We start from the raw sequence: 57,671 nt of genomic DNA, 5'->3' as shown, positions 1-57,671 counted from the left end.
AATTTTTTGCAGGTGAAAAGACCGAAAAAGCAACTCCGAAAAAGCGTCAAGATGAGCGAAAGAAAGGGAAGGTTGCGAAGAGCCAGGATATTAATACAGCAATATTGCTGCTTTTTACCTTTATTATTCTCATTGTTTTTGGTGGCTCGATAAAGAATAGTATGATGGATTTCTTTACACATTCTTTTACGGAATACATTCAATGGGATGTTACGGAAAACACAGTTCATCAAGTCTTTACCGGTGCAGCGATTGAAGCTGCCAAAATGCTGGCGCCTATTATGGTAATCTCGATAATAGCTGGGTTGGCGGCTAATTTTTTGCAAATTGGATTCTTGTTTACAACAGAGCCTTTAAAATTTGATCTGAAGAAAATAGATCCAATTCAAGGTGCTAAAAGAATATTCTCCATCCGAGCACTTGTTGAATTGCTGAAATCATTATTAAAAATTGTCTTCATCGGCACCATCACATTTCTTGTGATCTGGATAAATAAAGATGAAATGATGATGCTATCGTTTAAAACGGTGGATGGTGCGCTAGCCTTCTTTGGTCAGGTAACGGTTATCATGGCTATATCAGCGACCATTGCTCTTCTTTTTCTTGCTGTTTTCGATTATGCTTACCAGCGTTACGATTTTGAAAAGAATATGAAGATGTCTAAACAAGATGTAAAGGATGAATACAAGAATATTGAAGGGGACCCATTAATAAAGTCCAAAATAAAAGAAAGACAACGTCAAATGGCAACGCGCAGAATGATGAGTGAGGTCCCTAACGCAGATGTTGTCATCACGAACCCGACTCACTTTGCCATAGCGATTAAGTATGATGAGACCAAAGCAGACGCACCGTACATTGTCGCAAAGGGTTCAGACGATATTGCAATGAAGATAAAAGAAGTTGCTAAGAAAAATGGGGTAACCACAGTAGAGAATAAACCACTGGCCCGTGCCCTATATAAAGCAGCAGAAATCGGGGATATCATCCCAGAAGAGTTCTTCAAAGCAGTGGCTGAAGTGTTGGCGTATGTATATAAACTAGAGAAAAAAGCTTAAGCAATGAGGAGAGACAATAATGAAAGCTCGTGATTTATCCGTCCTTTTAGGTGTTATATTAATAATCGTAATGCTTGTCATTCCACTACCGGGATGGCTATTAAGTATTTTTATTTTATGTAATATAACCCTTGCACTAATCGTTATACTTGTATCAATGAACACACAGGAAGCATTGCAGTTTTCCATATTTCCATCTCTCTTGCTGCTTTTAACACTTTTCCGCTTAGGGTTAAATGTTTCTACTACCAGGTCAATTCTTTCTGAAGCTGAGGCAGGCGGGGTCGTAGAAACATTTGGTACATTTGTTATCGGTGATAATCCTCTTGTAGGTTTCGTTGTATTTATTATACTTGTAATCATTCAGTTTCTTGTAATCACTAAAGGCTCAGAACGTGTATCAGAAGTGGCAGCAAGGTTTACGCTTGATGCAATGCCAGGAAAGCAAATGAGTATTGATGCCGACCTGAATGCTGGACTGATTTCTGAGCAGCAAGCAAAAGCAAGGCGGGAAAAGGTAGAAAATGAGGCAGATTTTCACGGTTCTATGGATGGAGCTAGTAAATTTGTAAAAGGTGATGCTATTGCTGGTATAATCATCGTTCTCATTAACATTATTTTTGGCCTCATTATTGGCATGGTACAAATGGACATGCCGTTTCAAGAAGCAATTAATACATATATGAGATTGACTGTAGGGGATGGGCTTGTTAGTCAGATACCAGCCTTATTAATTGCAACAGCAACTGGGATAGTTGTAACACGTGTGGCAGGTACAGGGAACCTTGGAAGTGATGTTACAGGTCAGCTACTACAATATCCAAAGCTATTATTTATTGCAGCAGGGACGATCTTCTTGCTTGGTTTAACACCAATTAACTTCTTCCTTACTACAGTCATTGCCGGAGTGCTTGCATTAAGTGGATACTTGTTATTGAAACAGGCTGAAGAGCCGGAGGTTGATGAAGTGGAAGAAGAGGTGCAGACAGAAAGCAGTGCTATGAAGACTTCAGAGAATGTGGTTAGTTTACTTAATATGGATCCGATTGAATTTGAATTTGGTTATGCTTTAATACCCTTAGCAGATACGAATCAAGGTGGAGACTTGTTGGACAGAATTATTATGATCCGCCGACAATTGGCAATCGAATTAGGAATTGTTATACCAGTTGTTCGCATTCGTGATAACATCCAACTAAACCCTAACGAATATCAGATGAAAATTAAGGGAAACCAAGTGGCAGAAGGGGAGTTGTTGCTCGATCATTATCTTGCCATGTCTCCTGATATAGCAGATGATGACATCGATGGTATCGATACTAAAGAACCAGCGTTTGGTCTTCCTGCTAAATGGATAAACGAAGACGTGAAAGATGAAGCAGAATTGTCCGGTTATACTGTTGTGGATCCACCATCTGTTGTATCCACCCATATTACGGAAGTGATAAAGAAACATGCACATGTTTTACTAGGCCGTCAGGAAACCAAACAATTAATCGATCACCTAAAAGAAAGCTATCCAATATTAGTAGAGGAAGTTACCCCAGATCCTTTATCTGTTGGAGACATTCAGAAAGTAATGGCAAAACTTTTAAAAGAAAATATTTCCATACGAAATTTGCCAGTAATCTTTGAAACCTTAGCAGACTTCTCAAAATTAACAAATGATACGGAACTACTAGGGGAATATGTAAGACAAGCTTTATCCCCACAGATTACTAAGCAATATGCAGAAGATGATTCTTCGTTGAAGGTATTGACTGTCTCAGGGAAAGTCGAGAAACTTATAGCGGAAAACATTCAGCAGACAGAGCATGGGAATTATTTAGCGTTGGACCCTGATTCCCAACAAGAAATTGTAAAATCCCTGCACAATGAAGCTGAAAAGTTATCGTTACAGGAAGAGACTGCAATTGTACTTTGCTCTCCAGCTGTCAGAATGTATTTGAAACAGCTGGTTGAACGTTTCCTTCCACAGGTTGTAGTGCTATCTTATAATGAATTGGAGCCAACAGTACAAGTACAAAGCGTAGGGGTGGTGAATATTCAATGAAGGTAAAAAAATATACAGCGGCAACCATGCCAGAAGCAATGAAGCAGGTAAGGAAAGAATTAGGTACAGGAGCTGTTATCTTAAATTCCAAAGAGGTAAAACACAAAGGCTTTTTAGGACTTTTTAAAAAAAGCAGAATCGAAGTGGTCGCAGCACATGATCCAGATCCAATTCGACCAAGCAATAACCAGATGATTCAAGACAAAGTAGCCAATACAACAAAAACTGAAAACAAGCAAGATGGTCCTAAAAAAGACTCTGATAACCTTGTCTTGGAGGAAATAAAGCAACTAAAAAAAATGCTTCATTACTCAACAGATGAAACCAGTCATTATCCAATGAACTATCGACTTGTTTATGAAGGCTTAATTGCACAAGAAGTAGAGCCAATTCTTGCCAAACAGCTTGTAGATAAAGTAATGGATAAGGCAAGCGATCTAGAACCAGAAAATGTAAATTATCGTGATATAGTTAACACCTTAGCGACGGTTTTAAAGACAGAGCTTTCTGGATTTCCATATAAAGGCATAGAGGATACAAAGAAAATTGCACAGTTTGTAGGTCCGACAGGGGTTGGGAAGACAACAACCATCGCTAAAATCGCAGCTAAATGTATGTTAGAGGACCAGAAGAAAGTTGCGCTTATAACCTCGGATACGTATCGTATTGCAGCTGTAGAGCAATTGAGAACGTATGCCAAGATATTAGATGTGCCAATGGAAGTTGCATATACAGCAGATGACTTTAGGCAAGCATTTGAAAAATATGCTAATTATGATGTCATTCTTGTTGATACAGCCGGCAGAAATTTCCGAGATGAACAGTATATAAGACAGCTAAAGGAAACCACTCGTCCTGAATGGGAGATGGATACGTATCTTGTATTAGCTCTAACGGCAAAAGCAGAAGATATTACTACCATTTATGACCAGTTTTCTCAGATTGGTATCAAAGAAATAGTATTCACAAAGACTGATGAAACCAGACAATATGGTAGCTTTCTAAATATATCACTTGGCAAACAGACTGGAATTGCTTACGCAACCAATGGACAGGACGTTCCTGAAGATCTATTAAAATTGTCTCCTTCGCTGATAAGTGATTACATTGTGGATGGTTTGCGAGATGTTTGAGGATCAAGCATCAAGTCTTCGCAAAAAATTGAAACAAGATAACCCTTTACCTGAATTAAAACAAGCAAAAACTGTTTCTATTATTAGTGGTAAGGGCGGTGTAGGCAAGTCTAATGTAGCACTCAATTTATCATTAGAGTTAGTTAGTCAGAAAAACCGTGTCCTTTTATTCGATTTGGATATCGGCATGGGGAATATAGACATTTTAATGGGAGTGCCGGCAAGAAAGTCAATTGTTAACCTCTTGCAAAATTATGAAAGAATTGAAGATATCATTGAAACGGGACCTAAGGGGTTAGGGTACATTGCAGGTGGATCAGGGCTGAATGAATTGTTTTCACTTAATAAAGAAAGCAGAGATTATTTTTTTGAACAGTATCATAAGCTAGTCTCTTCCTATGATTATATTATTTTCGATATGGGCGCGGGGGCCACTAAGGATACCATGTCATTTATTTTGGCCTCTGATGAATGTATAGTTGTAACTACTCCAGAGCCAACATCCATTACAGATGCGTATGGCATGATTAAACATATCGTATCCAACAACCTGGACATGCCAATGAAAGTTATTATGAACAGAGCTTCAAGTACAAAAGAAGGTGAACGGGCTTTACAGCGGTTCCGTGAAGTGGTGATGCGTTTTCTTGAGGTTAATGTGAATGCACTGGGCATATTACCTGATGATAAGCATGTATCCCAAGCCGTTATTCGGCAGATTCCTTATACTATATATAATGAAAATGCTCCTGTTAGTAAGGCTATGAAACAACTAGCCTATCATTATACGGATAATTTACCGCACGATTTTCAACAATCTGGCCGTAAGACTTTCCTACAAAAACTAAAACAACTGATGACAGAGAGGTAACGAATTATGAAATCTATTCGTGTGCTGGTAATTGATGATTCTGCATTTATGCGTAAGGTTATTAAGGATATGCTGGAATCAGACCAACGTATTCAAGTAATTGCTACAGCCCGTAATGGTGAGGACGGGATTAGGAAAATAAAAAAGTTGTCACCAGATGTTGTAACATTGGATATTCATATGCCTGTAATGGATGGTATTACAGCACTTCAATACATTATGGGTGAATGCCCTGTTCCTGTTGTAATGTTATCGAGCGCTACTGCAGAGGGGGCAGACAAAACCTTACAGGCAATTTCTAATGGAGCAGTTGATTTTATAACGAAGCCTTCAGGAAATCTATCGATAGAGAATGGTCAGATAACACAAGAAATTATTAGTAAAGTAATAGCAGCGTCTGGTGTATCTATTACGGAAAAACCTGAAGAGTCTACGATACAATCTACTGACATTCCTGTCCAAAACGGGAAACAGACATATAGCAGAACGATTGTAACCATTGGTACGTCAACGGGAGGGCCACGCGCTTTACAACAAGTAATACCTTGCCTACCGTCTGATTTTTCAGCGCCGATTTTGATTGTTCAACATATGCCTCCTGGCTTTACCAAGTCTCTTGCAGAGCGTCTGAATTCAATGTCAGCAGTTCATGTCAAAGAGGCAGTTCATGGTGAAGTCCTTGAGGATGGAACAGCATATATTGCCCCTGGCAATTACCATATGCATGTTAAAAAACGTGGAATAGCGATGGTTGTGGAATTATCTCAAAAAGAACCAGTTAACGGGCATAGGCCTTCTGTTGATGTGTTGTTTGAATCTGCAGGTGACTTAGATCAAACAAACAAAATTGCCGTTATTTTAACGGGAATGGGAAGCGATGGATCTAACGGAATCAAGAGGATGAAAACAATAGATCCTTCTACAATAACCATAGCGGAATCAGAAAAGACAGCCGTTATTTATGGAATGCCAAAATCTGCGGTTAAAACGAACTGTGTTAATCACATTGTGGCATTAAACCAGGTTGCTGATACGCTTGAAAATCTGGTGAACGTATAAGAGTATATAGACTTTGTCTCATAGCCGAAAAGTATTTTTAGAATTGCCAATTAGGTTTATTATCAAAATATAAAAAAGAAAAACGGAGGCGTGAAAAATGGAAACAGGAACTTCACTTAATAGAAAAGTTATTATTTTTCAATTGCAGAATGAAGAGTATGCAGTATCAGTACAGCAAGTAGGGGCAATAGAAAGGGTGCTCCCGATTACACGAGTACCTCAAACTGCTGACTTTGTTAAAGGTGTGATAAATCTGCGAGGAGTTGTAACACCAGTCATTGATTTGCGCGTCAGATTTAATCTCGAAGCAACAGAATACAATGAATCTACTAGAATTATTATTATTAATTTGGAAGATATGGAAGTCGGTTTGATCGTAGATGCTGCCAATGATGTAATGGATATTTCTGAAGAGGCAATCGAGCCACCACCTGAAGTAATTGGAACTGTAGATGTAGACTATATCGAAGGTGTTGTGAAAATGGAAGATCGATTGTTCATTCTTCTTGATCTTGAGAAGGTTTTAACGGTTGATCAAATGAAGGAATTACATGGAGTGGAAGGGTCTTAATAAATGAACGACTTTACAAACCTAACCAACGTACAAAAAGATGTGCTTCGAGAAATAGGTAATATTGGAGCAGGAAATGCAGCAACCTCCATGGCAAAATTACTTAATAAGAAAATTGATATGCAAGTCCCTTCAGTTAAAGTGGTAAGTTTTGATGAAGTAATGGAATTAATTGGAGGGCCTGATGAACTAATTGCTGCAGTGTTTTTCCGAATACAGGGAGAGGCACCTGGGACAGTGTATTTTATATTATCTATTGAAGAGGCGGAATTCTTGGTTAATGAAATAGTACCTGGAAATAAAGGGAATTTACTCGGTGAGACAGCCAACGACTTTGCTATCTCTGCATTGCAGGAGGCGGGGAATATTTTGACTGGTTCTTATTTATCCGCGTTGTCAGACTTTACTAGTATCAATATGCAGCCCTCTGTACCTTATTTAAGTATTGATATGGCTGGTGCTATTTTGACAGTAGGGTTATTAGAGTTATCGCAAGTCTCAGATTACGCCATTATCATTGATACCAAAATTAATGAACAAGAAGAGCAAAAAGGTGTTCAGGGGAATTTCTTGCTAATACCTGATCCAGCTTCACTCACTAAGTTATTTCATGCATTAGGAATTACGGAATATGATTGAGGTTAACTCTATAGTGAAAGTTGGTATAGCAGATTTAAATATAGTAACAGCACCAGGTGTTATCCGGACTTCTGGACTTGGATCATGTGTAGGTGTAGTAATTTATGATGATGTTAAGCGGATAGCAGGACTTTCCCACGTCCTTCTACCAGATTCTAATTTGGCAAAACAGGCGGAACTAAATGCTTATAAATATGCAGATACTGCCATCCCGATCCTAGTTAATAAATTAATTGACGAGGGTGCTAGAAAGTATGCATTAAAAGCAAAACTGGCTGGTGGGGCACAAATGTTTCACTTCACTTCTAATTCTGACATTATGCGAATTGGCCCACGAAATTCTGAAGCAGTTTTAGCTATTTTACAAGATTTGCGCATTCCAGTTATCGCAGCCGATACGGGTGGCAACGTGGGGAGAACAATAGAGTTTAATCCTGAAACAAGTAAATTGAAAATAAAAAAAGCTAGTAAAGAGGAACAACTGATTTAATTGAAGCTAGTTGGTTTAATAGTAGAGAGGGAGGAGTTAATGATGACGGTGAACAAGTCTTCTCATGAACAAAAGTTGTGGCATGATTGGCAGACCCGAAAGGATAACGATGCTGCAAATGAACTCATTCAAACATATATGTATCTTGTAAGCTACCATACTGATCGAATCTCCAGTCATTTGCCGAGTAGTGTAAATAGGGATGATGTTAAGAGTTTTGGATTGCTCGGATTATATGATGCCCTTAAAAAGTTCGAACCAGCTCGAGATCTTAAGTTTGATACATATGCATCCTTCCGTATCAGAGGAGCAATTATGGATGGGTTGAGAAGAGAAGACTGGCTTCCTAGATCATTACGTGAGAAAACGAAAAAACTGGAGCAGCTAACCCATTCACTTGAACAAGCACTCCAACGCATGCCGACAATGGAAGAGATAGCTGAAAAGGCTGGACTGGGAGTGAAAGAAGTGGAAACCATCTTAAATGATTCATTATTTGCGAATGTCCTATCCATCGAAGAAAAACCAAAAGATGGAAGAAGTGAATTAAAAGAGGGAATCGGCTATGCTGTACCTGATGAAACAACGGTTTTACCTGAGCTCAATGTTCTTTCAAATGAATTAAAGAAAGAACTAGCAGAAGGTATTAGCAGTTTAAATGAAAATGAACAAATGGTGATCAGTTTGTTTTACCAGGATGAATTGTCTTTAACGGAAATTGGCCAGGTACTCGGCCTAACTACTTCCCGTATCTCACAGATTCATAAAAAGTCTATCGTCAAATTAAGAAGTACGCTCAAAAAAATCCAGGCTGTCAACTAACAAACCATTCTTCTTACATCTAGATGCCTGAGTAGAAGTTTAACACTTATGCTTTAAAAGGTTGTTCAAAAAGTCCGGTATAAATGACACATCGGTACTACTGAACTTCTGTTAAAACCGTCCACGTCCTGTGGACAACACAGAAGTCAACACATCCTGTGTAAGCCCGGTACTCAAAGCTACGCAGCCTTGAACTTCGACGCATAGGACGTGTTAGTGTCGGCGTTGCAATAAATCTTTTCGGTGGGGCGAGTTAGCGCAGGCCCAGGACGTTGTGGTTTTAGCCGACCTCGGTCCTTTATATCCTCCTTTTGAACACGTTCTTTAAAAACAGGATAAGGAGAAGAAGTGATGAAACAGTTAAGAGAATGCTTTCAAGTCGTTTTAGAGAAGGATGGCTTATCTGCTGAATTGGATTGTCTTGATAGGGAGATGTACAGGGAATTAAAGGTAGATGAGGAAATCTTAATTACCTTTATGAAAGAGAAGCAAATTCACTATGGACTTAACCAAACTTATTTTCAACAACTTATAGCCAAAGAGGATCTTTCTTTTCCTATTACGATTGCAGAAGGTAAGCCAGCTATAAATGGAATAGACGGGGAAATTGTCTATCATTCTAACTTTACTACGGAAATAGATCGCGATTCCAACGCAAATTTCCGCAATATTATGCGGATTCCTGCCGCAACAACTGGACAGAAGCTTGCTACATTAAAACCACCTACAAATGAGGAAGATGGAATTAACATTTTCAACAAGAAAATAAGAGCCAAGCCAGGCAAGACGGCTTTATTAAAACCAGGTAAAAACGTGGTATTTCATCAGGAAGACCAATCTTTCTATGCGGAAGCGGAAGGGCAACTGAGCATAATGGGTAATACGTTACATGTTTATCCAGTCTATGAAGTGCATGAGACACTTTCTATGAAATACGGCAATCTTGACTTTGTTGGGACCATTATTATTCACGGAGATGTCCCCTCAGGGTTTTCGGTTAAGGCTACAGCAGACATCAAAATTTATGGTCTAGTGGAAGCGGCCACCATCATTGCAGGTGGGACAGTTTATATTGCAGAAGGACTTGCAGGTCAGAAGGAAGGTTCCGTAGTAGCAGGAGAAACAGTCAGAGTTGGGTATATTAATCAGGGCAGCGTGGTGGCAGAAAAGGATATTTTTGTAGAGAACTCCATTCTTCACAGTACTTGTTCAGCAGGTGAAAAGGTCTATTGCCAAAAAGGTAATATTATTGGTGGCAGTGTATCTGCGGGTAAATTTGTGGAAGCGATGGATGTTGGCAACAGACTACTTATAAAAACAGAGATTTCCCTTGGTATAAACAAGCTAGCTTTGGAAAAAGAGCAAGTATTAGTTAGAAAAAAGAAGGAATTAGAAGATGAGATAGCGAAACTCTCTATACTGGGTAAAAGGATGGAAAACACATCTCTTACAACAAGCGAGGTAAAATTACGCATTACAAAACTAAGGCAGCGAAATCTTTATGAAAAAGCTTGTAATGAACTTGCCACCGTCACGGAAAGTCTTAAAATGGTTAAAGTCACGTTAGGAAATGAACAAACGGCCTTCATTACTGTTAGGCAAAATCTTTACCGTAACGTCAGGATTGCTTTTGGGAAATATAAAAAAGCGATCAAGTCAGATTCGCATTATGTAAGATTAGAGATGAACAAGAACGAAATCGTAACACATCCATTATTCAGCTAATTCAGGGATTGCTCCCAAAAAGGGAAGTGTGGTTATGAGTTGGCGTTCTATAGAAATGCAGGTAGCCTTGCCAAGAACACAGGATGCAGGTAAAATGCAAGAACAACAAATGAAACAGAACCAGCATTTTCAAGAGTCCTTAGCTGGAGTGCAGTTAAAACAACAACTGGAAAAGCGAAAACAGGTGACTAGGTCTGAAACCACGGAGAAAATTAAAAAGGAAGACAAACGTACTAATTGCTCCGAACAGAATGAGAAAGAGCAGGAACAGCAATCTATAAACAAAAATGACCACCCTTTTTTAGGAAAGAGGATAGATTTTAACGGATAGTAGGGAGAATTATAATTATATGGAATCTTTTTTACTGATTATTAGTTTTTTATTACATATCGTGACACTCACTATTATATTTCAGCTTTTTAAGCAAAGATCCCAGCCAAAGTCTGATACACAAACAGAAGAGTTAGTCACATTATTGGAAACATACCTTCAAGAAGTAAAAGAGGAAAATGATCGATTACAGGAAGCAATAAGTAGCGAAGAAGATATGGCAACTTCTGTACCTAAGGGAGTTGCTTATGAACCCGTTCGTTCTCAAGCAAACTATGATTACAGTGAACAAGAGAATTCATCGTATACTCCACCAGCCCCAATTGAGGAAGATCAAGTGGAAGCATCCTTGCAAAGTAGGATACTCCAATTGCACCATAGGGGAAAAAGCAATACCGAAATTGCAAAGCAATTGGACTGCGGCAAGACAGAAGTTGAGCTTATTATAAAATTGTATGCAAAAAATGGTGAATAATACTTGCTTAGAGGCGAACGGTATGATATATTAACTTTTGGTGTAAATACTATGTTCATATATTAATGAACGAGGTACGAAAACACGCACGTTCCGTGATTTGTATAGTGGGTGCTGTATAACAGTCTCTATATAAAGATGACCTGAACGGAGGAATAAAACCTTAGGAGGAAGATATTATGTCAGCAATTTCTATGAAGCAACTACTTGAAGCTGGTGTACATTTCGGACATCAGACTCGCCGTTGGAATCCAAAGATGAAAAAATACATCTTTACAGAGCGTAACGGCATCTACATCATTGACCTACAAAAAACAGTTAAAAAGGTTGATGAAGCGTACAATTACGTGAAGGAAATCGCGTCAAATGGCGGGACTGTACTTTTCGTTGGTACAAAAAAACAAGCACAGGACTCTGTCCGTGACGAAGCAACTCGTTCTGGTATGTTTTATGTAAACCAGCGCTGGTTGGGTGGAACACTTACTAACTTCCAAACAATTCGTAAACGTATCAACCGTCTTAAAGACATTGAGCGTATGGAAGAAGATGGTACTTTTGAAGTACTACCTAAAAAAGAAGTAGTAAACCTTTTAAAAGAAAAAGAACGTCTAGTAAAATTCCTTGGTGGAATTAAAGAAATGACTAAATTGCCAGATGCATTGTTCGTTATCGACCCACGTAAAGAGCGCATCGCTATCGCAGAAGCTCACAAGTTAAACATTCCGATTATCGGAATTGTTGATACTAACTGTGATCCAGACGAAATCGATTATGTAATCCCTGCAAACGATGATGCTATTCGTGCAGTAAAACTTTTGACATCTAAAATGGCAGATGCTATTTTGGAAGTGAAACAAGGCGAAGAAACAGAAGAAGTGCAGGCTGAAGAAGAAACAGTGACTGCTGCTGAATCAAATCAAGAGTAAATTCAAGTAAAAGGTGAGGGTGATAAGAGGATAAGAGCCTTTTATCGCCCTTTTTTAAAGCAAAAAACCTAGAAAATGACTTAATCCAAGGAGGAATTATAATGGCAATTACTGCAAAAATGGTTAAAGAGCTACGCGAAAAAACAGGTGCAGGAATGATGGATTGTAAAAAAGCACTTCAAGAAACTGAAGGCGATATTGATAAAGCGGTAGACTATCTTCGTGAGAAAGGTATCTCTAAAGCTGCTAAAAAAGCAGATCGTATTGCTGCAGAAGGATCTACTTACATTGAAGTTGTAGACAATAGTGCTGTATTACTTGAAGTAAACTGTGAAACAGATTTCGTTACAAAAAATGATCAGTTCAAAAATTTGTTAGCAGATCTTGGTAAACATATTGTTAACCATAAGCCGGAAACTGTTGAAGAAGCACTTCAACAAGAACTTCACGGAAATGGCGATACAGTAGAAACATATATCAACTCTACTGTTGCTACAATTGGAGAAAAAATCTCTCTACGTCGTTTTACAGTTCTAACCAAAACAGATAATGATGCATTTGGTTCATACCTACACATGGGTGGACGTATTGGTGTACTTGCTTTACTTGAAGGTACAACAGACGAAGATCTTGCAAAAGATGTTGCGATGCACGTAGCTGCAGTTAACCCTCGTTATGTATCTCGTGATGCAGTATCTGAAGAAGAAGTAAATCATGAGCGCGAAGTATTAAAAACACAAGCGTTAAACGAAGGAAAACCTGCTAATATCGTTGAAAAAATGGTAGAAGGTCGTCTTGGTAAATTCTTTGAAGAAATTTGTCTTTTAGAACAAAGCTTCGTTAAAGATCCAGACCAAAAAGTGAAGAAAATTGTAGCTGATAAAGGTGCTACTGTTCAAACTTTCATCCGTTATGAAGTTGGAGAAGGAATGGAAAAACGTGAAGAAAACTTTGCTGATGAAGTAATGAGCCAAATTAAAAAATAATAAACCACATAGGGAGCACTCGTTGTTCCCTATTTCTCCAAATTACTTTACTCTTCTTTTGCTTCTGTTGTTTATATGTGCAACAAAAAAGCAAACAAAGACCTATTAGTGGTAGAAACCCTAAAAAATCTTATTTATTCATGGAGGTTATTATGACAACAGCTCGTTACCGAAGAATAGTACTAAAGTTAAGCGGAGAAGCCTTAAGTGGTGAACAGGGTTATGGCATTGAGCCAAAGATTATAAAATCCGTTGCCGAACAGGTGAAAGCAATCTCGGAATTAGATGTAGAAATAGCGATCGTTGTTGGCGGTGGTAACATCTGGCGTGGAAAAGTTGGAAGTGAAATGGGTATGGATCGTGCAAATGCCGATTATATGGGAATGCTTGCTACCATCATGAACTCACTGGCATTGCAAGACGGATTGGAAAACATAGGTATTCCAACAAGAGTACAGACTTCCATTGAAATGCGTCAAGTTGCAGAGCCGTACATAAGAAGAAAAGCTATTCGCCATTTAGAGAAAAAGCGAGTTGTGATCTTTGCGGCTGGTACTGGTAACCCGTATTTCTCTACAGACACAACAGCCGCGTTACGAGCTGCAGAAATCGAAGCAGAAGTAATTCTAATGGCCAAAAATAATGTTGACGGTGTCTACACAGATGATCCGAAAATAAATAAAAATGCTGAGAAGTATGAGCAACTGTCCTATATGGAAATGCTAAATGAAGGCTTAGGTGTAATGGATTCAACTGCTTCAACTCTTTGTATGGATAATGATATTCCACTAATTGTCTTCTCAATCACAGAAGAAGGCAACATAAAACGCGTTGTCCAAGGTGAAAACATTGGTACAATAATAAGGGGGAAATAAAAATGTCAGAGTCAATTATGAAAGATATGAAGGATAAAATGTCACAGGCAGTACAGGCTTTTTCAAAGAGTTTGGCTACTGTCCGTGCAGGTAGAGCGAATCCAGGGATTCTGGATAACGTTTATGTCGATTACTATGGTGCTTCCACTCCATTAAATCAACTCGCTTCAGTAAATGCACCAGAAGCTAGATTGCTTGTTATTACACCATATGATAAATCAGCGATCCAAGAAGTAGAAAGAGCAATCCAAAAAGCAGATTTAGGATTATCCCCATCTAATGATGGAAATGTGATTCGTATTAATATTCCTGCTTTGACGGAAGAACGCCGTAAAGACTTAATTAAAGTTGTTGGAAAATATGCGGAAGAGTCTCGTGTTCAAATTCGCAATATCCGCAGAGATGCGAATGATCAACTGAAAAAGTCAGATGATCTAACTGAAGATGATGTGCGAGCTGCACAGGACGATGTACAAAAAGAAACAGACCAGCACATTGCTCGTATTGATCAACTTGCAAGGGATAAAGAGAAAGAAATTACGGAAGTTTAACTCATACCCTTTTCTGTTCAATAAGTTGTAATAGCCCTCTTCTTATAAGGGGGCTTTTCTTTTCTTTCAACGGTTATGCTGGATCACATCTAGAAGTAGTCCCCGTATCATATCTGTCAAAATCATGATATAGTGAAGGGGAGGTTCATTGGTAGGTAAGTGAACACCCGTAAACGAATAGAAAAGAATTTAAATAAAAACTAAAAAGAAGTATGAGATGAATTAGAATGAAGGATTCAATTTAAAAATTACATAACGTATTCCTTTATTCCGATATAATTCTCTTGGCTTTTAATGATATAATGATAATTCATACCACCTATACTGAATAGAATGTATTGATTCACGCATACACATATATTATGTGCGTGAGGGTATGGATAATCAATTGCATTCGGAGGACATAAGATGTCAATGAAACTTCCTTTTTTCAAATCGAAACAAACAGATGATTATAAAGAACATAAGGATATAGAAAATATTCCAAACCATGTTGCAATCATAATGGATGGGAATGGGCGGTGGGCCAAAAAACGGTCACTCCCACGAATTGCTGGGCATAAGGAAGGCGTAAATGCCGTGATGAAAGTTGTACGCGCTGCGAGTAACTATAACGTTAAAGTTCTCACATTATATGCCTTTTCCACAGAAAACTGGAAAAGACCGAAATCAGAAATAGATTTTTTAATGAAACTACCAAAGGAATTCTTACATATTTACCTTCCAGAATTAATGGAGAAAAATGTACGAATAGAAACAATTGGAGATTTCGATGCACTCCCAGCCCATACAAAGAAAGCAGTACAGTATGCAAAGGATAAAACAAAGAATAATGATGGATTATTATTAAATTTTGCATTAAACTATGGTAGTAGGTATGAAATCATGCAGGCTATTAAGCAAATCATGACAGATATCGATTGCTCGAAGATTACGCTTGATTCGTTGGATGAAAAAGCTTTCTCCAATTATTTGTATACAGAAGGATTAAGCGACCCGGATTTATTAATCCGTACAAGTGGAGAGCAAAGGTTGAGTAACTTTCTGCTTTGGCAATTGGCCTATACAGAATTTTGGTTTACTGACGTGCTGTGGCCTGACTTTAGCGAGGATGTTTTCGTTGAAGCACTGCATGAATATCAGCAGCGTAAGCGCCGCTACGGAGGAATTTAGGTGATTATAGCATTATGAAACAAAGAATACTGACAGCAATTGTCGCACTTATAATCTTTGTCCCATTTGTAATCTTTGGTGGATTACCATTCGAAATACTTGTATATATCATGGCTACAATAGGCTTAATTGAGCTAATGCGAATGAGGGAAATTGGAAAGTATTCTGTATCTTCAGCGTTGGGAATACTATTACTTTGGATGCTCATGCTTCCTTCTGCTGGATTTGATTTTATCTCGATACCAGAAGCATTTTTCCATAAATCAGATGTTATTATGTTAGTCGTATTGCTTTTATTATCCTACACAGTGCTTGTAAAGAATAGATTTTCTTTCGACCATGCAGGTTTTATTTTACTTTCGACTATTTATGTAGGAATGGGTTTCTCGTTCCTTATTGAAACAAGAAATTATATAGATGATGGGCTGGCTACGATTGTGTATGTGTTTCTTGTTATTTGGGCAACAGATACAGGAGCATATTTTTTCGGACGAGCATTTGGAAAGAAAAAACTTTGGCCAAAGATCAGTCCGAATAAGACAGTCGAAGGGGCTATTGGTGGTGTAATACTCGCATGTATTGTGGCAGTTATATTCCATGTATTTAGTCCAATTCAACATCATTCTATGTTAGTGATGGTATTGGTAACAGTACTAGCCTCTATTTTTGGTCAAATTGGGGATCTAGTAGAATCCGCGTTCAAGCGGCATTATGGTGTAAAAGACTCGGGTGACATACTGCCTGGTCATGGCGGTATCTTAGATCGTTTTGACAGTATGTTATTTGTTTTACCAGTCCTGCATTTCATCGGCTTTGTGTAATTTTAGAAATATTTATGACTCGGCCATCGTATACTAAAAAAGTCACCCATACTAAATAATGGCAATCTCCTGAATATCAACTATTGATATCGGGTTAAAGGAAGGTGTTTTTATTGAACACAGTTATCGCATTTATCTTCATGTTTGGGCTACTCGTATTTATACATGAATGGGGCCACCTCATATTTGCAAAACGTGCTGGCATGTTGGCACGAGAATTTGCTATTGGTTTTGGTCCAAAGATCTTTGCCTTTACCCGCAATGAGACAGTATATACAATACGTCTATTACCGGTTGGCGGTTATGTGCGTGTAGCAGGAGAAGACCCAGAGATAATTGATTTAAAACCAGGCTACCATGTTGGACTTGAATTTAACGAGCAAGGAAAAGTAAACCGTATTATCGTGGATAATAAGTCTAAGCATCCCCATGCGAGGATTGTCGAGATAGAACACGCAGACTTGGATCACCGTTTGGTTATCGAGGGTTATGAGCCAGATGAGCATGATGAAAAACTACACTTTGAAGTAGACCGTAAAGCATTCTTTGTTATGGAAGAAAAAGAGACACAAATTGCACCATACGACCGCCAGTTTGCTTCTAAGAGTATAGGAAAACGAGCAATGCAATTGTTTGCTGGCCCTATGATGAACTTTATTTTAGCAATGGTAATTTTCTTCATCCTTGGTCTAATCCAGGGGGCACCTGTTGATGAAGCAAAAATGGGTAAAATTCTCGAAGATAGCCCAGCTGAAACAGCAGGACTACAAGAGAATGATGAAGTGGTCCAAATAGGTGATACGTCGGTATCCTCTTGGGACGAGTTTACGACAATTGTTAGAGAAAATCCGGGACAGGAACTGGATATTGTCATAGAACGTAATGGTGAACAGCTACCACTAACTGTAACGCCTAACGCAGTAAAAGTTGAGGGCGTAGATGGTCAAGAAACAATTGGCCAATTAGGTGTAAACCTAGCCTATGAAAAATCAGTACTTGGTACACTAAAATATGGTTTCACCCAAACCTATGATACAACAAAATTAATCTTAACGAATCTTGCTATGCTCGTTACAGGGCAGGTTCCCATTGACATGCTATCGGGCCCTGTTGGAATTTATGATGCTACAGACCAGGTAGTTCAAACTGGGTTTATGAATTTTCTTCTATGGACAGCAATCCTAAGTATTAATCTTGGTATAGTTAACCTCGTTCCACTTCCAGCACTTGATGGTGGTCGACTATTATTTGTAGGAATTGAAGCGATCCGAGGCAAACCAATTGCTCCTGAAAAAGAAGGTATCTTTCACTTCGTCGGTTTCGCACTACTCATGCTACTAATGATCGTCGTAACATGGAATGACATCCAACGACTATTTTTATAAAGGTAAATTTACTATTGTAATCATAGGTGACTCCCTGCAGTGTTTCGTGCAATGAAGCTCACCAGCTGCTCACGGAAAACTTTCGAAGGTTATATGATTACTAAATGGAGTTTACCTTGAACGTAGTAAAATACATTCTAATTATTTTATAAAACAAATACTAATATAACAAAAGGAGAGAACCTTTGTCTTTAAATTGACAAAGGTTCTCGCTGATTTTACCACGGTTTTTTGGTAAAATATGTTCAGGAGTAAAAATGAAGCACAGCTGTAACAGGGGGATATACGATGGACTTAACAAAAAAAGAAAAATTGCGTTTACTCTTAAAACAGCTGCAAATAGCTGGAGAAGATGTAGAAGCCTTTTTTAATGAAAGTTATCTAGAAAAACTTGAAATATATAAGAAAACAAAAAAATGGCATTTTCATATTTTTGTTGAACGTGTTCTGCCATTGCAGGTTTATCAACTCTTGGTTGGTAAATTAAACGATACTTTTGAACATGTAGCTACAACAGAATTAACCATTTTAACGGGAGACAACAACTGTGATGAAGAGACAATTACGGGATACTGGAAACAGTTTGTTGGTAGCAAAACAGACATATCTCCTGCGTATAAGGATCTAATTCATGAGCAAATACCCCAAGTTAACAATAATAAGATTATGTTAACTGTAAGAAACGAAGCAGAAGGTTCTGCGCTAAAAAAACGCCTTGACCAAGATTTTAAAGAGTTTTGCTTAAAGGCTGGTATACGTTATTATCCCATTGAAACGGAAGTTAAAGCCGAAGAAGCTGCATTGAAAAAATTTAAAGAGCAAAAAGCTTTAGAGGATCAGAAGCTTGTTCTTAAGACTGTCCAGGAAAAAGAGAAAAGAGATACCCAGAAAATACAGCAGGACAACCGTCCACTAACTTTAGGTTATAAGATACAGGATGAACCTCTTCAAATGCAGGAAATCCAGGATGAAGAACGACGTGTAACCATTCAGGGCTATATTTTTGATGTTGATATACGCAAGCTTCGCTCTGGTAGAAGTCTACTCATTATTAAAGCAACAGATTACACAGATTCCTTACAAATTAAAATGTTCTCAAAAGGTGATGAGGATGCTGATAAATTCGATACAGTAAAAAAAGGAATGTGGGTCAAGGCGCGTGGTAGCATTCAAACGGATATGTACACCAACGAGCTTGCCATGATGGCAAATGACATTCAAGAGATAAAAGTAGCGATTCGTATGGATGAGGCCCCCGAAGATAGTAGAAGGGTAGAGCTGCATGCACATAGCACGATGAGTCAAATGGATGCAGTTGTATCACCAGGTAACTTAATTGCCCAGGCTGCGAAGTGGGGACATAAAGCAGTGGCCATTACCGATCATGCAGGTGTTCAAGGCTTCCCTGATGCACATGCTGCTGGTCAGAAACATGGTATAAAAGTTTTGTATGGTGTTGAAGCAAATCTCGTAGATGACGGGGTTCCCATTGCCTATAACGAACAAGATGTTGACCTTGCAAGTGCCAATTATATTGTATTCGACGTGGAGACGACAGGTTTGTCTGCAGTATATGACTCCATCATCGAGCTCGCGGCAGTAAAGGTTCACAATGGGGAAATTATCGACAGATTTGAATCCTTTGCAAATCCTCACCATCCCCTGTCTCAAACAACCACAGATTTGACTGGGATTACGGATGACATGGTAAAGGATGCACCAGAAATATCTAGTGTTCTTCAAGATTTCCATAAGTGGATGGGAAATGATATTTTGGTTGCTCATAATGCAAGCTTCGATATGGGCTTTTTAAATCAAGGCTTGCAAAAAATAGATTATCCAAAAGCTCAGAATGCCGTAATGGATACGTTAGAACTTGCAAGATTTTTATTCCCAGAACTTAAAAACCATCGTCTGAATACCTTGTGTAAGCATTTAGATATTGAATTGACTCAACACCATAGAGCAATTTACGATGCCGAAGCCACAGGCTATTTGTTATGGAAGTTAGTGCAAAAGCTTTTGGAAAAAGAAATTGCAAATCATCTTCATTTGAATAACCATATGGGAGAAGGCAATGCTTACCAGCGCTCGCGACCTTTTCACTGCACCATAATGGCAAAAAATGAAGTAGGTTTAAAGAATATCTACAAACTCGTCTCCCATGCTCATATTGACTATTTTTACCGGGTTCCTCGTATACCGAGATCGCTTTTGAAAAAATATCGTGAGGGATTACTCCTTGGATCTGCATGTGATAAAGGGGAAGTTTTTGAAACGATGATGCAGAAATCTGCGGAAGAAGCGGAGAGTGTTGCAGAATTTTATGATTACATTGAAGTACAGCCACCTGCAAACTATGCACATTTAATAGAAAAAGATCTTGTCCAAAATGAAGCCCAGATTCTAGATATAATAAAGAAACTTGTTGAGATGGGAGACCGTTTGGGTAAAACTGTCGTAGCTACAGGGAATGTCCATTATTTGGATGATCACGATAAAGTCTATCGACAAATTTTAATAGCTGCTCAAGCAGGAAATCCGCTAAACCGTCAAACATTACCTGATACACCTTTTCGCACTACAACTGAAATGATGAAGGCATTTCACTTTCTTGGTGAGGAAAAGGCAAACGAAATAGTCGTTGAAAACACAAATAAAATAGCGGGTGAGCTGGAAGAAATTTCGCCAGTTAAAGATGGTCTCTTCACACCTACGATCGAAGGTGCTGATCAGGAGATGCGTGACCTTTGTTATAACAGGGCAAAGAAAATATATGGCGAGCCAGTACCCCAAATTGTTACAGATCGACTAGAGAAAGAGTTGGAAAGTATTATCGGGCACGGGTTTGCAGTTATTTACCTCATTTCCCACAAGCTTGTGAAAAAGTCTCTCGATGACGGCTATCTTGTTGGTTCTCGTGGTTCAGTAGGCTCCTCCTTTGTTGCGACAATGACGGAAATTACAGAAGTGAATCCACTCCCACCTCATTATGTTTGTTTAGAGTGCCATCACCATGAGTTTATTACAGATGGATCTGTGGGAAGCGGATTTGATCTTGATGATAAGGATTGTCCGCATTGTAATATCCCCCTTACAAAAGATGGACAGGACATTCCATTTGAGACATTCCTTGGCTTTAAAGGGGATAAAGTTCCTGATATTGACTTGAATTTTTCAGGGGCATATCAACCACAAGCGCACAACTACACAAAAGAATTGTTCGGTGTTGATAATGTTTACCGAGCAGGTACAATTGGAACGATTGCGGAAAAAACCGCTTATGGATATGTCAAAGGTTACGCTTCTGATAAACAACTTGTATATAAGAATGCTGAGGTAGATAGGCTAGTACAGGGAACAACTGGTGTTAAACGTACGACTGGTCAGCATCCTGGTGGCATTATTGTTGTGCCAGATGATAAAGAAATCTTTGACTTTACACCGATACAGTTCCCTGCAGATGATCGTAAAAGTGAGTGGAGAACAACACATTTTGATTTCCATTCTATTCATGATAATTTGCTTAAGCTTGATATTTTAGGGCATGATGATCCGACAGTAATACGGATGCTCCAGGATTTAAGTGGAATTGACCCGAAAACAATTCCGACAGATGATCCTGATGTCATGAAAATATTCTCAGGTACGGAATCGTTAGGTGTTACTCCGGAACAAATCTACTGTAAAACAGGTACGTTAGGAGTTCCGGAATTTGGGACAAAATTTGTTAGACAGATGCTCGAGGATACAAAACCGAGCACATTTGCTGAACTTGTTATTATTTCTGGTCTTTCACACGGCACAGACGTTTGGTTGGGTAATGCGCAAGAACTGATTAATGATGGGATATGTGAACTCCCAGATGTAATTGGTTGTCGTGACGATATCATGGTTTATTTAATGCATAAAGGCTTGGAAGCTTCTTTGGCATTTAAAATCATGGAATTTGTCCGAAAAGGAAAAGGACTTCAAGATGAATGGATTACAGAAATGAAAAAGCATGGTGTGCCAGATTGGTATATTGACTCATGTAAAAAAATTAAATACATGTTCCCTAAGGCTCACGCAGCAGCCTATGTGCTAATGGCTGTCCGAATTGCTTACTTTAAAGTTCATCACCCAATCTTCTTTTATGCAGCTTACTTTACTGTAAGAGCTGACGACTTTGAATTAGATACGATGATCAAAGGACCTGCTGCGATCAAACAGCGTATTGATTCTATTACTGCAAAAGGAAATGATGCCCCGCCAAAAGAAAAAAGTCTCCTAACTGTGTTGGAGATATCATTGGAAATGTGTGAACGAGGTTTTCATTTGAATAAGGTTGATCTTTATAAATCTAGTGCAACAGAGTTTATTGTCGATGGCGATTCCTTATTACCGCCATTTAACGCGGTAGATGGTTTAGGTACAAACGCTGCTCTTAATATAGTAAAAGCTAGGGAAGAAGGGGAATTCCTTTCAAAAGAAGATTTACGTGAAAGAAGTAAAATTTCTAAAACGGTACTAGAATATCTGGATAACCACGGTTGTCTTGAGGGTATGGCAGAAAAAAATCAATTATCATTGTTTTAATAACTAAAAAATGGGGAAATTACAGATAGGTAATCTGTGTGCTTTCCACAAAAAGGAAGTAGGCTACTGCCTATTTCTTTTTTGTGGTTGCCAGAGATTGTGGTATAATCAGTACAGAATATTCAATGAATTTACACATTGCTTATACTATACGAGACTTGAAGGAGATGCAGCTGTATGAGTTATATTTTCAATGATAAAAATGAATTAGAGCGTTTTATTATAGAAAAAAGAAAAGAACTTGAAGCCCTATTACTAAGTGAAGCATCAATTGATATAGAAAAATTAGAGGAGATAAAGGTTGTTGGGGGCATTCACTTGGTGGATAATGCCTATAATCTGATTCTCATGATTGTAAATAATCAGGAGCAAGATGTGATAAACTTCGCTAAAAAAGAGGGGGTTGCCTGGGCAAAAACTTCTCTTACACTTTCATTTAAACTTGAATGGGTTAAAGCTATAAGAAAAGCTTTTTGGAGCTTCTTGTATGAATATGAGCAAGCACATAATATGAAGAGAATTACGGAGAATTCATATGAAATGGTCATTAAAATTAATAAGTTGATTGACGAGTTCTTTCAAGGCTTCTTTATCTCTTATTCTGATTACAAGGATGAATTACTGGAAAAGGAACGGAAACTCGTCGAAAACTTATCCGTACCAATTATCCCAATCTCCAATAACATAAGCATTTTACCTTTAATTGGCACCATTGATACTTATCGAGCAGGAATCATCGAAGAAAAAGTTCTAGTAGAAATTGGCAAGAACCATGTTGAGAAATTGCTTTTAGACCTTTCAGGAATTGCAGAAATGGACAAAGAAGCGATTCATCATTTCTTAAAACTACTTGATGGTGTATCGATGATGGGATGTCAAACAATTATTACTGGCTTGCGACCTGATATAGTAAGAGAAATTGTAGCGTTTGATGTTTCTTTTGGAGATAAAGTAAAAACAACAGGGAATTTACAACAGGCTCTTGAGCTATTTTCCGATAAAGATAATGACGAAAGAATTTTCGTTTAAGAGGAAGCAATTACGGTTATATTACTAACGTACCCACTATCTTGCAATAGGTTTCCCTTTATGATATACTATTTTTTGGTAAGTATTGATACGAACGGTTAAAAGAGTGGGTAAACGCCCACTCTTTCTTCATACTTCTTTTCAACTTCGCGTAAACTCCCCCTTGCCACAGAATTCGGCAGGGGTTTTCTATTGATTTACAGTATGATCAAATGAAAAGTAGTATGATGGTTCATACTATCAGAAATGACAGCAATTAGCTGACAGGCAGCAAAACAACTGAATAAAGGAGGATGAATGTTGAGTTCTCAAGTAATCAAAACAACAGAGGAATTATTGCGGCCGATTTTGGAACCTAAAAACCTGGAACTTGTTGATGTTGAATACGTTAAAGAAGGAAAGAATTGGTTTCTACGTGTGTATATCGACAAACCAGGCGGTGTAGACATCACGGAATGTGGTGAGGTTTCCGAAGAATTAAGTGAGAAATTGGATAATACGGATCCAGTAAAGGAAGCGTATTTTCTAGAAGTATCTTCCCCTGGGGTGGAGCGGCCATTAAAGACACAAGAAGACTTTAAAAATAATGTTGACAACAATATCTTTGTGAAACTTTACGAGCCGATTGAAGGCGAGAAAGAATATGAAGGTATTCTAAAAAGCTTTGATAACGATCTCTTAACAATAGAGTACAAGGTGAAAACAAGAAAAAAACAAGTAGAACTACCATACGATAAGATAGCAAAAGCACGTCTTGCTGTAATGTTTTAGAAGGGGGAAAAGAACGTGAGCAATCAGTTGTTTGACGCGATTGATTATTTGGCAAAAGATAAAGGGATTGATAAGGGTATTCTTCTAGAAGCATTGGAGGCAGCCTTGATCTCTGCATATAAAAAGAATTTTAAATCCGCAACGAATGTCCGTGTGGAACTAAATGAAGCAACGGGTAAAATGGGTGTTTTCTCCAGAAAAGTAGTTGTAGAGGAAGTAGAAGACATTCAAGAAGAGATTTCACTTGAAGAAGCGAAAAAGGTTGACCCTAATTACGAACTTGAAGATGTTGTGGAAGTTGAAGTAACACCAAAAGACTTTGGTAGAATTGCAGCACAGGCAGCAAAGCAAGTCGTAACACAACGTGTTAGAGAAGCAGAACGTGGAGTGATTTTTTCCGAGTATGCTGACCGCGAAGAGGATGTAATGACAGGGATTATTCAACGTAAAGATCCACGCTTTGTGTATGTAAACCTTGGTAAAATCGAGGCGAAGCTTGCTGAGGCAGAGCAAATGCCAACAGAAGAATACTACGTTCATGACCGTTTGAAAGTATTTGTAACCAAAGTAGAAAATACGAGCAAGGGACCGCAAATATATATTTCAAGGTCTCATCCAGGCCTTTTAAAGCGTCTGTTTGAAATGGAAGTACCGGAAATTTATGAAGGTATCGTGGAAATTAAGTCCGTTGCCCGCGAAGCAGGGGATCGTTCTAAAATCTCTGTCCATGCACCAGACCCAGAAATAGACCCAGTAGGATCATGTGTTGGGCAAAAGGGACAGCGTGTTCAAGCAATTGTTAATGAGCTCAAAGGTGAAAAAATCGACGTGGTAGAGTGGTCAGAGGATCCGGTAGTATATGTATCCAATGCGCTGAGCCCTTCGAAAGTAGTAGATGTGCTTGTTAATGAGGAAGAAAAAGCTACCACGGTAATTGTCCCGGACTACCAGTTGTCATTAGCTATTGGAAAACGTGGTCAGAATGCTCGTCTTGCAGCTAAGCTTACTGGCTGGAAGATTGATATCAAGAGTGAATCTGAGGCGAATGAAGAGGGCTTATTAAAAGAGCAGGAAGAGGTTCTACCAGACACTGAGGAAGACTTGTTCGAGTAGGGGGCTGTCCAATAGTGCAAAAAAGAAAAGTACCTGAGCGAAAATGTGTTGTAACGAACGAAATGAAACCGAAGAAACAGCTTGTCCGCGTTGTACGTAATAAGGATGGCGAGGTATTTGTGGATGAAACAGGAAAGAAGAATGGGCGTGGAGCTTATTTAACAAGGGATCCTGAAATCATCCGCCAAGCTGAGAAAACCAGTGTTTTAAATCGCCAGCTGAATACAGAAGTAGATTCGTCAATCTATGAGGACTTAATAAAACTGGTTGAAGGTAAAAAACATGACTAATAATAACAATAATTCTTACTTAAATATGATTGGGCTTGCCTACCGTGCTCGAAAGATTTCACTGGGAGAAGAGGCAATTGTGAAGGATATTCGGCAAAATAGAGCAAAGCTTATTCTGTTGGCTAGCGATATAGGGCCGCAAACGAAGAAAAAGCTCACAGACAAGTGCAAATCATATAATGTACCATATGAAATAGTGGATGATAGAGAGACACTATCACATGCTATTGGAAAATCCCAAAGAGTAGCTGTTGCTATTTTAGATGCAGGATTTGCTACTAAAATTCAGTCGTTACTCGGGTAATTAAATTCGGGGGTGAACGTATGAGTAAAATGCGTGTATATGAATATGCAAAAAAAATAAATAAACCTAGTAAAGATGTCATCAATTATTTAGAAGAAATTAAGGTAGAAGTGTCTAACCACATGTCTACTATTTCAGCTGATACCGTTAGTAAGCTGGATGAAAAGTTCAGCTCAAAACCAAAGACATCTGATAAACCAAATCAGACATCAGCTAATGCTGGTGCGCAAAATAAGAATTCGAATACATCGAATACATCAGGAGCCAAAATGAATCATAATCAAGGGAATAAAGGGAAAAATAAACCGAATTCCAATCAACAGCGAAACACGGGAAATTCAAATCTGCATAACAAAAAGCAAAAAGGGAATAAAAGAGGGAATCAACAAGTCCCTAGACAACCTGTAGTAAAAGAAACACCAAAGCACATTACTTATAGTGAAACACTCACGGTAAGTGACCTTGCTGCTAAACTAAACAAAGATGCTTCCGAGATTATTAAGAAATTAATGTTCCTAGGTGTTATGGCAACAAAAAATCAGGACCTAGATGATGATGCAATTGAGTTGATTTGTGGCGAGTTTGATGTTCAAGTGGAAAAAGAAATAATTTTAGAAGATACCGACTTTGATAAATACCTCAAAGAAGATAAAGAAGCAGATCTTGTGGAACGTCCTGCTGTTGTTACGATCATGGGACACGTAGACCACGGGAAAACCACTTTACTTGACGCGATCCGTCATACAAAAGTTACAGCTGGTGAAGCAGGTGGAATTACACAGCACATCGGCGCATACCAAGTAGAAAATGATGGCAAGAAAATCACATTCCTTGATACCCCTGGTCACGCAGCCTTTACAAGTATGCGTTCAAGAGGTGCTCAAGTTACGGATATTGCTATTTTAGTGGTGGCTGCCGACGATGGCGTAATGCCACAAACTGTGGAAGCAATCAATCACGCAAAAGCAGCTGAAGTACCAATCATTATTGCAGTTAACAAAATGGATAAAGAAGGCGCCAATCCGGATCGTGTTATGCAAGAATTAACCGAATATGAACTAATCCCGGAAGATTGGGGCGGCAGCACGATCTTTGTAAACCTTTCTGCAATAAAAAATGAAGGTATCGACGACTTGTTAGAAATGATTGTTCTTGTTTCTGAAATAGAAGAATTAAAAGCCAACCCTAAAGCGAATGCATTTGGTACTGTAATTGATGCACAGCTTGATAAAGGTCGTGGCTCTGTTGCTACATTACTCGTACAAAATGGTATGTTACATGTTGGGGATTCCCTCGTAGTTGGTAATACACATGGACGTGTTCGTGCAATGGTAAATGATCTTGGACAACGGGTAAATGAAGCAGGACCATCAACTCCTGTGGAAATTACCGGTTTAAATGAAGTACCACAAGCTGGAGATCAGTTCCTTGTATTTACCGATGAGAAAAAAGCAAGACAAATTGGTGAAGCCCGTCAACAAAAGCAAATCCAGGAAAACAGAAGTGAACAAACCAAAGTTAGTCTGGATGACTTGTTTGAACAAATCAAGCAAGGGGAAATGAAAGAAATTAATATTATTATTAAAGCAGATGTACAAGGTTCTGCCGGTGCATTAGCTTCTTCCTTACAAAAAATTGAGGTGGAAGGCGTAAATATTAAGATCATTCATACTGGTGTTGGTGCAATCACAGAATCTGACATTATTTTAGCTTCAGCTTCAAATGCTATTGTTATTGGGTTTAACGTAAGACCAGATGCAAATGCTAAAAAGGCTGCAGAATCTGAAAAAGTGGATGTACGTCTACATCGTGTGATTTATAAAGCAATTGAAGAAGTAGAAGCTGCTATGAAGGGAATGCTCGACCCAGAATATGAAGAAAAAGTAACGGGTCAAGCAGAAGTTCGTGAAACCTTTAAAGTATCTAAAATTGGTACGATTGCTGGTAGCTACGTAACAGAAGGCAAAATCACAAGAGATGCCGGTATTCGGTTAATTCGCGATGGTGTTGTTCATTTTGAAGGAGAAATTGATGCATTAAAACGTTTTAAAGATGATGTGAAAGAAGTAGCACAAAACTACGAATGTGGTATTACAATAAAGAACTTCAATGATATTAAAGAAGGCGATATTATTGAAGCATATGTAATGGAAGAAATAGAACGCAAATGATCGTTTATGCTGAAGTAGAGTGTATGTTGTACGACGGGCATTCGCTTAAGCAAAAAAGGTCTGTGCTTAAAAGGTTGCTCGCAAAGCTCCAGAACACCTTTAATGTAGCGGTAACAGAACTTGATTACCACGATCTATGGCAACGAACAAAGCTTGGCATTGTAACCATTTCTAATGATTACGTTCATTCGGAAAAGGTTATGCAAGAAGTGATGAAGATTATTGACACCTTCGTTGAACTTGAAAGAACACAAACTACGGTTGAACGGATGTAGGCTTCATTGTTAGATGTTTCGTTCATCGGGACTATAAAAAATGTACGGTAAGAGAGTGATTGTAGTTTTCTAATTGAAGCATGAAGCTTTTCTTAAAGAGGTGAAAAAGTTGGCAGAATTAAGAGCAAACCGCGTTGCAGAACAAATGAAAAAAGAGCTTGGAGAAATCTTGACCAGAAAAATAAAAGATCCTAGAGTTGGATTTGTTACGGTCACAGACGTTGAAGTAACGGGAGATTTACAACAAGCAAAAGTGTTCATCTCTGTATTAGGTGATGAACATCAAAAACAAGACACACTATTGGGACTTGCTAAAGCGAAAGGATTTATTCGTTCCGAAATAGGACAACGAATTCGCCTTCGCAAAACACCTGAGCTCTTGTTTGAATTCGATGAGGCACTTGAATATGGAAATAGAATTGAAACAATACTACGTGATTTAAATAAATAAGCTTGATGGATAATCTGACTCCTTTTTTGCGAGTCAGATTTTTTCCATGTGCGTAGAAAACTTAAAATCAAGCTTTAAAATTTAATGCAATCAAGATTTAGTGCTTAAAATGGAGCAATAAAACCTTTCTGTATGTTGTATGTATATATTGGAGGTGAGAAAATGAATGGAATTTTACCATTGTGGAAACCAAAGGGAATAACTTCCCATGATTGTGTATTTAAGCTTCGGAAATTATTACAAACCAAAAAAGTAGGCCACACTGGTACGTTAGATCCTGAGGTAGAAGGTGTTTTACCAATATGTGTTGGGCAAGCAACGAAAATCGTCCCCTTTTTAACAGATACAAGAAAGACGTATGTGGCAGAGCTCAAACTTGGTGTCTCTACAGAAACAGAAGATGCGCATGGCAGTGTAATAGAAGAGAAACCTGTTACTGTATTTCCAACTGAAGATCAGATTAATGAAGTGTTAAAAGCGTTTACTGGTATCATCACCCAAGTACCACCAATGTACTCTGCAGTAAAAGTTAAAGGAAAAAAACTGTATGAATATGCAAGAGAAAAACAAGTTGTGGAAAGACCAACACGCCAGGTTGAAATTTTCTCCATTTCAAAGATTTCGTCATGTGAGGAGAGGGAGAGTATTACCTTTGAAGTTGTATGCTCCAAAGGAACCTATATACGCACGCTTTGTGTGGATATTGGAAAAAAATTAGGATACCCGGCCCATATGGCCCATCTTGAAAGGACACAGGTTGCTTCTTTCCCTAAGGAAGAGACCGTGACATTTGAACAAATTGAGGAAAAGCTAAAGGTCTCGCATCCAGAATCTGTATTATTGCCTGCTCAAAGAGGGCTAGAGCATCTGGACTATTATAATGTTGATGAACAAACAGCGATAAAAGTACGAAACGGGCAAAAACTCTCAAAACCTGATAAAATAATGAAAGAGCCATTTGTAATGATGTTTAACCAAGAATTATTGGCAATATATCAAACCCATCCGGATAAACCAATGGAAATAAAACCCGTTCGTGTTTTTAACGGATAAAGTGCAGGTGAGGAATATGAGAACATTTGAATTAACATATCCACATTCTATGGTGTTGAATGAACTACCTGAAACGGTTACGGCCATTGGCTTTTTTGATGGAATACATAAAGGGCATCAGAAAGTCATTCAAACAGCTGTAAGAGAAGCAAAGGAAAGAGGGATGGAAAGTGCCGTAATTACCTTTCATCCACACCCCTCTGTTGTTTTAAAAAAAGATGTGCAGCACGTAAAATATCTTACTCCAATTCGAGAAAAACAAGAAATTCTGCAAAAGCTTGAGGTGGATAGACTTTACATTATTCAGTTTAATCAAGAGCTTGCATCCTTGACTCCTCAAGTGTTTGTGGATCATTTTCTAAAAGGGCTTCGTATCAAGCATATGGTAGCAGGCTTTGACTTTTCTTATGGACACAAAGGAAAAGGAAACATGCAAACCATACAAGAGCATGCGGCCGGAGCGTTTACCGTAACGCAAGTGGATAAAGTAGTAATAGATGGAGAAAAGATTAGCTCCACTAAAATTCGTAATCTTCTAAAGGCAGGAGATATGGACGAGGCAGCAAGACTACTTGGAAGACCGTTATCTGTTACAGGTCTAGTAGTTAAAGGGGAGCAACGTGGCAGAACTATTGGCTATCCAACAGCAAATATTGCGGTGAGCGATGAAACGTTGTTGCCCAAGGTCGGCGTCTATGCAGTAAAGGTTCTTTATAAAAATGAAGTTTATGAAGGAATGGCTAGTTTAGGTTTCAAACCAACCTTTACGGACCAATTGGTAGAACCGATTCTGGAAGTAAACATTTTTGATTATAACAATGATTTGTATGAAGAAGAGCTGAGAGTACAGTGGTATACCTTTATTCGGGAAGAAAAGAAGTTTTCCGGGGTAGAAGAATTAGTGAGCGAAATTGCGGAGGATGAAAAGAAAGTTAGAAAGTACTTTAATTGATAAGCGACCTTGCTTCTAACTATCTTTTACTTGCATTTTTAAATAAAAACATGTAGTATTAACAACGTAAAACCATCGCTTGGCAATTCGTAACTCCGACGACTGCTAGGGGAATGGGGATTCAATACAATTACAGGAGGTGCGCCATATGGCAATCACACAGGAACGTAAGAATGAAATTATTAATGAATACAAGGTTCATGAAAGTGACACTGGTTCTCCAGAAGTACAAATTGCTGTACTAACGGAAGAAATCACAACTCTAAATGAACATCTTCGTGTTCACAAAAAAGATCACCACTCACGTAGAGGTCTTTTGAAAATGGTTGGTAAACGTCGTAATTTACTTAACTACTTACGTAATAAAGATGTTACCCGCTATCGTGAATTAATTAAAAACCTTGGCTTACGCCGATAATTATTCAAAAAGCAGGAGAAATCCTGCTTTTTTTATAAGTAAAAATTTTTCATTTAACCCTAGATACTGGTGAAAATAAGTGGTTTTTGCATAAAGGAATAAAGAAACTTCTATATTATGACAAGATTTTTCTACATAAAATTTACATTCCTGCTTATAAACTATAATATAATAATTGGAGTGTTTTTTATAACGGCTAGCATTTTGTTTGCTATAAGCGCCGTGATGAATATTAACTAAGCTACAAAAGCTCATATGGAGCTTGATTTCATTGAAAGGAGTACTACAAATGCCAGAAGAGAAGCAAATATTTTCTACAGAAATTGCAGGTAAAAAATTCACCGTTGAAATCGGAGAATTAGCAAAGCAAGCGAATGGTGCTGCCATGATGCATTATGGCGATACATCTGTTCTGTCTGTTGCGACAGCTTCAAAGGAACCGAAAGATCTGCCATTTTTCCCATTAACCGTAAACTATGAAGAACGTCTTTATGCAGTTGGGAAAATACCGGGAGGATTTATAAAAAGAGAGGGACGTCCAAGTGAAAAAGCAATCCTTTCCTCACGTCTTATTGACCGTCCGATTCGACCTTTATTTCCTGACGGTTTCCGAAACGAAGTTCAGGTTATTAGCACAGTTATGAGTGTTGACCAGGATTGTCCTTCTGAAATTGCTGCTATGATCGGTTCTTCCATTGCGTTAAGCATCTCTGATATTCCGTTTGCAGAGCCAATTGCCGGTGTAAACGTTGGCCGAGTTGACGGCGAATTTATTATCAATCCAACCATTGAACAAGAAGAAAAAAGCGATATTGAACTAACGGTTGCTGGAACAAGAGATGCAATCAACATGGTAGAAGCAGGAGCAGATGAAGTACCTGAAGAAGTTATGCTTGAAGCTATCATGTTTGGGCATAAAGAAATTATTCGTCTAGTTGAATTCCAAGAAGAGATCGTAAAAGCAGTAGGACAAGAAAAGTCTGAAGTGAAGCTTTTTGAATTAGATGAAGAACTTTCTAAGAAGATAGAAAAAGAAGCTTCGGAAAGTCTTATAGCAGCTATTCAGGTAAAAGAAAAGCATGCTAGAGAAGATGCTATTAGTAAGGTGAAAGAGGATGTTCTTGCGTCCTATGAAAATGAAGAAGATGCTGACATTTTGAAGCAGGTTAAATCTGTGCTGGATAAAATGGTTAAAGCGGAAGTCCGCAGATTAATCACGAAGGAAAAAGTACGCCCAGATGGCCGAAAGATAGATGAAATCCGACCATTGTCTTCACGGATTAATGTATTACCAAGAACACATGGTTCAGGATTATTTACACGTGGGCAAACACAAGCACTAAGTGTATGTACATTGGGAGCACTTGGTGATGTGCAAATCTTGGACGGGCTTGATTTAGAAGAGTCTAAACGGTTTATGCATCATTACAATTTCCCTCAATATAGTGTGGGAGAAACAGGTCCTATAAGAGGGCCAGGCCGAAGAGAGATTGGTCATGGTGCATTAGGAGAACGTGCGTTAGAAAAGGTTATCCCATCTGATAAGGACTTTCCTTATACCATCCGCCTTGTTTCAGAAGTGTTGGAATCAAACGGTTCTACTTCACAGGCAAGTATTTGTGCAAGTACACTTGCAATGATGGCAGCTGGTGTACCAATTAAGGCACCTGTAGCTGGAATCGCAATGGGACTAGTTAAATCTGGTGAAGATTATTCTATCCTAACAGATATTCAAGGCATGGAAGATGCACTTGGGGATATGGACTTTAAAGTAGCCGGTACATCTAAAGGCGTAACGGCCTTACAAATGGATATTAAAATTGATGGCTTATCAAGAGAGATTCTTGAAGAAGCACTTAACCAGGCTAAAAAAGGAAGAATGCAAATTCTTGATTCTATGCTTGCTACGATTAAGGAGCCAAAAGAAGAATTATCTGAATATGCACCGAAAATCCTTACGATGTCCATCAATCCAGATAAGATCCGTGATGTTATTGGGCCAAGCGGTAAGCAAATAAATCAAATCATTGATGAAACTGGTGTGAAAATTGATATAGAACAAGACGGAAGTGTGTTTATATCATCAACAGATGCTAAGATGAATGAAAAAGCTAAAAAGATCATCGAAGACCTTGTGAAAGAAGTAGAGGTTGGGCAAATGTACCTTGGAACAGTTAAACGTATTGAAAAGTTCGGTGCGTTTGTTGAATTGTTTAAAGGAAAAGATGGACTAGTTCATATTTCTGAATTAGCTGAAGAACGTACTAATAAAGTGGAAGACGTTGTATCAATTGGGGATGAGATCATGGTTAAGGTTAAGGAAGTTGATAACCAAGGCAGAGTAAATCTTTCCCGAAAAGCAGTATTAAAAGAGGAAAAAGAAAGACAGGAAAAAGCAAATTCTTAATTGAATAGTGCCTGTTTTAGATGGCTGTTCTGACAGCTGTTTCAAATAACAAAGAGGAGCAATTGCCATTGCTTCTCTTTTTTTGTTTGAAAAGAAAAAAGTCACTGCTCACTACTTACATAGTTTAAGCATACCTTGTCCTGTTTCAACATAAGTTTGAAATAGGAGGGGGTAAGTATGTATCACGTACGACAAATCATACATGTAATTGTTTTTTTAATTATAGTTACGATTTCATTCAATACTACTTATAATCCATTCTCAATGGAAAGTAGTACAACCTTTATGCAAACTGCAAAACCAAATAATGCTTTATACAAGGAAATAGAAAAGCAGGCGAAAGCATATGAGGAAGAACCTGTTGACCCATATATTGATGACGTATGGAAGAAAACACCGGGGCGTAATGGCCTTGAAGTAGATGTTACTAAATCGTATGAACGAATGAGGGAAAAGGGAGAATTTGATGACGCTTTACTCGTTTATAAGCAGATAGCACCAAAGGTTTCTTTAGAAGATTTGCCATCATCACCAATATACCGTGGTAACCCGGAAAAAGAGATGGTTTCTTTATTAATCAATGTCTCCTGGGGAACAGAATATGTCCCCCAAATATTAGCCATACTGAAAGATAAGAACATCAAAGCTACTTTCTTTATTGAGGGGAAATGGGCAAAGGAAAATGTTGATTTGGTGAAGATGATAAAGAATCAGAACCATTTAATCGGAAATCATGCCTATAATCATCCTAATATGGCAAACTTGACTACACAGCAAATGGTTGAACAGATAAGCCAGACAAATGATATTTTAAAAGCGATAACTGGAATTACACCTGCTTGGTTTGCCCCACCTAGTGGCAGTTATAATCAATATGTTGTGGATGCTGCACACAGCCAAAAAATGGAGACCGTGCTTTGGACGGTAGACACGATTGATTGGAAGAATCCAACAGTATCTGTTATGATTAACCGAGTGAATAGTAAGTTGCATCCGGGAGCAACTATTCTAATGCACCCTACTGCTGCAACGGCTGCGGGGCTTGATGAATTGATAGATTCTGTAAAGGATAAAGGGTATAAACTAGGTACTATGGAACAATTAGTCAGCCCGGAAAGATAACCAATTTGGCGTTCATCTTACATATCTAGCATAGGAGGAAGTACATTGATTGAAAAACACAAAAGTAAGAACGGCTTGCGGGTTGTCCTCGAAAACGTACCTGCTGTAAGGTCTGTTACGATAGGTATATGGGTATTAACTGGCTCGAGAAACGAAACAGAGAAAAATAACGGTATTTCTCACTTTTTGGAGCACATGTTTTTCAAAGGAACGAAAACCCGCTCAGCACAAGATATAGCTGAGGCATTTGATTCGATAGGTGGGCAGGTCAATGCCTTTACCTCAAAAGAATACACATGCTATTATGCCAAGGTCATTGATACTCATAAAGACTTTGCGTTGGAAATTTTAGCTGATATGTTCTTTAATTCTGCATTTGATGAAGAGGAAATGGAAAGAGAAAAGAAAGTGGTTTATGAAGAAATAAAAATGTATGAAGATACACCTGATGATATCGTGCATGACCTGCTTGCAACAGCTTCATATGGGACCCATCCTCTAGGCTATCCTATTTTAGGTACAGAGGAACACTTGCGTTCTTTTAAGCCCCAATCTTTAAGAGACTATATGCGGGAAGCTTATAATCCAGAGAACGTTGTGGTTTCTATCGCAGGTAATGTAGATAGTGCATTTATTGATAAGGTAGATGGATATTTTGGTTCCTATGAATCAAATCACCAGCCTAGCTCTTTAAATAAACCTAAATTCCTTACCAATAAGCTTGAGCGTCATAAAGATACGGAACAAGCGCATCTTTGCCTTGGCTATGACGGACTTCAAACAGGCCATGAGCAAATTTACAGCCTTATTATTATGAATAATGTTCTGGGCGGTAGTATGAGCTCCCGACTGTTTCAAGATATTAGAGAAAAGCAAGGACTTGCCTATTCGGTATTTTCGTATCATTCTTCTTTCTTGGATAATGGTATGCTTACTATCTATGCTGGAACTGGTAAAGATCAATTACCGCAATTAAGGAAGACAATTGATAGTACAGTGGAAAAGCTAATTCAAGATGGTATTACCGATAAAGAACTAAAAAACAATAAAGAGCAATTAAAAGGAAATCTTTTACTAAGTTTGGAAAGTACAAATAGCCGAATGAGTCGAAACGGTAAAAACGAGTTGCTTCTAGGACGCCACAGAACGATGGACCACATGATACATGAAATTGATGCTGTGGACCATGAATCGATTAGAAATGTAATAGACATCGTATTTGAAAAACCATCTTCAAGTGCTCTAATTGCTCCATCAGGAGAACCTATGTAATCCATAGGTTCTTTTTTTTATGTCGGTAACTATAATAATAAGGATAAGCTTTTTCCTAACGTGTTTTTTCATTAAGTTAATTCTAGCATGCTACATAAACGTATTAAGACGGTAGTGTAGCTTTATGTAAGAACAATAACGATAAGTTGAGAGGATGACAAGAATGCGCTATAAGGATATGAGTGGAAAAGAAATTGTGGATGTGAATGAGGGCTCAAGATTGGGAGTACTTGGACAAACAGACCTCGAGATAAATGAGCATACGGGCCAAATTGAATCCTTTATCATACCAAATTATAAATGGTTTGGTTTGAAAAAAGAGGGAGAGGAAACGAAAATTAAGTGGGATGCAATAAAAAAGATTGGGGAAGACATGATTATTATTGACACAAACAGGCTCGGTTAAGGTATTAAATAAGAATTAAAATTTACTAAAAAGGCTGGCCCGAAGAGGAGGGTATCAGCCTTTTTCCTGTTTTTTAAAAATAACCAATCACTAACATTCTCCCGTTTCATAAGCTATATAGAAATAATTCAAGGAACTCGATGTTTGGAGGGTGTTCATTATAATGAGTCATACAATTGCAGTAATAGGAGGCGACGCCCGTTATCTGGAGTTGATTCGTCAATTACAGGCTATTCCAGGTGCGAACATAAATCTTGTCGGCTTTGATAAATTGGAACAGGGATTTACCGGATTAAAACAATTGGAGTTTAGTGAGCTAAAACCAGAAGAGCTTGATGTCCTCATTTTACCAATTACAGGGACAGATAATACAGGAAACGTAGAAACAGTATTTTCTCATGAGACGATCCACATAGCGCCAGAATGGTTCGGGAAATTAAAGGATACGGCTATCATTTTTACGGGTATTTCAAGTGATTATTTGAAGAAAGTAACGACAGAAGAAGATATTTCATTAATCCCTTTATTAAACAGAGACGATGTTGCGATTTACAACTCCATACCAACAGCAGAAGGATCCATTATGATGGCAATAGAACATACTGACTATACCATCCATGGTTCTCGTGTCATGGTTGCCGGATTTGGTCGAGTGGGTAAAACGATTGCCAACAAGTTTGCCGCGTTGGGTGCGAAGGTTTCTGTAGCAACCAAAAGTAGCGCTGAACTTGCTAGAATTTCAGAAATGGCACTAACTGCTATTCATCTTGATAAAATGGCAGACTATGCTAATGAGTACGATGTGGTGATCAATACGATCCCTGCAGCTGTTATAGATCGAAAAACCATTCAGCATCTTCCGACCCATGCAATAATTATCGACTTAGCATCAAAACCAGGTGGAACAGATTTTGATTATGCAAAGCAGCGAGGCATTAAAGCAATCTTGGCAAGAAGTTTACCAGGTATTGTGGCACCAAAAACATCGGGTAGGATATTGGCGGACGTCATAAAACAATTTCTTTAAAAAAACACGCAAGAATAGGAAATTAGTAGAAAAGGGGTATTATTTATGAGTTTAGAAGGAAAACGTATTGGCTTTGGAGTTACGGGTTCTCATTGCACATATGACCAAGTTTTTCCACAGTTGGAAAAGTTAATGCAACAAAAGGCAGAGGTTGTGCCGATTGTAACGTATACGGTGCGAAACACAAGTACAAAGTTTGGAAAAGCAGAAGATCATATTGAAAAAATTGAAGCCATAACAGGAAAACGAGTTATTTCCACTATGCAGGAGGCAGAGCCACTTGGCCCAACTGCTCCACTTGATTGCATGGTAATTGCCCCGCTAACGGGAAATTCTTTAAGCAAGATGGCAAATGCCTTAACGGACTCACCTGTGTTAATGGCCGCTAAAGCGACAATGCGTAATAGAAGTCCTGTGGTCCTGGGAATCTCTACTAATGATGCACTTGGTCTAAATGGAGTTAACCTTATGCGGCTTATGGCTAGCAAATACATCTACTTCATCCCATACGGACAGGATGACCCATATCAAAAACCTAACTCACTAGTTGCCAAAATGGATCTTCTAAGCGAAACAGTAGAGGCTGCTTTGGAACATAGACAACTACAGCCTGTTATTGTTCCGCATATCGATTAGATTGTGGTAGAATAAAAAGCTAGAAGAGAAATATTTTTTATGAGTGAAGGGAGAAATGGGGATGTCGCATAAAGCAGCATACAACGTGGCCGTCGTAGGAGCAACAGGTGCAGTAGGTCAAAAAATTATAAAACTATTAGAAGAAAAGAAATTTCCAATAGATCAAGTAAAGCTTTTATCCTCAAGCAGATCCGCAGGTAAAAAAATATCATTTAATGGTGAAGAAGTCACAGTGGAAGAAGCATTACCTGAGAGCTTCGCTGGTGTAGACATAGCTCTATTTTCTGCAGGTGGTTCTATTTCAAAGAAACTAGCTCCAGAAGCGGTTAAACATGGTGCGGTTGTGGTTGACAATACGAGTGCGTATAGAATGGATAAAGATGTGCCACTTGTTGTGCCAGAAGTAAATAAAGAAGACCTATCAAATCATAAAGGAATTATTGCTAATCCTAACTGCTCTACTATTCAAATGGTGGCAGCATTAAAACCGTTACAAAAAGCATTTGGCCTCAGTCGTGTAATTGTATCTACCTACCAGGCCGTATCTGGTGCTGGCATGACTGCCAATAAGGAACTGGAAAATCAGACAGCAAGCCATTTAAACAAGGAAGAAATGCACGCTGAGATCTTACCAGTAAAAGGGGATAAAAAACATTATCCAATCGCGTTTAACGCCTTGCCTCAAATTGATGTTTTTCAAGAAAATGGCTATACTTTTGAAGAAATGAAAATGATTAATGAAACGAAGAAAATCATGCATGCACCCGAATTATCGGTAGCGGCTACGTGTGTTCGTTTACCGATTTTCACTTCGCATGCCGAAAGTGTGTATGTAGAATTAAATAGAGATGACTTAACTGCAGCGGATATTCAAAAAGTATTAAACGAAGCAGAGGGTGTTATTCTAGAAGATAATCCAGAGACACAAACATATCCAACCCCATTAAGTGCAGCGAATAGGGAAGAAGTCTTTGTCGGACGTGTTAGAAAGGATCCAGACTTAGCGAATGGGTTCCACATGTGGATCGTATCCGATAACCTTATGAAGGGTGCTGCCTGGAATACTGTGCAAATTGCGGAAACATTAGTTGAAAATAAATGGCTATAGTACTTGAGGTGTTACAATGCAAATAGTTGTTCAGAAATTCGGTGGAACATCTGTCCAATCCGAAGAAAATAGAAAACATGTAGTAAAACATATAAAAAATGCATTAATGCTGGAATATAAACTTGTGGTTGTTGTTTCAGCTCTAGGTAGAAAGCCAGACCCTTATGCAACGGATACATTGTTGGGTCTGGTCAATTATCCTGCTGGGAAAAGTTCTGCTAGAGAAATTGATATGCTTCTTTCGTGTGGGGAGGTCATTTCCTCGGTCGTATTGTCTAATGAACTGAAAAAACAACATATTTCGTCTACAGCGCTAACGGGTGCGCAGGCAGGTTTTATTACAAATAATGATTTTAATCAGGCAAGAATTAAAGCAGTACATCCTGAAAGAATTATTAAGGAACTGGAAAATCATGATGTAGTAGTTGTTGCTGGATTTCAGGGACAGACTGAAGATGGTGAAATAACCACAATTGGTCGTGGTGGCAGTGACACAACAGCCGCCGCCCTGGGAGCCGCACTCGCAGCAGAGCGCATTGAAATCTTCACAGATGTGAATGGTATTATGACCGCAGATCCAAGGGTAGTGGAAACTGCTCGCCCGTTAGATGTAGTAACCTACACGGAAATCTGTAACTTGGCATACCAGGGGGCAAAGGTTGTTCACCCACGGGCAGTTGAAATAGCAATGCAATCCAAAATACCGATGCGTGTTAGATCCACATATTCTCAGGAGGAAGGAACGCTTGTTACATCATCAAGGGTGCAGGAAGCAGGCATGGATGTTACAGAACGGCTTATCACGGGTATTGCACACATATCCTCGATAACTCAGATAAGAGTGCAAGCCAAGGAAGAAGCGTACCGCTTGCAGTCAGAAGTTTTTAAAGCAATGGCGGAATCCGGAATCTCTGTAGATTTTATTAATATTTCTCCAACAGGAGTAGCCTATACAGTTCCCGATAGACATACTGAGAAGGCTGTGCACATTCTTAAAACACTTGGATTTTATCCAGAAATTACGGAAAACTGTGCTAAGGTTTCTGCAGTCGGTGCAGGGATGACAGGGGTGCCTGGTGTTGCTTCCATGATTGTGCAGGCACTTACTGACGCCGGAGTACAGATCCTGCAATCAGCAGACAGTCACACAACGATTTGGGTACTTGTTAACAATAAGGACTTAAAAGCTGCAGTAAATGCACTGCATGAGGTATTTGAGCTTAGCGGTTTACAGAAACAATCCTAGATAAGACAAGAAAGAGAAAGGTGATAGAAATGAGATTTGGTCGTGTTTTAACAGCAATGGTGACCCCTTTTGATCATACTGGAGAGATTGATTATGATCAGACTGACATACTAATTGAATACTTACTTGAGAACGGCACTGACGGTTTAGTTATTGCTGGAACGACGGGAGAATCACCAACTTTATCAGTGGATGAAAAAGTAAATCTTTTTAAGCATGTAGTTAAAGTTGTAAAAAAGCGAGTCCCGGTAATTGCTGGTACAGGTAGTAACAGCACTGCAGCCTCTATTCAATTAAGCAAAGAAGCAGAAAAATGTGGTGTAGACGCTGTTATGCTTGTGGCTCCTTACTACAATAAACCGAATCAAAGAGGCATGTATGAGCATTTTAAAACGATAGCAAATGCCACAACACTCCCGGTGATGCTCTATAATATTCCTGGTCGATCTGTTGTAAAACTGACCGCTGATACGATTATTGAACTAAGTAAAATCCCTAATATTGTTTCAGTTAAAGAATCAACAGGTGACCTTGATCAAGCAGCCGAAATTATTGAGAACACAAGTGACGATTTTAGTCTATATAGCGGAGATGACAGCATGACACTCCCAATGCTTTCAATTGGAGCAGATGGAATTATTTCCGTGTCCTCTCATATTGTCGGCAATGAAATGCAGGAAATGGTAAATCTTTATCTAAACGGCGACGTAAAACAGGCTGCAGCCAAACACAGGAAATTAGTTCCTGTTATGAGTGCCTTGTTTACATCACCATCCCCTACACCTGTAAAAGCTGCACTACAAATGAAAGGAATTGAAACAGGTAGTGTGAGGCTTCCTCTTCTCCCGTTAACAGATGAAGAACGAAACCTTTTAAAAGAAAAAATCGATATGTAGTGCAAAATACCAGCTCCTAGCTGGTATTTTGTTTTTTGCATGGAGTTATTCATTTACGTTCATACTAGGAATAGTTACTAGTGATAAGGAGTGTTCGTAAATGAATAAAGAAGGTAGAAAAGAAGATCAAAATCAGGATGGTCAACAAAACTCTTCTGCTTTGGTGCAAAAGATTCAGCAGCTGGGACAATCAAGTGTTCCGCAAGCTCCTGACTCCAATATACATGTGCTGTCCATCATTGGTCAGGTAGAGGGACATATACAACTACCTCCTCAAAACAAAACAACGAAGTACGAGCATTTATTGCCGCAGCTGATTGCAATTGAACAAAACCCTAAAATAGAAGGATTAATTATATTGCTAAATACGGTAGGCGGGGATGTAGAGGCAGGGCTTGCCCTTTCTGAAATGATTGCATCTATTTCTAAGCCGACTGTCTCCATTGTACTTGGTGGTGGTCACTCCATCGGTGTACCTATAGCCGTTGCCACAGATTACTCCTTCATTGTACCTACAGCGACGATGACCATACATCCTGTAAGGCTTACCGGTTTGGTTATTGGTGTACCACAAACCTTTGAGTACCTAGACAAGATGCAAGAAAGAGTTATTAATTTTGTTGTCAGCCATTCGAATATTAAGGAAGAGAAATTTAAGGACCTCATGTTCGACAAAGGAAATTTAACAAGGGATATTGGTACGAATGTAGTGGGAACAGATGCTGTAGAGTATGGCTTGATTGATCGCGTTGGTGGGGTAAAAGAAGCTATGCAGAAGATTAACGAAATGATAGGTCCGAAACCAGAAGAAAATCAGGTGATTCAATGATCCTATATACACCATTGTCTCAAGAAGAAATTTTTCCTCAGCAGGATGAAGCTATTGCAAATCGGCATTGTGTTGTCTTTCAGGGGAAGAGCATGTATGTAGAGCAAAAAGAAGATGGATCGTATCAGTTGTTACAATTGCTTTCCACTGATCCACATGATTTTATGAATGACTCATATAGCCCCGGAACGATTTTATCTTAGAGAGGTTTTTTATGGTATAATAGAGAAAATAAAGAAATAACCCTTGTCGGTAAGCGGCAGGGGTTTAATCGTCATAATGCGTGATAGAACAGAGGTGAAAAAATGGCAAAAAAAAGAAAAAAAAGAAACAGTAAGTTAAAAAAACAACTAAAATATGAACTATTAGGTCTACTGTTTATCTTTCTAGCAATACTTGGTAGTGGAGCAGGTGCAATTAGCGACGGTGCAATTCCTGGTGGGTTAGAACATGTATTTCGATTCTTTTTCGGAATCTGGTATTTTGTTGCTTCTCTTTTATTACTCATAACTGGTGTGTTGCTGGTTGTCAAAAGAAGATATCCGGATTTAACTAATAAAAGATTGGTAGGCTTTTATATTGTATTTGGTGGCGTCTTATTGCTGACACATATACAAGCATACGAGCAAGTTGTGCAAAATGGTAATGTCTCCATAATGGCTGCTTCTTGGGATAATTTTATTTCCAGTTTAAATGGGAAGACGAGTAGCTCTATGCTTGGGGGAGGCATGGTTGCAGCATTACTCTTTACCTTTTGCTATTATTTATTTTCCTTAGTTGGTGCAAAAATTGTTTCCGTGTTTTCTATTTTAATCGGCGTAATCTTTATGACAGAATACTCGATTGGAGATTTATTTTCCAAGTTTGGAAAAAAATTAGCACAAGTGATAAGCAACTATAAAGATAAAGCAGCAGATAATAAGGAAGCAAAACGCAAACGTAAACAGGATAAAGAAATCGAAGAACTTGATACGAATGAAGTAACAGAAGTTCCGTTACAGGCATATGAAAATGAGCCGGTAATCCAGGACTTCACTGATGTTACATACGCTGCTTCAGAACTATCAAAACAGGATGCTCCTCAGGAAAAGACGGATGTTGCTGAAAAAGAAGATACTAGTGTAGACGATATTATGGGAAATATGCCAATGACTGAGCCGGAGAATCATGAGTATGTACTCCCATCTCCTAAGTTGCTAGCAGAGCCTGCTAATAACTCACAGCAACAGGAAAAGTCTCAGATCCAGGCAACTGTTAGAAAACTAGAAAAGACTTTTCATAGTTTTGGAGTTAAAGCAAGAGTCACAAAGGTTCATGTCGGGCCAGCTGTAACGAAATATGAAGTGTACCCTGAAGCTGGTGTAAAGGTAAGTAAAATTGTTGGGTTACATGACGATTTGGCTCTCGCCCTTGCAGCAAAGGATATAAGAATTGAAGCTCCTATTCCAGGTAAATCAGCAGTCGGTATAGAGGTGCCTAATCAAGAAGTTGCAATGGTAAGCCTACGCGAAGTGGTAGATAAAACGTTACAGAACCCAAGTGCAAAATTGTTGTTTGCACTTGGACGAGATATCTCGGGAGAAGCCGTAGTAGCAGAGCTTAATAAAATGCCGCATATGCTTATAGCAGGTGCAACCGGTAGTGGGAAAAGTGTCTGTGTTAATGGCATTATTACAACCATTCTTATGCGGACTAAACCCCATGAAGTTAAAATGATGATGATTGACCCTAAGAAAGTGGAATTAAATGTTTATAACGGGATCCCTCACTTATTGGCACCAGTCGTGACAGATCCGAAAAAAGCATCAAGAGCTTTACAAAAAGTAGTTTCCGAGATGGAAAGAAGATATGAGTTGTTTTCGGATACGGGCACACGTAATATTGAAGGATATAACGAATATATAAGAAAGTCTAATCAAAGCACAGAGGATACACAGCCAAATCTTCCGTACATTGTAGTATTGGTCGATGAACTAGCAGATTTAATGATGGTTGCTTCAAATGACGTAGAGGATGCGATCACCCGTTTGGCGCAAATGGCTCGTGCGGCCGGCATTCATTTGATTATTGCCACACAGCGTCCTTCTGTTGATGTTATAACAGGTGTGATAAAAGCTAATATTCCTTCTAGGATTGCATTTAGTGTTTCTTCACAAACCGATTCTAGAACAATTTTAGACTCTGGCGGTGCTGAGAAATTACTTGGACGAGGTGATATGTTATTTCTCCCAGTTGGTGCCTCCAAGCCGACCCGTGTACAAGGTGCTTTTCTTTCAGATGAAGAAGTAGAAAGAGTAGTTGATCATTGTATTGATCAACAAAAAGCTTCGTATCAAGAGGAAATGATTCCAGATGATACGAACGAGGTTCGTGAAGAAGTCAGTGACGAATTATTTGACGATGCTGTCCAATTAATTACTGAAATGCAAAGCGCTAGTGTGTCCATGCTGCAACGAAGGTTCAGAATTGGCTACACAAGGGCTGCAAGGTTAATAGATGCGATGGAAGACAGAGGGATAGTTGGCCCATATGAGGGAAGTAAGCCACGTACAGTACTCGTAACACATTCAGAAGAAAAATCTTCTTAGTGGAATCTATTTATATATTAAAAATAAGCAGCAGGCACTATCAATAGTGACCTGCTGCTTATTGTTAGATGGAGATATACTTTGTTAGTTGCCATACCCCAAAGATCTTATTACATAAGGTAGTATAAAGGTAATCAATTAATAATCATCGAGGTAATAAAAGTGTTAAGTGAACTAAACAAAGGAAACGCTTTCATCTTGAAAACTGGTTTTTGTGTGATATATAAAGGCTTATTGTAGAAAAACGTCGAATTATTAGCAAATTATTTAAGGAATTTGTCCTATAACTATTTATTTATTCTTCTATTAATGGTATGATTTATCTCGAATAAATGAGAGATATGTCAAACGTCAGAGGTCTGAACTCTCTAGACTTTACATACCGGAGAGAATGGGGGAAGCTCTTCATGTCTATTAAAATCGATGCTAGGCATTTATACCTTCAAGTAATCGATGAAATTAAACGGGATATTGAAAGCGGTAAATATAAAGAAAAGCAAAAGCTTCCTTCTGAATTTCAATTATCCAAGCTTTTAGGAGTATCTAGAGCAACATTAAGGGAAGCATTACGCATTCTAGAAGAAGATAATATTGTTACAAGAAGACATGGTGTGGGAACATTCGTTAATCAAAAGCCGATATTTTCCTCTGGCATTGAACAGTTAAATAGTGTCACAGATATGATTGAACAATCAGGTAAAAAGGCAGCCTCTCAATATTTGACAACAGAGTTTTTAGAACCAACAGATGAAGAAAGAAACAGATTTGCTCCTGAGCAAATTGATATTCTTGCAAAAATTGAGCGAGTTAGAACTGCCGATAATATACCAGTGGTTTTCTGTATTGATAAAATACCTTCACATTTAATTCCATTGGAGAGAGTGCATGAAGAAGATTCACTGTTTCAATTACTTGAGGAGTATACAGATAAGCGTGTCGCTTATGCTGTAACCTATATCGAACCAGTTAGTTATCATGAAAGGATTTACAGTATTCTTAACTGTGAACCAGAGCAATCTCTATTACTGTTAAAGCAAATGCACTATACGGAAACCGACGAACCAGTCCTCTATTCTGCAAACTATTTTCGTTCCGATGTATTTAGTTTCCACGTGTTACGTAAAAGAATGTAACCAATCGTAATAGAAAGCATTTGGGGAGGTGATAGTTAACGAGATAACTGCGCGCTTAATTTTCACAATATTAAAGAAAACAGGGGGTAACAATGTTGAAGAATCGTAAATTTATTTTATTGTTTGCATTATTGCTAAGTCTTGGTCTTGTATTAGCTGCATGTGGTGGCAGTGATGAAAAATCGAGTGGTAATAGCGAAGGTGAAGGGTCGTCTGAGGGATCTTCTGAAGAGGGTTCTTCAGATTATACTGTCGGAATGGTAACAGATGAAGGTGGGGTTGATGATAAATCATTTAACCAATCTGCATGGGAAGGGTTACAAGCATGGGGAGAAGAACATGATCTATCAAAAGCACATGGATTCGACTATGCACAATCAGAAGATGAGTCTGATTATCTTCCAAACATGACACGTCTTGTTCGTAATGACTATGATCTAGTATTTGGAATCGGTTTTCTACTTGAAGATGCAATTGCTGAAATTGCAGAACAAAACCCAGATAATGACTTTGCGATCGTCGATACAGTAGTAGAAGCACCGAATGTAGCGAGTATTACCTTTGCGGAACATGAAGGTTCATTCCTTACTGGTGTAGCTGCAGCAATGAAAACTAACACAGATAAACTAGGCTTCATTGGTGGCGTAGATTCTGCATTAATTAATAAATTTGAATCAGGATTTGTAGCAGGTGCTAAATCTGTAAACCCTGATATTGTAATAGATATTCAATATGTAGGTAACTTCAGTTCTGCTGCAGATGGTAAGTTAATTGCAACACGTATGTACAATGATGGAGCAGATGTAATCTATCATTCAGCAGGAGCTGCTGGGAATGGTGTATTTGCACAGGCTAAAGATTTAAAACAAAAAGATCCAGAGAGAGAAATCTATGTAATTGGGGTTGACCGTGACCAATATGAAGAAGGTGCAATTGGTGATCACAACGTAACATTAACTTCTATGGTAAAACGTGTAGATACTTCCGTTATCGAAGTAAGTAACCAAGGTCTTAACGGAGAGTTCCCTGGAGGGGAAGTACTCGTATTTGGACTTGAAGATGAAGGAATCGGGATTGCTGAAACAAATGAAGAAGCATACACAGAAGAAATTGCAACAGCAGTTAATGAGTGGAAAGAAAAAATCATTAATGGAGATGTTACAGTTCCTCAAACTCATGACGAACTAAAAGCATTCGAAGAAGAATTATAAGGTAATAGAAAACGTGAAAAAGGCTGATAGACAGCCTTTTTCACTCTCTAATCAAGGTTTTAAATTTAACCCATGCCATTATGTGGTGTTCTATTAAGAAGATCTTCAACTGAAGGGTAGTATCCCGCTCCTTCAGTTGGCGATCTTCATTTTAAGTATAACGATTTTATTCAGATAATTCTGCTCATAAGGAGGTTGATTTTTGGTGGACTATGTTGTTGAAATGTTAAATATACGAAAAGAATTTCCAGGAATTGTAGCGAATGATGATATTACCATACAGCTAAAAAAAGGTGAAATTCATGCGTTGCTAGGAGAAAATGGTGCAGGGAAATCAACATTAATGAATGTACTCTTTGGATTATACCACCCGGAAAAAGGAGAAATCCGAGTTAAAGGGAAACCAGTGAACATGACCGACCCAAATGTCGCGAATGACCATGGTATTGGTATGGTGCATCAACATTTTATGCTTGTAGAGCCTTTTACCGTAACGCAAAACATTATCTTGGGTGCTGAACCGACTTCCATGGGGAAAATTGATTTACGAAAGGCAGAAAAAGAAGTACAAGAATTATCCAATAAATATGGTTTAAAGGTGGACGCAAGAGCAAAGATCCAAGATATTTCTGTTGGAATGCAACAGCGGGTAGAAATCTTGAAAACCTTATATCGTGGAGCTGACGTACTTATCTTTGATGAACCTACTGCTGTATTAACACCACAAGAGATTATTGAACTTATGCAGATTATGAAGTCTCTAATTGCAGAAGGGAAATCTATCATTCTCATAACACATAAATTAAAAGAAATTATGCAAATATGTGACCGATGTACTGTAATAAGAAAAGGAAAAGGTATTGGCACAGTCGATGTAGCTGATTCGTCTGTTGATGAATTGGCTTCCTTAATGGTTGGTAGGGATGTTTCGTTTAAGACACAAAAGACGCCTGCACAGCCTAAAGAAACCATATTAAAGGTGAATAACTTACATGTGAAGGATTCGCGAAAAGTTGAAATGGTTAAAGGATTAAACCTAGAAGTCCGTGCTGGTGAAATTGTTGGAATTGCGGGAGTAGATGGTAATGGACAGAGTGAATTAATCGAAGCCATTACGGGATTGAAAAAAGCTCAAAAAGGCTCCATCGAGTTAAATGGAAAAGCGATTACAAATTTATCTCCTCGTAAAGTGACGGAAAGTGGAGTCGGTCATATTCCACAAGATAGACATAAGTTTGGATTGGTCCTAGATTTTCCAATTGGCGAAAACATTGTACTTCAAACCTATTATAAAAAACCATATTCTAAATACAAGGTATTAAATTACAAAGAAATTTACGATAAAGCAGAAAAATTGATTAAAGAATACGATGTTCGAACGCCTAGTGTTTATACAAAAGCTCGTGCCCTATCCGGTGGAAACCAGCAGAAAGCGATTATCAGTCGTGAGGTTGACCGTTCACCAGATCTATTAATTGCCGCACAGCCTACACGAGGTCTTGATGTTGGAGCAATTGAATTTATTCATCAAAAGCTGATCGAAGAAAGAGATAAAGGGCGGGCAATTTTACTAGTCTCCTTTGAACTGGATGAAATCCTTGATGTTAGTGACCGGATTGCAGTTGTTTTTGATGGTGAAATTGTTGCAAATGTGAAACCTGAAGAAACAAACGAACAAAAATTGGGACTACTGATGGCCGGAAGTTCAGAAGAAAAGGTAGGTGTTGTAAATGACCTCGAATAAAATGTTTAACATCTTGGTTCCGGTTATTTCAGTATTAATTGGACTTCTATCAGGTGCCGTTATTATGCTCGGATTTGGATATAACCCTATTGAGGGCTATGCTGCATTATGGGAAGGCGCATTTGGTGATATGTATTTTGTAGGTGAAACAGTCAGACAAGTAACGCCATATATCCTTACCGGGCTGGCCGTAGCATTTGCTTTTCGAACTGGATTATTTAATATCGGAGCAGAAGGCCAGGTTATTGTGGGATGGCTTGCAGCAATTTGGGTAGGTATTACATTTGATTTACCAATGTATATTCATCTTCCATTTGCGGTTATCGTTGCTGCTTTGGCTGGCGCAATTTGGGGCTTTATTCCAGGTCTTTTAAAAGCACGACTAGGAGTACATGAAGTTATCGTTACGATCATGCTTAACTATGTAGCTTTATACAGTTCAAATGCCTTAATTCGTTCTGTCCTATCTGATAATCAGGATAAAACAGATAAAATTGCTGCAACCGCTTCTCTTTCATCAGAATGGTTGCAGAACCTAACTTTTTTCTCAAGAATGCATTATGGAATTTTAATTGCAGTGTTCGCAGCTATCATTATGTGGTTTTTAATTGAACGAACTTCTATTGGCTATGAATTAAAGTCTGTTGGTTATAACCAGCATGCATCAAAATATGCAGGTATGAATGTTCAACGCAATATTATCCTTGCAATGGTTATATCTGGAGCATTTGCAGGTCTTGCTGGAGCAATGGAGGGGCTTGGGACCTATGGTAACATGTCTGTAAGTTCAGGCTTTACAAACCTTGGATTTGATGGAATAGCTGTTGCTCTATTGGGGGCGAATACAGCGATTGGCGTCATTTTAGCTGCGTTTCTTTTTGGTGCATTAAAGGTCGGAGCGTTGAATATGCCGACAGAAGCTGGCGTGCCAAACGAGTTAGTTGATATTATCATTGCACTCATTATCTTTTTTGTTGCATCAAGCTATATTATTCGCTGGGTATTGCTTCGTTTAAAAAAGGGGGAGAAATAGATGGGGGTTATTGAGTTATTAGCACAGGTTATTCCACCAGCACTCTTCTTCTCTGCGCCACTTATTTTTACAGCGCTAGGCGGAGTGTTCAGTGAAAGATCAGGTGTCGTTAATATTGGCCTTGAAGGGCTCATGGTAATGGGAGCGTTTGTTGGGATTGTGTTTAATTTAACTTTCGCAGATGTTTTAGGTCCATGGACACCATGGGTTTCCATCCTAGTTGCCATGGTCGTTTCCGCAATTTTTTCCGTGATACATGCTGTAGCAGCTGTTTCTTTTAGAGCAGATCAGGTTGTAAGTGGTGTAGCTATTAATTTCTTGGCACTAGGACTCGGTATATTTTTAACCAAACAATTTTACGGTAAGGGACAGACCGATATGGTCACTCAACCTTTTTACACAACAGATATTTGGTTTTTATCAGACATACCATTTTTAGGGCCTATCTTCTTTGAAGGTATCTATGTTATCTCCTATATATCCATTATATTAGCGCTGGTTTGCTGGTATATTATGTATAAAACACCATTTGGTTTAAGACTGCGGGCGGTGGGAGAACATCCGATGGCTGCAGATACCAATGGAATTAGCGTTACGAAGATGCGTTACGTGGCTGTCATTATTTCTGGAGCATTTGGTGGATTGGGCGGTTCTGTTTTTGCCTTAACCATTGCACTAAATTTCTCACACGCTACTATCGTTGGACAAGGATTTATGGCCTTAGCAGCAGTTATTTTCGGTAAGTGGCATCCACTTGGCGCGATGGGCGCAGCATTGTTTTTTGGATTCGCTCAAAGTTTAAGTGTGATCGGCGCGGGAATTCCGTTGCTTGCTGATGTTCCACAGGTATTTTTATTAATCGCACCATATGTACTGACAATTCTAGCTCTGGCTGGATTTATCGGTCGCTCTGAAGCTCCTAGAGCTAATGGGGAACCATATATAAAAGGAAGCAGATAAAATCTGCTCAGAAATCTGACTTGCATTTAGTAGCAAGTCAGATTTTTTTATTTTATAATGGATTACAATTGGTAAAATTGAACAGAATAATCAACGTACTCTAGAATGCTACGTATAAAAAGAACGGGAGGAAACAGGATGGAAGCTGTTGAAGAAAACGTCGTCCATACAGATGGACTAAACTTACATTTTATCCATAATAAGAAATACAAAACAATTAATATTGTTGTAAAGCTGAAAGCGTCGCTAGAAAGAGACACGATCACGAAAAGAGCATTACTACCGTATATTTTGCAACAAGGGACGCTTAACTATCCAGGTAAAAAGGAGCTACAAAGAAAATTGGATGACTTATATGGTGCTGTACTCTCGGTCGATGGTTCAAAAAAAGGAGAGCAACATATTATAAGCTTCCGCTTGGAAGTGCCAAACGAGAAGTTTATACCGGATGAATCAAAAATTGTAGAGGAAAGCATATCCTTACTAAGTGAACTTCTTTTTAATCCAAATGCAGAGAATGATGCATTTAACCAAAAAGTAGTTAAACGTGAGAAGGATACACTAAAACAGAAGATTCATGCCATTAAAGATGACAAAATGAGTTATGCAAACATGCGCTTAATTGATGAAATGTGTAAAGGAGAAGCATATGCCCTCCATGTACATGGTTACCAAGAAGATCTTGAGGAAATAACACCTGAAAATTTATACACCTATTATAAGAAAGCCATTTCAGAAGACCAGCTGGATGTGTATGTACAGGGAGATTTTGACGAAGAAACATTAAAGCAGCAACTTGTCGCAAAGCTAAAGCGTGAGCAAGTGAATACTCAGGCTACGCAAGTAAGCCCCACTAATAAAAATAATTCTGGGGAATTAACAGAAGTGGTGGAAAAGGAAAATATCCAGCAGGCTAAGCTACACATTGGGTACCGTACAAATTGTACGTATCATGATGACGAATATTTTGCCTTACAGGTGTTTAATGGAATGTTTGGAGGTTTTCCGAGCTCTAAATTATTTATTAACGTTAGAGAAAAAAATAGTTTGGCCTATTATGCTTCCTCGCGTCTGGAGAGTCAGAAAGGTCTCTTAATCGTATTTAGTGGTATCGCACCAAAGGATTACGAACAGGCAAGAGACATCATGAATGAGCAGCTAGAAGCCATGAAAAAAGGGGATTTCACCGACGAGGAATTGGAAGAGACCAAAGACCTTATTGTTAATCAATTACGAGAAACAATGGACCATCCGCAAGGCTTAGTTGAATTGCTTTACCAGCAGGTTCTTGCTGGGAAAGAAAGAACTCCTGAGCAGTTAATCAAAGGAATAAAAGCAGTAAACCGTGAACAAGTCATCTCAGCAGCTGAGAAAGTGGAAGCTGACACTCTTTATCTGTTAACAAGCAAGGACGGTGAAACAAATGAATAAGCAAGTTTATGAGGAGATATCCGAAACGCTATACACGAAAAAGATGGATAATGGACTGACCGTTTTGTTATTGCCAAGGCCAGAGATGGCAAAAACATATGGTCTCTTTACCACTAATTATGGATCCATTGACCAAACCTTTACACCCATAGGTTCAGATGAGGCAGTTACCGTTCCTGAAGGGGTTGCCCACTTTTTAGAACACAAGCTTTTTGAAAAAAAAGATAGAGATGTATTTGCAGACTTTGGTAAGCAGGGTGCTTCACCAAATGCTTATACTTCTTTTACAAAAACCGCTTATTTGTTTTCGGCAACGAATCATATTGAAAAAAACGTAGAAACACTATTAGATTTTGTCCAAGATCCCTATTTTTCCGAGGAGTCAGTCGAGAAGGAAAAGGGCATCATTGCACAGGAAATTAAGATGTATGATGACCAGCCGGATTGGCAATCTTTTATGGGCACGATTAAAAGCATGTTTAAAGAACACCCTGTAAACATTGACATAGCAGGGACAGTAGATTCGATTCATACCATCACCAAAGATGATTTATACACATGCTACAATACATTTTATCATCCGGAGAATATGATTTTCTTTTTAGCTGGTAATTTTGATCCCAGTTCGATGATGGAACTAATTGAAGCCAATCAGAATGCAAAAACATTTCAAAAAATGGATGAAATTAAACGACAATTTCCAGAAGAAAAGATGGAAGTGGCAAAGCCAGAAGCAAGGCAAACCATGTCCGTGTCAGTACCCAAATGTACGATTGGGATTAAAGACTCTGTTTCTACATTGACGAAGAATGAATTTTTAAAAAGGGAACTTTTGCAAAGCATGGTTATGGATCATTATTTCTCTAAAGGTGGGGACTTTTATCAAGAGTTGTATCAATCAGAGTTAATTGATGATAGTTTCTTTTATGAAACCAACCTTGAAAGAAATTTTGGTTATACCCTTATTGGAAGTAATGCACAGAAACCTGAAGCTTTTTCAAGTAAAGTGAAAGAAATGTTGCTTTCTACGAGAAATAATGATCTGGCAGAAGACGATTTTAGCCGTATGAAAAAGAAAAAGATTGGGCAATTATTAAGAGCAATGAACTCCTTGGAATTTATTGCAAGTAAATACACGCATTATCACATGCTAGGAATTGATTTCTTTAACATTATCCCGGAAATACAGGCGCTTACATTAGAAGATGCCAATGGATTCTTAAAAGAATGGATTTCAGAACAACAATTAGCTGTACATGTGATTACAGGAGAATAAGGAGATATAATGGGGAAGAATGTATTAATTATAGGGGCAAGTGGAGATATTGGAGTGGCAATTGCTGAAAAACTTGTGCTAAGCGGCTATACGCTTCTTTTGCATGGTTACCAAAACAAAGCAAGATTGCACGAGTTTAGAAGGCGGCATAATTCAGAAGCTGTTTTAGATATAATCGAGGCGAATTTGGCAGAACCAGAAGGAATACAGAATTTTATGAACCAACTCGCTTATTCGGTAGATAGTGTCATTTATGCTGGGGGCCATGCCTATTATGGGCTCTTCCAGCAAACGCCGGATAAGGTAATGGATGAGATGTTATCCATACACGTCAAAGCTCCTTGGTTGCTTACCAAGCATCTACTCCCCTCTATGATTCAAAAAAACGAGGGTAATATCATTTTTATTACTTCCATTTGGGGTAGAGAAGGTGCTAGCAATGAAGTGGTTTACTCTTCCGTAAAAGGTGCACAAAACAGCTTTGTTAAGGCACTTGCAAAAGAGGTAGGACCAACAGGGATATCAGTTAATGGGATAAGCCCGGGTTTTATTGAAACAAAAATGAATGCACAACTAGACCAGGGCGAGAGAGAAGCCATATTGGATGAGATCCCATTACGACGAGCTGGTAAACCTGAAGAAATAGCAAATTTAGTCGCATTTTTACTTGATAAGCACTCTCCTTATATTCATGGTGAAATTATTAATATGACTGGTGGCTGGTGATTTAACAAGTTCCATGTATAAAGCCTGCTTTTCATCAAATACTATAGGTGTATAACATGGAAGGAGGCATCTGTATGTCAGTATTGGATAATTTTGATTCCTGGAAGGGTTTCTTATCGGATAAATTACAGCAGGCCCAGCAACAGGGTATGAGTGAAAAGACAATTCAAAGTGTAGCACAAGAAGTAGGCGATTACCTTTCACAAAGCGTAGAAGCTAAGAATGAAGAAGAAGCTGTGTTGCGTGAACTATGGAACGCTGCTAATGAAGAGGAACAACAAGCACTTGCAAACACAATGGTTAAGCTTGTTCAAAAGTAATAAGCAAATAAAAATTATGAAGAAAAAGGAATTGTAGAGAAATAGTACAATTCCTTTTTCCTTTTCCTCTATTGTGAGTATAATTTCCATGTTTACTCCACTTCCAGTGCTACTTTTCTAAGCGGCGCTTTTCACTTTTCTAACTTTATTTACACATATGGATGATAATCTCTTTTCACTTACGTAAAAATCATTTATTATATAGAGAGGGATTGACATGATAGATTTTAGGAAGTTATTTACTAAGGAGTAATCTTATGGAGAGAACAGAATGGTATCTTGAATATGAAATCCAAATAAATCGACCTGGGTTACTTGGTGATATTTCCTCATTGCTAGGAATGTTGTCAATCAACATTATCACAATAAATGGAGTGGAGAATTCCAGGAGAGGGATGCTTCTGCTCTCTAAATATGATGAAAACATTACAAGACTAAAGACAATTTTGCAAACAATGGATACAATTAATGTTACAAAGATCAGGAAGCCAAAACTGCGTGATAAATTAGCCGTGCGACACGGGAAGTACATTCATAGAGATGTTGATGACCGTAAGACAATTCGGTTTGTGAGAGATGAACTTGGTTTATTAGTCGATTTTATGGCGGAATTATATAAACAAGAAGGACATAAACTAATTGGTATTCGAGGAATGCCTCGTGTTGGCAAAACGGAATCAGTAGTGGCAGCAAGTGTCTGTGCAAACAAGCGATGGTTGTTTGTATCAAGCACATTACTAAAGCAGACGGTGCGCAGCAAACTGATTGAAGGTGAATATAACCCCGATAATATATACATTATTGATGGTGTTGTTTCAAAAAACAGAGCGAATGAGAAACATTGGCAGTTAATACGAGAAGTGATGCAGCTTCCATCTATAAAGGTGGTTGAGCATCCAGATATTTTTGTACAGGCGACGGAGTATAAAATAGATGATTTTGATTACATCATTGAACTTCGAAGCCATGAAGATGAAGTAATTACATATGAGCCTATCGAAAGGCAGGATTTTAGCCAGGACAATGGCTTTACAATGTTTGATTTTTAAAATGGATGGTGTTTATATATGGAAATTGGTGTACGGTTAAAGGAAGCGAGAGAAGCGAAGAATATCTCTTTAGAAAGTCTGCAAGAATCTACCAAAATACAGAAACGTTACCTCATGGCGATTGAAGAAGGGAATATGAAAATCCTTCCTGGTAAGTTTTATGCACGGGCGTTTATTAAGGAATATGCCAACGCGGTAGGACTTGATCCAGATGAATTATTAGAGGAGTACAAAGAAGAAGTTCCTAAAACAGAAGAACAAGAAGAAGTACAATATACTCGTATGCAACGGACAAGGAAATCTGGAAATACGGAGAAAAGCAGTTCCCATTCTTCCATTCTGCCAACAATTATTACAGTTATACTTGTTATAGGTATCCTTTTTGCCGCATGGTATTTTATTAAGCAATCCATGGGGAATGATGAAAGTAATGCGCCAAGCGAGGAAGAAGACATTATTATAACCAACCCAGAAAATTCACAAGAGAATGCGTCTGGTAATGAAGATAATGAAAGCAATGAAGATGAGTCTACTACTGACGATGCGGATCAGGAAGAAACAAATGAACAAGAACAGGAAGAAAATCAGCCAGAGCCTTCTTTTTCTGTAGTGGAAGAGGGGACTGGATCTACACCTGTCTCAACTGTAGCATTAGATAACGCAGGGGATGAAATAACAGCAACATTGGAAGCAACAAGCGATACTTGGCTTCTTGTAGAATCTGAAGATGGGGAGACATTTTTTGAAGAAGGAATGTTTACCAGTGACCAATCCCCATTAGAAATTGACTTAAGTGGAAAAGAACGCATATTCTTTAAGATCGGAAATGCCTCTAATTTAACCATTACGATAAATGGAGTGGAGATGGAATATCCGGTTGATGCGAATGCAAAAGTGCGTCAGGATATTTGGCTGGAAATTAACCAGGAAACAGAATAATTGTAGAGAAGCCCTTCCCTTTTATACTGACGGAAGGGTTTTATCACTTAACTTACACATAATAGTAAACATAATAGGAGGATTTACGAATGAATGTACCTAATAAAATTACGCTATCTCGAATTTTTCTAATCCCTATCTTTATTCTATTGTTAAGTATTCCATTTAATTGGGGCACTTGGGATATTGGGGAAACATCTCTACCTGTATCAGATTTCATAGCGGCTTTGCTTTTCATTTTAGCAGCTGCTACGGATTGGGTTGACGGCCATTATGCACGTAAGCATAACCTCGTAACAAATCTAGGTAAGTTTTTAGACCCGCTTGCTGATAAGCTTCTTGTCTCAGCAGCGTTAATACTATTAGTGGAAATGGGGATGGCACCAGCTTGGCTTGTTATTGTCATTATAAGTAGGGAGTTTGCAGTTACAGGGCTAAGACTTGTCGCAGCCGGGGAAGGTATAGTACTTGCTGCTGGAAGCATGGGGAAGCTTAAAACTGCAACACAAATGATTGCAATCGCAATTTTGCTTCTACATCAGTTCCCGTTCTCCTACATAGGCTTCCCGTTTGGTACGGTAATGCTTTATGCTGCACTATTCTTTACCATTGTTTCGGGAGTTGACTACTTCATGAAAAATTGGCATGTCATGAGGGATTCGAAGTGATGAAACAATTAAAAACAGAGATTGTTGCAGTAGGCACGGAATTATTGCTCGGACAAATTTCGAATACAAATGCACAATGGTTATCTCAACAACTCGCTTTATTCGGGGTGAATGTGTACCATCATACTGTTGTAGGAGACAACTTGCAGCGTGTCAAAACAGTATTCAACCAAGCCCATGCTCGTTCAGATGTGATTATTGTGACAGGGGGATTGGGTCCGACAGATGATGATTTAACAAGAGAGGCATTTCAAGCAATGAGTGGTATGGACATTGTAGAACACGAGCCTTCCAT

At 38.5% G+C, this 57,671-nt stretch carries 56 protein-coding genes (2 of these 56 running past the window's edge); all 56 read left to right on the top strand.

Features of this window, described 5'->3' with window-relative positions; translation table 11 throughout:
- Window positions 1–1,058, top strand: partial view of a flagellar biosynthesis protein FlhB gene (gene flhB, locus K3T81_RS07970; RefSeq protein WP_249226103.1) — the 3' portion only. The gene continues 19 nt to the left of window position 1, outside the view; only the last 1,058 of its 1,077 coding nucleotides appear in the window; its start codon lies off the left edge, out of view; it ends in the stop codon at window positions 1,056–1,058.
- Between the two features lie 19 nt (window positions 1,059–1,077).
- Window positions 1,078–3,111, top strand: a complete 2,034-nt coding sequence (gene flhA / locus K3T81_RS07965; protein ID WP_238019258.1) for a flagellar biosynthesis protein FlhA — start codon at window positions 1,078–1,080, stop codon at window positions 3,109–3,111.
- The gene (gene flhF, locus K3T81_RS07960; RefSeq protein WP_238019256.1) at window positions 3,108–4,244 is read left to right on the top strand and encodes a flagellar biosynthesis GTPase FlhF; all 1,137 of its coding nucleotides are present in this window, start codon (window positions 3,108–3,110) and stop codon (window positions 4,242–4,244) included. Before flhA ends, flhF begins: the two co-directional genes overlap by 4 nt.
- Window positions 4,237–5,115, top strand: a complete 879-nt coding sequence (locus K3T81_RS07955) for a MinD/ParA family protein (RefSeq protein ID WP_238019255.1) — start codon at window positions 4,237–4,239, stop codon at window positions 5,113–5,115. Before flhF ends, K3T81_RS07955 begins: the two co-directional genes overlap by 8 nt.
- Before the next feature lie 6 nt (window positions 5,116–5,121).
- A complete protein-coding gene (locus K3T81_RS07950) occupies window positions 5,122–6,174 on the top strand; it encodes a protein-glutamate methylesterase/protein-glutamine glutaminase (RefSeq protein WP_238019253.1) in 1,053 nt (350 codons plus the stop codon).
- Window positions 6,175–6,271: 97 nt separating this feature from the next.
- Complete coding sequence (locus K3T81_RS07945; protein WP_238019251.1) at window positions 6,272–6,745, top strand: chemotaxis protein CheW; 474 nt, start codon at window positions 6,272–6,274, stop codon at window positions 6,743–6,745.
- A 3-nt stretch (window positions 6,746–6,748) separates the two neighbouring features.
- Window positions 6,749–7,384, top strand: coding sequence for a chemotaxis protein CheC (locus K3T81_RS07940; protein WP_238019250.1), 636 nt, complete (start codon window positions 6,749–6,751; stop codon window positions 7,382–7,384).
- Window positions 7,377–7,874: a chemotaxis protein CheD gene (locus tag K3T81_RS07935; RefSeq protein ID WP_238019247.1), complete on the top strand. Its 498-nt coding sequence runs from the start codon at window positions 7,377–7,379 to the stop codon at window positions 7,872–7,874. Before K3T81_RS07940 ends, K3T81_RS07935 begins: the two co-directional genes overlap by 8 nt.
- A 42-nt stretch (window positions 7,875–7,916) precedes the next feature.
- Window positions 7,917–8,696 carry a FliA/WhiG family RNA polymerase sigma factor gene (locus K3T81_RS07930; protein ID WP_275949825.1) on the top strand — a complete coding sequence of 260 codons (780 nt, stop codon included), beginning with the start codon at window positions 7,917–7,919 and terminating at the stop codon, window positions 8,694–8,696.
- A gap of 351 nt (window positions 8,697–9,047) precedes the next feature.
- Window positions 9,048–10,421: a DUF342 domain-containing protein gene (locus tag K3T81_RS07925; RefSeq protein WP_238019243.1), complete on the top strand. Its 1,374-nt coding sequence runs from the start codon at window positions 9,048–9,050 to the stop codon at window positions 10,419–10,421.
- 34 nt (window positions 10,422–10,455) lie between these two features.
- Complete coding sequence (locus tag K3T81_RS07920; RefSeq protein ID WP_238019241.1) at window positions 10,456–10,752, top strand: hypothetical protein; 297 nt, start codon at window positions 10,456–10,458, stop codon at window positions 10,750–10,752.
- 19 nt (window positions 10,753–10,771) lie between these two features.
- Complete coding sequence (locus K3T81_RS07915; protein WP_106896674.1) at window positions 10,772–11,227, top strand: DUF6115 domain-containing protein; 456 nt, start codon at window positions 10,772–10,774, stop codon at window positions 11,225–11,227.
- Between the two features lie 179 nt (window positions 11,228–11,406).
- On the top strand, window positions 11,407–12,153 hold the full coding sequence (gene rpsB, locus K3T81_RS07910; protein WP_238019239.1) for a 30S ribosomal protein S2: 747 nt from the start codon (window positions 11,407–11,409) through the stop codon (window positions 12,151–12,153).
- Window positions 12,154–12,254: 101 nt separating this feature from the next.
- A complete protein-coding gene (gene tsf / locus K3T81_RS07905; RefSeq protein WP_238019237.1) occupies window positions 12,255–13,139 on the top strand; it encodes a translation elongation factor Ts in 885 nt (294 codons plus the stop codon).
- 152 nt (window positions 13,140–13,291) lie between these two features.
- Window positions 13,292–14,014 (top strand): UMP kinase, encoded by a 723-nt coding sequence (gene pyrH / locus K3T81_RS07900; protein ID WP_238019235.1) that lies wholly within the window; start codon window positions 13,292–13,294, stop codon window positions 14,012–14,014.
- 2 nt (window positions 14,015–14,016) lie between these two features.
- Window positions 14,017–14,565: a ribosome recycling factor gene (frr, locus tag K3T81_RS07895; RefSeq protein WP_238019233.1), complete on the top strand. Its 549-nt coding sequence runs from the start codon at window positions 14,017–14,019 to the stop codon at window positions 14,563–14,565.
- A gap of 408 nt (window positions 14,566–14,973) precedes the next feature.
- Complete coding sequence (locus K3T81_RS07890; protein WP_238019231.1) at window positions 14,974–15,738, top strand: isoprenyl transferase; 765 nt, start codon at window positions 14,974–14,976, stop codon at window positions 15,736–15,738.
- 14 nt (window positions 15,739–15,752) lie between these two features.
- Window positions 15,753–16,559 carry a phosphatidate cytidylyltransferase gene (locus K3T81_RS07885; RefSeq protein WP_238019230.1) on the top strand — a complete coding sequence of 269 codons (807 nt, stop codon included), beginning with the start codon at window positions 15,753–15,755 and terminating at the stop codon, window positions 16,557–16,559.
- A gap of 113 nt (window positions 16,560–16,672) precedes the next feature.
- Window positions 16,673–17,944 carry an RIP metalloprotease RseP gene (rseP, locus tag K3T81_RS07880; RefSeq protein WP_238019228.1) on the top strand — a complete coding sequence of 424 codons (1,272 nt, stop codon included), beginning with the start codon at window positions 16,673–16,675 and terminating at the stop codon, window positions 17,942–17,944.
- A 288-nt stretch (window positions 17,945–18,232) separates the two neighbouring features.
- Window positions 18,233–22,522 carry a PolC-type DNA polymerase III gene (locus tag K3T81_RS07875; protein WP_238019226.1) on the top strand — a complete coding sequence of 1,430 codons (4,290 nt, stop codon included), beginning with the start codon at window positions 18,233–18,235 and terminating at the stop codon, window positions 22,520–22,522.
- A gap of 177 nt (window positions 22,523–22,699) precedes the next feature.
- On the top strand, window positions 22,700–23,551 hold the full coding sequence (locus K3T81_RS07870; protein WP_238019224.1) for an STAS domain-containing protein: 852 nt from the start codon (window positions 22,700–22,702) through the stop codon (window positions 23,549–23,551).
- 300 nt (window positions 23,552–23,851) lie between these two features.
- Window positions 23,852–24,322: a ribosome maturation factor RimP gene (rimP, locus tag K3T81_RS07865; protein WP_106896683.1), complete on the top strand. Its 471-nt coding sequence runs from the start codon at window positions 23,852–23,854 to the stop codon at window positions 24,320–24,322.
- A 15-nt stretch (window positions 24,323–24,337) separates the two neighbouring features.
- On the top strand, window positions 24,338–25,435 hold the full coding sequence (gene nusA, locus K3T81_RS07860; RefSeq protein WP_106896684.1) for a transcription termination factor NusA: 1,098 nt from the start codon (window positions 24,338–24,340) through the stop codon (window positions 25,433–25,435).
- Window positions 25,436–25,446: 11 nt separating this feature from the next.
- Window positions 25,447–25,725 (top strand): RNase P modulator RnpM, encoded by a 279-nt coding sequence (rnpM, locus tag K3T81_RS07855; protein ID WP_238019341.1) that lies wholly within the window; start codon window positions 25,447–25,449, stop codon window positions 25,723–25,725.
- On the top strand, window positions 25,718–26,029 hold the full coding sequence (locus tag K3T81_RS07850; protein WP_238019222.1) for a YlxQ family RNA-binding protein: 312 nt from the start codon (window positions 25,718–25,720) through the stop codon (window positions 26,027–26,029). Before rnpM ends, K3T81_RS07850 begins: the two co-directional genes overlap by 8 nt.
- A 20-nt stretch (window positions 26,030–26,049) precedes the next feature.
- Window positions 26,050–28,200, top strand: a complete 2,151-nt coding sequence (gene infB, locus K3T81_RS07845) for a translation initiation factor IF-2 (protein ID WP_238019220.1) — start codon at window positions 26,050–26,052, stop codon at window positions 28,198–28,200.
- Window positions 28,197–28,475 carry a DUF503 domain-containing protein gene (locus K3T81_RS07840; RefSeq protein ID WP_106896687.1) on the top strand — a complete coding sequence of 93 codons (279 nt, stop codon included), beginning with the start codon at window positions 28,197–28,199 and terminating at the stop codon, window positions 28,473–28,475. The genes infB and K3T81_RS07840 overlap by 4 nt, the downstream gene beginning before the upstream one ends.
- Before the next feature lie 109 nt (window positions 28,476–28,584).
- Entirely contained in the window at window positions 28,585–28,926 is a 342-nt protein-coding gene (rbfA, locus tag K3T81_RS07835; protein WP_106896688.1) for a 30S ribosome-binding factor RbfA, read from the top strand.
- A 162-nt stretch (window positions 28,927–29,088) separates the two neighbouring features.
- On the top strand, window positions 29,089–29,979 hold the full coding sequence (truB, locus tag K3T81_RS07830) for a tRNA pseudouridine(55) synthase TruB (RefSeq protein ID WP_238019217.1): 891 nt from the start codon (window positions 29,089–29,091) through the stop codon (window positions 29,977–29,979).
- Between the two features lie 16 nt (window positions 29,980–29,995).
- A complete protein-coding gene (locus tag K3T81_RS07825) occupies window positions 29,996–30,931 on the top strand; it encodes a bifunctional riboflavin kinase/FAD synthetase (RefSeq protein WP_238019215.1) in 936 nt (311 codons plus the stop codon).
- 148 nt (window positions 30,932–31,079) lie between these two features.
- Window positions 31,080–31,349, top strand: coding sequence for a 30S ribosomal protein S15 (rpsO, locus tag K3T81_RS07820; protein WP_042223730.1), 270 nt, complete (start codon window positions 31,080–31,082; stop codon window positions 31,347–31,349).
- Between the two features lie 289 nt (window positions 31,350–31,638).
- Window positions 31,639–33,756, top strand: coding sequence for a polyribonucleotide nucleotidyltransferase (gene pnp, locus K3T81_RS07815; protein WP_238019213.1), 2,118 nt, complete (start codon window positions 31,639–31,641; stop codon window positions 33,754–33,756).
- A gap of 177 nt (window positions 33,757–33,933) precedes the next feature.
- Window positions 33,934–34,878: a polysaccharide deacetylase family protein gene (locus K3T81_RS07810; RefSeq protein WP_238019211.1), complete on the top strand. Its 945-nt coding sequence runs from the start codon at window positions 33,934–33,936 to the stop codon at window positions 34,876–34,878.
- Between the two features lie 45 nt (window positions 34,879–34,923).
- Window positions 34,924–36,150 carry a M16 family metallopeptidase gene (locus K3T81_RS07805; RefSeq protein ID WP_238019209.1) on the top strand — a complete coding sequence of 409 codons (1,227 nt, stop codon included), beginning with the start codon at window positions 34,924–34,926 and terminating at the stop codon, window positions 36,148–36,150.
- A gap of 163 nt (window positions 36,151–36,313) precedes the next feature.
- Window positions 36,314–36,556, top strand: coding sequence for a YlmC/YmxH family sporulation protein (locus K3T81_RS07800; protein ID WP_036573009.1), 243 nt, complete (start codon window positions 36,314–36,316; stop codon window positions 36,554–36,556).
- Between the two features lie 163 nt (window positions 36,557–36,719).
- Window positions 36,720–37,583: a dipicolinic acid synthetase subunit A gene (gene dpaA / locus K3T81_RS07795; protein ID WP_238019208.1), complete on the top strand. Its 864-nt coding sequence runs from the start codon at window positions 36,720–36,722 to the stop codon at window positions 37,581–37,583.
- A 45-nt stretch (window positions 37,584–37,628) separates the two neighbouring features.
- Window positions 37,629–38,219 (top strand): dipicolinate synthase subunit B, encoded by a 591-nt coding sequence (gene dpaB / locus K3T81_RS07790; RefSeq protein ID WP_106896695.1) that lies wholly within the window; start codon window positions 37,629–37,631, stop codon window positions 38,217–38,219.
- 61 nt (window positions 38,220–38,280) lie between these two features.
- Entirely contained in the window at window positions 38,281–39,327 is a 1,047-nt protein-coding gene (gene asd, locus K3T81_RS07785) for an aspartate-semialdehyde dehydrogenase (RefSeq protein WP_161464441.1), read from the top strand.
- A 16-nt stretch (window positions 39,328–39,343) separates the two neighbouring features.
- Complete coding sequence (dapG, locus tag K3T81_RS07780) at window positions 39,344–40,573, top strand: aspartate kinase (RefSeq protein ID WP_161464442.1); 1,230 nt, start codon at window positions 39,344–39,346, stop codon at window positions 40,571–40,573.
- A 29-nt stretch (window positions 40,574–40,602) separates the two neighbouring features.
- On the top strand, window positions 40,603–41,469 hold the full coding sequence (dapA, locus tag K3T81_RS07775; RefSeq protein WP_238019207.1) for a 4-hydroxy-tetrahydrodipicolinate synthase: 867 nt from the start codon (window positions 40,603–40,605) through the stop codon (window positions 41,467–41,469).
- 100 nt (window positions 41,470–41,569) lie between these two features.
- Window positions 41,570–42,298: a ClpP family protease gene (locus tag K3T81_RS07770; RefSeq protein WP_036573000.1), complete on the top strand. Its 729-nt coding sequence runs from the start codon at window positions 41,570–41,572 to the stop codon at window positions 42,296–42,298.
- Window positions 42,295–42,501, top strand: a complete 207-nt coding sequence (locus K3T81_RS07765) for a YlzJ-like family protein (RefSeq protein WP_238019206.1) — start codon at window positions 42,295–42,297, stop codon at window positions 42,499–42,501. The genes K3T81_RS07770 and K3T81_RS07765 overlap by 4 nt, the downstream gene beginning before the upstream one ends.
- Window positions 42,502–42,603: 102 nt before the next feature.
- Window positions 42,604–44,886, top strand: coding sequence for a DNA translocase FtsK (locus K3T81_RS07760; RefSeq protein ID WP_238019205.1), 2,283 nt, complete (start codon window positions 42,604–42,606; stop codon window positions 44,884–44,886).
- Window positions 44,887–45,293: 407 nt separating this feature from the next.
- A complete protein-coding gene (locus tag K3T81_RS07755; RefSeq protein ID WP_106896701.1) occupies window positions 45,294–46,019 on the top strand; it encodes a GntR family transcriptional regulator in 726 nt (241 codons plus the stop codon).
- Window positions 46,020–46,114: 95 nt separating this feature from the next.
- A complete protein-coding gene (locus K3T81_RS07750) occupies window positions 46,115–47,230 on the top strand; it encodes a BMP family lipoprotein (protein ID WP_275949824.1) in 1,116 nt (371 codons plus the stop codon).
- 205 nt (window positions 47,231–47,435) lie between these two features.
- On the top strand, window positions 47,436–48,974 hold the full coding sequence (locus tag K3T81_RS07745) for an ABC transporter ATP-binding protein (RefSeq protein ID WP_238019339.1): 1,539 nt from the start codon (window positions 47,436–47,438) through the stop codon (window positions 48,972–48,974).
- Window positions 48,961–50,007 (top strand): ABC transporter permease, encoded by a 1,047-nt coding sequence (locus tag K3T81_RS07740; protein ID WP_238019203.1) that lies wholly within the window; start codon window positions 48,961–48,963, stop codon window positions 50,005–50,007. Before K3T81_RS07745 ends, K3T81_RS07740 begins: the two co-directional genes overlap by 14 nt.
- On the top strand, window positions 50,008–50,967 hold the full coding sequence (locus tag K3T81_RS07735) for an ABC transporter permease (RefSeq protein WP_161464685.1): 960 nt from the start codon (window positions 50,008–50,010) through the stop codon (window positions 50,965–50,967). It abuts the gene before it with no gap.
- 138 nt (window positions 50,968–51,105) lie between these two features.
- Window positions 51,106–52,398 carry an EF-P 5-aminopentanol modification-associated protein YfmF gene (yfmF, locus tag K3T81_RS07730; protein WP_106896704.1) on the top strand — a complete coding sequence of 431 codons (1,293 nt, stop codon included), beginning with the start codon at window positions 51,106–51,108 and terminating at the stop codon, window positions 52,396–52,398.
- Window positions 52,391–53,674, top strand: coding sequence for an EF-P 5-aminopentanol modification-associated protein YfmH (yfmH, locus tag K3T81_RS07725; RefSeq protein WP_106896705.1), 1,284 nt, complete (start codon window positions 52,391–52,393; stop codon window positions 53,672–53,674). Before yfmF ends, yfmH begins: the two co-directional genes overlap by 8 nt.
- 9 nt (window positions 53,675–53,683) lie before the next feature.
- Window positions 53,684–54,400 carry an elongation factor P 5-aminopentanone reductase gene (ymfI, locus tag K3T81_RS07720; RefSeq protein ID WP_238019202.1) on the top strand — a complete coding sequence of 239 codons (717 nt, stop codon included), beginning with the start codon at window positions 53,684–53,686 and terminating at the stop codon, window positions 54,398–54,400.
- Window positions 54,401–54,474: 74 nt separating this feature from the next.
- Window positions 54,475–54,720, top strand: coding sequence for a DUF3243 domain-containing protein (locus K3T81_RS07715; RefSeq protein WP_238019200.1), 246 nt, complete (start codon window positions 54,475–54,477; stop codon window positions 54,718–54,720).
- 257 nt (window positions 54,721–54,977) lie between these two features.
- On the top strand, window positions 54,978–55,769 hold the full coding sequence (locus tag K3T81_RS07710; RefSeq protein ID WP_036572989.1) for a DUF3388 domain-containing protein: 792 nt from the start codon (window positions 54,978–54,980) through the stop codon (window positions 55,767–55,769).
- Between the two features lie 18 nt (window positions 55,770–55,787).
- On the top strand, window positions 55,788–56,708 hold the full coding sequence (locus K3T81_RS07705; protein WP_106896708.1) for a helix-turn-helix domain-containing protein: 921 nt from the start codon (window positions 55,788–55,790) through the stop codon (window positions 56,706–56,708).
- An 89-nt stretch (window positions 56,709–56,797) separates the two neighbouring features.
- Complete coding sequence (pgsA, locus tag K3T81_RS07700; RefSeq protein ID WP_238019198.1) at window positions 56,798–57,376, top strand: CDP-diacylglycerol--glycerol-3-phosphate 3-phosphatidyltransferase; 579 nt, start codon at window positions 56,798–56,800, stop codon at window positions 57,374–57,376.
- Window positions 57,376–57,671 carry the beginning of a competence/damage-inducible protein A gene (locus K3T81_RS07695; RefSeq protein ID WP_238019196.1) on the top strand. It continues 964 nt past the right edge of the window, so only the first 296 of its 1,260 coding nucleotides appear in the window; the start codon lies at window positions 57,376–57,378; its stop codon lies beyond the right edge, outside the window. The genes pgsA and K3T81_RS07695 overlap by 1 nt, the downstream gene beginning before the upstream one ends.

Source organism: Oceanobacillus jordanicus, from assembly GCF_022095695.1.
Taxonomy (GTDB): Bacteria; Bacillota; Bacilli; order Bacillales; family Amphibacillaceae; genus Oceanobacillus_B; species Oceanobacillus_B jordanicus.
The sequence above is the reverse complement of the archived record's forward strand: the minus strand, read 5'-3'. Positions and strand labels throughout refer to the sequence as shown.

Coding starts and splice junctions, on each gene's coding strand:
- K3T81_RS07770 (WP_036573000.1), top strand. CDS start 41,570: ATGAATAAAGAAGGTAGAAAAGAAGATCAAAATCAGGATGGTCAACAA.
- K3T81_RS07850 (WP_238019222.1), top strand. CDS start 25,718: ATGACTAATAATAACAATAATTCTTACTTAAATATGATTGGGCTTGCC.
- K3T81_RS07950 (WP_238019253.1), top strand. CDS start 5,122: ATGAAATCTATTCGTGTGCTGGTAATTGATGATTCTGCATTTATGCGT.
- ymfI (WP_238019202.1), top strand. CDS start 53,684: ATGGGGAAGAATGTATTAATTATAGGGGCAAGTGGAGATATTGGAGTG.
- K3T81_RS07935 (WP_238019247.1), top strand. CDS start 7,377: ATGATTGAGGTTAACTCTATAGTGAAAGTTGGTATAGCAGATTTAAAT.
- K3T81_RS07940 (WP_238019250.1), top strand. CDS start 6,749: ATGAACGACTTTACAAACCTAACCAACGTACAAAAAGATGTGCTTCGA.
- K3T81_RS07920 (WP_238019241.1), top strand. CDS start 10,456: ATGAGTTGGCGTTCTATAGAAATGCAGGTAGCCTTGCCAAGAACACAG.
- K3T81_RS07840 (WP_106896687.1), top strand. CDS start 28,197: ATGATCGTTTATGCTGAAGTAGAGTGTATGTTGTACGACGGGCATTCG.
- asd (WP_161464441.1), top strand. CDS start 38,281: ATGTCGCATAAAGCAGCATACAACGTGGCCGTCGTAGGAGCAACAGGT.
- K3T81_RS07885 (WP_238019230.1), top strand. CDS start 15,753: ATGAAACAAAGAATACTGACAGCAATTGTCGCACTTATAATCTTTGTC.
- rpsB (WP_238019239.1), top strand. CDS start 11,407: ATGTCAGCAATTTCTATGAAGCAACTACTTGAAGCTGGTGTACATTTC.
- pgsA (WP_238019198.1), top strand. CDS start 56,798: ATGAATGTACCTAATAAAATTACGCTATCTCGAATTTTTCTAATCCCT.
- frr (WP_238019233.1), top strand. CDS start 14,017: ATGTCAGAGTCAATTATGAAAGATATGAAGGATAAAATGTCACAGGCA.
- K3T81_RS07870 (WP_238019224.1), top strand. CDS start 22,700: ATGAGTTATATTTTCAATGATAAAAATGAATTAGAGCGTTTTATTATA.
- infB (WP_238019220.1), top strand. CDS start 26,050: ATGAGTAAAATGCGTGTATATGAATATGCAAAAAAAATAAATAAACCT.
- pnp (WP_238019213.1), top strand. CDS start 31,639: ATGCCAGAAGAGAAGCAAATATTTTCTACAGAAATTGCAGGTAAAAAA.
- K3T81_RS07955 (WP_238019255.1), top strand. CDS start 4,237: ATGTTTGAGGATCAAGCATCAAGTCTTCGCAAAAAATTGAAACAAGAT.
- K3T81_RS07930 (WP_275949825.1), top strand. CDS start 7,917: ATGACGGTGAACAAGTCTTCTCATGAACAAAAGTTGTGGCATGATTGG.
- dapA (WP_238019207.1), top strand. CDS start 40,603: ATGAGATTTGGTCGTGTTTTAACAGCAATGGTGACCCCTTTTGATCAT.
- K3T81_RS07825 (WP_238019215.1), top strand. CDS start 29,996: ATGAGAACATTTGAATTAACATATCCACATTCTATGGTGTTGAATGAA.
- K3T81_RS07945 (WP_238019251.1), top strand. CDS start 6,272: ATGGAAACAGGAACTTCACTTAATAGAAAAGTTATTATTTTTCAATTG.
- K3T81_RS07810 (WP_238019211.1), top strand. CDS start 33,934: ATGTATCACGTACGACAAATCATACATGTAATTGTTTTTTTAATTATA.
- K3T81_RS07925 (WP_238019243.1), top strand. CDS start 9,048: ATGAAACAGTTAAGAGAATGCTTTCAAGTCGTTTTAGAGAAGGATGGC.
- dpaB (WP_106896695.1), top strand. CDS start 37,629: ATGAGTTTAGAAGGAAAACGTATTGGCTTTGGAGTTACGGGTTCTCAT.
- yfmH (WP_106896705.1), top strand. CDS start 52,391: ATGAATAAGCAAGTTTATGAGGAGATATCCGAAACGCTATACACGAAA.
- dapG (WP_161464442.1), top strand. CDS start 39,344: ATGCAAATAGTTGTTCAGAAATTCGGTGGAACATCTGTCCAATCCGAA.
- yfmF (WP_106896704.1), top strand. CDS start 51,106: ATGGAAGCTGTTGAAGAAAACGTCGTCCATACAGATGGACTAAACTTA.
- K3T81_RS07710 (WP_036572989.1), top strand. CDS start 54,978: ATGGAGAGAACAGAATGGTATCTTGAATATGAAATCCAAATAAATCGA.
- tsf (WP_238019237.1), top strand. CDS start 12,255: ATGGCAATTACTGCAAAAATGGTTAAAGAGCTACGCGAAAAAACAGGT.
- K3T81_RS07765 (WP_238019206.1), top strand. CDS start 42,295: ATGATCCTATATACACCATTGTCTCAAGAAGAAATTTTTCCTCAGCAG.
- K3T81_RS07915 (WP_106896674.1), top strand. CDS start 10,772: ATGGAATCTTTTTTACTGATTATTAGTTTTTTATTACATATCGTGACA.
- dpaA (WP_238019208.1), top strand. CDS start 36,720: ATGAGTCATACAATTGCAGTAATAGGAGGCGACGCCCGTTATCTGGAG.
- K3T81_RS07715 (WP_238019200.1), top strand. CDS start 54,475: ATGTCAGTATTGGATAATTTTGATTCCTGGAAGGGTTTCTTATCGGAT.
- K3T81_RS07800 (WP_036573009.1), top strand. CDS start 36,314: ATGCGCTATAAGGATATGAGTGGAAAAGAAATTGTGGATGTGAATGAG.
- flhF (WP_238019256.1), top strand. CDS start 3,108: ATGAAGGTAAAAAAATATACAGCGGCAACCATGCCAGAAGCAATGAAG.
- K3T81_RS07755 (WP_106896701.1), top strand. CDS start 45,294: ATGTCTATTAAAATCGATGCTAGGCATTTATACCTTCAAGTAATCGAT.
- K3T81_RS07705 (WP_106896708.1), top strand. CDS start 55,788: ATGGAAATTGGTGTACGGTTAAAGGAAGCGAGAGAAGCGAAGAATATC.
- K3T81_RS07735 (WP_161464685.1), top strand. CDS start 50,008: ATGGGGGTTATTGAGTTATTAGCACAGGTTATTCCACCAGCACTCTTC.
- K3T81_RS07740 (WP_238019203.1), top strand. CDS start 48,961: ATGACCTCGAATAAAATGTTTAACATCTTGGTTCCGGTTATTTCAGTA.
- K3T81_RS07890 (WP_238019231.1), top strand. CDS start 14,974: ATGTCAATGAAACTTCCTTTTTTCAAATCGAAACAAACAGATGATTAT.
- pyrH (WP_238019235.1), top strand. CDS start 13,292: ATGACAACAGCTCGTTACCGAAGAATAGTACTAAAGTTAAGCGGAGAA.
- K3T81_RS07875 (WP_238019226.1), top strand. CDS start 18,233: ATGGACTTAACAAAAAAAGAAAAATTGCGTTTACTCTTAAAACAGCTG.
- K3T81_RS07760 (WP_238019205.1), top strand. CDS start 42,604: ATGGCAAAAAAAAGAAAAAAAAGAAACAGTAAGTTAAAAAAACAACTA.
- flhA (WP_238019258.1), top strand. CDS start 1,078: ATGAAAGCTCGTGATTTATCCGTCCTTTTAGGTGTTATATTAATAATC.
- truB (WP_238019217.1), top strand. CDS start 29,089: ATGAATGGAATTTTACCATTGTGGAAACCAAAGGGAATAACTTCCCAT.
- rpsO (WP_042223730.1), top strand. CDS start 31,080: ATGGCAATCACACAGGAACGTAAGAATGAAATTATTAATGAATACAAG.